Annotated in this window: 59 protein-coding genes and 1 riboswitch (2 of these 60 running past the window's edge); of the genes, 42 read left to right on the plus strand and 17 right to left on the minus strand. The window is 42.1% G+C overall.

Annotated elements, in window-relative coordinates:
• Together JZO70_RS05115 and JZO70_RS05120 are read right to left on the minus strand one after the other, a co-directional pair.
• Positions 1-39, minus strand: partial view of a transposase gene (locus JZO70_RS05115; RefSeq protein WP_207672470.1) — the 5' end (the start) only. Its footprint begins 687 nt before the window's first position; the window shows 39 of its 726 coding nt (coding positions 1-39); it begins with the start codon at positions 37-39; its stop codon lies beyond the left edge, outside the window.
• Entirely contained in the window at positions 29-1,558 is a 1,530-nt protein-coding gene (locus JZO70_RS05120; protein ID WP_207672471.1) for a DUF1538 domain-containing protein, read from the minus strand. The genes JZO70_RS05115 and JZO70_RS05120 overlap by 11 nt, the downstream gene beginning before the upstream one ends.
• 448 nt (positions 1,559-2,006) lie before the next feature.
• Here JZO70_RS05120 and JZO70_RS05125 point away from each other — a divergent pair, with 448 nt between their 5' ends.
• Both JZO70_RS05125 and JZO70_RS05130 read left to right on the plus strand, forming a co-directional pair.
• A complete protein-coding gene (locus JZO70_RS05125; RefSeq protein ID WP_207672472.1) occupies positions 2,007-3,437 on the plus strand; it encodes an aminotransferase-like domain-containing protein in 1,431 nt (476 codons plus the stop codon).
• Positions 3,430-4,158: a nitroreductase family protein gene (locus JZO70_RS05130; RefSeq protein WP_207672473.1), complete on the plus strand. Its 729-nt coding sequence runs from the start codon at positions 3,430-3,432 to the stop codon at positions 4,156-4,158. The genes JZO70_RS05125 and JZO70_RS05130 overlap by 8 nt, the downstream gene beginning before the upstream one ends.
• 161 nt (positions 4,159-4,319) lie before the next feature.
• On the opposite strand, the gene JZO70_RS05135 is transcribed toward JZO70_RS05130, so the two are convergent.
• Positions 4,320-5,207 (minus strand): LysR family transcriptional regulator, encoded by an 888-nt coding sequence (locus JZO70_RS05135; protein ID WP_207672474.1) that lies wholly within the window; start codon positions 5,205-5,207, stop codon positions 4,320-4,322.
• Between the two features lie 119 nt (positions 5,208-5,326).
• Here JZO70_RS05135 and JZO70_RS05140 point away from each other — a divergent pair, with 119 nt between their 5' ends.
• The 7 genes from JZO70_RS05140 to lpdA all read left to right on the plus strand — a co-directional run bounded on the left by JZO70_RS05140 (position 5,327) and on the right by lpdA (position 15,073).
• On the plus strand, positions 5,327-5,983 hold the full coding sequence (locus JZO70_RS05140; RefSeq protein ID WP_207672475.1) for an L-threonylcarbamoyladenylate synthase: 657 nt from the start codon (positions 5,327-5,329) through the stop codon (positions 5,981-5,983).
• A 5-nt stretch (positions 5,984-5,988) separates the two neighbouring features.
• On the plus strand, positions 5,989-6,474 hold the full coding sequence (locus tag JZO70_RS05145; RefSeq protein WP_347565092.1) for a YbhB/YbcL family Raf kinase inhibitor-like protein: 486 nt from the start codon (positions 5,989-5,991) through the stop codon (positions 6,472-6,474).
• Between the two features lie 108 nt (positions 6,475-6,582).
• Positions 6,583-6,753: riboswitch (M-box (ykoK) riboswitch) on the plus strand.
• A gap of 158 nt (positions 6,754-6,911) precedes the next feature.
• Positions 6,912-9,512, plus strand: a complete 2,601-nt coding sequence (gene mgtA, locus JZO70_RS05150) for a magnesium-translocating P-type ATPase (RefSeq protein ID WP_207672542.1) — start codon at positions 6,912-6,914, stop codon at positions 9,510-9,512.
• A 384-nt stretch (positions 9,513-9,896) separates the two neighbouring features.
• Positions 9,897-11,006 carry a pyruvate dehydrogenase (acetyl-transferring) E1 component subunit alpha gene (pdhA, locus tag JZO70_RS05155; RefSeq protein ID WP_207672476.1) on the plus strand — a complete coding sequence of 370 codons (1,110 nt, stop codon included), beginning with the start codon at positions 9,897-9,899 and terminating at the stop codon, positions 11,004-11,006.
• A 2-nt stretch (positions 11,007-11,008) separates the two neighbouring features.
• Complete coding sequence (locus JZO70_RS05160) at positions 11,009-11,986, plus strand: alpha-ketoacid dehydrogenase subunit beta (RefSeq protein ID WP_207672477.1); 978 nt, start codon at positions 11,009-11,011, stop codon at positions 11,984-11,986.
• Positions 11,987-12,006: 20 nt separating this feature from the next.
• The gene (locus tag JZO70_RS05165; protein ID WP_207672478.1) at positions 12,007-13,659 is read left to right on the plus strand and encodes a dihydrolipoyllysine-residue acetyltransferase; all 1,653 of its coding nucleotides are present in this window, start codon (positions 12,007-12,009) and stop codon (positions 13,657-13,659) included.
• A gap of 7 nt (positions 13,660-13,666) precedes the next feature.
• A complete protein-coding gene (lpdA, locus tag JZO70_RS05170) occupies positions 13,667-15,073 on the plus strand; it encodes a dihydrolipoyl dehydrogenase (protein WP_207672479.1) in 1,407 nt (468 codons plus the stop codon).
• 48 nt (positions 15,074-15,121) lie between these two features.
• Here the strand turns inward: lpdA and JZO70_RS05175 are convergent, their stop codons facing one another.
• A complete protein-coding gene (locus tag JZO70_RS05175) occupies positions 15,122-16,114 on the minus strand; it encodes a LysR substrate-binding domain-containing protein (protein ID WP_242703781.1) in 993 nt (330 codons plus the stop codon).
• Between the two features lie 52 nt (positions 16,115-16,166).
• On the opposite strand from JZO70_RS05175, the gene JZO70_RS05180 reads away from it, so the two are divergent.
• The 6 genes from JZO70_RS05180 (at position 16,167) to JZO70_RS05205 (ending at position 20,212) form a co-directional block, all read left to right on the plus strand.
• Positions 16,167-17,027: an SDR family NAD(P)-dependent oxidoreductase gene (locus JZO70_RS05180; protein ID WP_207672480.1), complete on the plus strand. Its 861-nt coding sequence runs from the start codon at positions 16,167-16,169 to the stop codon at positions 17,025-17,027.
• A gap of 177 nt (positions 17,028-17,204) precedes the next feature.
• Positions 17,205-17,930: a DUF6994 family protein gene (locus tag JZO70_RS05185; RefSeq protein ID WP_207672481.1), complete on the plus strand. Its 726-nt coding sequence runs from the start codon at positions 17,205-17,207 to the stop codon at positions 17,928-17,930.
• A 56-nt stretch (positions 17,931-17,986) separates the two neighbouring features.
• Positions 17,987-18,412 carry a hypothetical protein gene (locus JZO70_RS05190; protein WP_207672482.1) on the plus strand — a complete coding sequence of 142 codons (426 nt, stop codon included), beginning with the start codon at positions 17,987-17,989 and terminating at the stop codon, positions 18,410-18,412.
• Between the two features lie 91 nt (positions 18,413-18,503).
• Positions 18,504-19,031: a hypothetical protein gene (locus JZO70_RS05195; RefSeq protein ID WP_207672483.1), complete on the plus strand. Its 528-nt coding sequence runs from the start codon at positions 18,504-18,506 to the stop codon at positions 19,029-19,031.
• Between the two features lie 35 nt (positions 19,032-19,066).
• On the plus strand, positions 19,067-19,360 hold the full coding sequence (locus JZO70_RS05200) for a type II toxin-antitoxin system HicB family antitoxin (RefSeq protein ID WP_207672484.1): 294 nt from the start codon (positions 19,067-19,069) through the stop codon (positions 19,358-19,360).
• 108 nt (positions 19,361-19,468) lie between these two features.
• Positions 19,469-20,212, plus strand: a complete 744-nt coding sequence (locus JZO70_RS05205) for a hypothetical protein (protein WP_207672485.1) — start codon at positions 19,469-19,471, stop codon at positions 20,210-20,212.
• 91 nt (positions 20,213-20,303) lie between these two features.
• Here the strand turns inward: JZO70_RS05205 and JZO70_RS05210 are convergent, their stop codons facing one another.
• Positions 20,304-20,651 carry a type II toxin-antitoxin system PemK/MazF family toxin gene (locus JZO70_RS05210; protein WP_207672486.1) on the minus strand — a complete coding sequence of 116 codons (348 nt, stop codon included), beginning with the start codon at positions 20,649-20,651 and terminating at the stop codon, positions 20,304-20,306.
• Positions 20,645-20,917, minus strand: a complete 273-nt coding sequence (locus JZO70_RS05215) for an AbrB/MazE/SpoVT family DNA-binding domain-containing protein (RefSeq protein ID WP_207672487.1) — start codon at positions 20,915-20,917, stop codon at positions 20,645-20,647. The genes JZO70_RS05210 and JZO70_RS05215 overlap by 7 nt, the downstream gene beginning before the upstream one ends.
• Positions 20,918-21,128: 211 nt before the next feature.
• Between JZO70_RS05215 and JZO70_RS05220 the strand changes: the two genes are divergently transcribed.
• The 10 genes from JZO70_RS05220 to JZO70_RS05260 all read left to right on the plus strand — a co-directional run bounded on the left by JZO70_RS05220 (position 21,129) and on the right by JZO70_RS05260 (position 27,369).
• Entirely contained in the window at positions 21,129-21,374 is a 246-nt protein-coding gene (locus tag JZO70_RS05220; RefSeq protein WP_207672488.1) for a helix-turn-helix domain-containing protein, read from the plus strand.
• On the plus strand, positions 21,361-21,675 hold the full coding sequence (locus JZO70_RS05225; RefSeq protein WP_207672489.1) for a hypothetical protein: 315 nt from the start codon (positions 21,361-21,363) through the stop codon (positions 21,673-21,675). The genes JZO70_RS05220 and JZO70_RS05225 overlap by 14 nt, the downstream gene beginning before the upstream one ends.
• Positions 21,676-21,678: 3 nt before the next feature.
• Positions 21,679-21,888: a hypothetical protein gene (locus tag JZO70_RS05230; RefSeq protein ID WP_207672490.1), complete on the plus strand. Its 210-nt coding sequence runs from the start codon at positions 21,679-21,681 to the stop codon at positions 21,886-21,888.
• Between the two features lie 92 nt (positions 21,889-21,980).
• Positions 21,981-22,394, plus strand: coding sequence for a hypothetical protein (locus JZO70_RS05235; protein WP_207672491.1), 414 nt, complete (start codon positions 21,981-21,983; stop codon positions 22,392-22,394).
• An 89-nt stretch (positions 22,395-22,483) separates the two neighbouring features.
• Positions 22,484-22,975 carry a GNAT family N-acetyltransferase gene (locus JZO70_RS05240; protein WP_207672492.1) on the plus strand — a complete coding sequence of 164 codons (492 nt, stop codon included), beginning with the start codon at positions 22,484-22,486 and terminating at the stop codon, positions 22,973-22,975.
• A gap of 128 nt (positions 22,976-23,103) precedes the next feature.
• Complete coding sequence (locus JZO70_RS05245; protein WP_207672493.1) at positions 23,104-23,844, plus strand: GntR family transcriptional regulator; 741 nt, start codon at positions 23,104-23,106, stop codon at positions 23,842-23,844.
• Positions 23,845-24,083: 239 nt separating this feature from the next.
• Positions 24,084-24,353, plus strand: coding sequence for a PfkB family carbohydrate kinase (locus tag JZO70_RS22670; RefSeq protein WP_347565093.1), 270 nt, complete (start codon positions 24,084-24,086; stop codon positions 24,351-24,353).
• Positions 24,323-25,000, plus strand: a complete 678-nt coding sequence (locus JZO70_RS05250; RefSeq protein WP_347565094.1) for a ribokinase — start codon at positions 24,323-24,325, stop codon at positions 24,998-25,000. Before JZO70_RS22670 ends, JZO70_RS05250 begins: the two co-directional genes overlap by 31 nt.
• Before the next feature lie 16 nt (positions 25,001-25,016).
• Positions 25,017-25,973: a nucleoside hydrolase gene (locus tag JZO70_RS05255; RefSeq protein ID WP_207672494.1), complete on the plus strand. Its 957-nt coding sequence runs from the start codon at positions 25,017-25,019 to the stop codon at positions 25,971-25,973.
• 13 nt (positions 25,974-25,986) lie between these two features.
• Positions 25,987-27,369, plus strand: a complete 1,383-nt coding sequence (locus JZO70_RS05260; protein ID WP_207672495.1) for an MFS transporter — start codon at positions 25,987-25,989, stop codon at positions 27,367-27,369.
• A gap of 76 nt (positions 27,370-27,445) precedes the next feature.
• On the opposite strand, the gene JZO70_RS05265 is transcribed toward JZO70_RS05260, so the two are convergent.
• The gene (locus JZO70_RS05265; protein WP_207672496.1) at positions 27,446-27,829 is read right to left on the minus strand and encodes a hypothetical protein; all 384 of its coding nucleotides are present in this window, start codon (positions 27,827-27,829) and stop codon (positions 27,446-27,448) included.
• Between the two features lie 138 nt (positions 27,830-27,967).
• Positions 27,968-29,215, minus strand: a complete 1,248-nt coding sequence (locus JZO70_RS05270) for a PucR family transcriptional regulator (RefSeq protein ID WP_207672497.1) — start codon at positions 29,213-29,215, stop codon at positions 27,968-27,970.
• A gap of 125 nt (positions 29,216-29,340) precedes the next feature.
• Here JZO70_RS05270 and JZO70_RS05275 point away from each other — a divergent pair, with 125 nt between their 5' ends.
• Positions 29,341-31,278 (plus strand): oxidoreductase, encoded by a 1,938-nt coding sequence (locus JZO70_RS05275; RefSeq protein ID WP_207672498.1) that lies wholly within the window; start codon positions 29,341-29,343, stop codon positions 31,276-31,278.
• Positions 31,279-31,498: 220 nt separating this feature from the next.
• On the plus strand, positions 31,499-31,744 hold the full coding sequence (locus tag JZO70_RS05280) for a hypothetical protein (RefSeq protein WP_207672499.1): 246 nt from the start codon (positions 31,499-31,501) through the stop codon (positions 31,742-31,744).
• 212 nt (positions 31,745-31,956) lie between these two features.
• Here JZO70_RS05280 and JZO70_RS05285 read toward each other — a convergent pair whose 3' ends face one another.
• Together JZO70_RS05285 and JZO70_RS05290 are read right to left on the minus strand one after the other, a co-directional pair.
• Positions 31,957-32,493: a ClbS/DfsB family four-helix bundle protein gene (locus JZO70_RS05285; RefSeq protein WP_207672500.1), complete on the minus strand. Its 537-nt coding sequence runs from the start codon at positions 32,491-32,493 to the stop codon at positions 31,957-31,959.
• A gap of 387 nt (positions 32,494-32,880) precedes the next feature.
• Complete coding sequence (locus tag JZO70_RS05290; protein ID WP_207672501.1) at positions 32,881-33,510, minus strand: type 1 glutamine amidotransferase family protein; 630 nt, start codon at positions 33,508-33,510, stop codon at positions 32,881-32,883.
• A gap of 108 nt (positions 33,511-33,618) precedes the next feature.
• On the opposite strand from JZO70_RS05290, the gene JZO70_RS05295 reads away from it, so the two are divergent.
• The 6 genes from JZO70_RS05295 to JZO70_RS05320 all read left to right on the plus strand — a co-directional run bounded on the left by JZO70_RS05295 (position 33,619) and on the right by JZO70_RS05320 (position 40,527).
• A complete protein-coding gene (locus JZO70_RS05295; protein ID WP_207672502.1) occupies positions 33,619-34,551 on the plus strand; it encodes a helix-turn-helix transcriptional regulator in 933 nt (310 codons plus the stop codon).
• A gap of 121 nt (positions 34,552-34,672) precedes the next feature.
• Positions 34,673-35,608, plus strand: a complete 936-nt coding sequence (locus tag JZO70_RS05300) for an ABC transporter ATP-binding protein (RefSeq protein WP_207672503.1) — start codon at positions 34,673-34,675, stop codon at positions 35,606-35,608.
• Between the two features lie 15 nt (positions 35,609-35,623).
• Positions 35,624-36,364: an ABC transporter permease gene (locus JZO70_RS05305; RefSeq protein WP_207672504.1), complete on the plus strand. Its 741-nt coding sequence runs from the start codon at positions 35,624-35,626 to the stop codon at positions 36,362-36,364.
• On the plus strand, positions 36,361-37,323 hold the full coding sequence (locus tag JZO70_RS05310) for an ABC transporter permease (protein WP_207672505.1): 963 nt from the start codon (positions 36,361-36,363) through the stop codon (positions 37,321-37,323). The genes JZO70_RS05305 and JZO70_RS05310 overlap by 4 nt, the downstream gene beginning before the upstream one ends.
• Positions 37,324-37,357: 34 nt before the next feature.
• Positions 37,358-39,916 (plus strand): LuxR C-terminal-related transcriptional regulator, encoded by a 2,559-nt coding sequence (locus JZO70_RS22345; protein WP_242703782.1) that lies wholly within the window; start codon positions 37,358-37,360, stop codon positions 39,914-39,916.
• 68 nt (positions 39,917-39,984) lie between these two features.
• Positions 39,985-40,527 (plus strand): metallophosphoesterase, encoded by a 543-nt coding sequence (locus tag JZO70_RS05320; protein WP_207672506.1) that lies wholly within the window; start codon positions 39,985-39,987, stop codon positions 40,525-40,527.
• Positions 40,528-40,593: 66 nt separating this feature from the next.
• Here the strand turns inward: JZO70_RS05320 and JZO70_RS05325 are convergent, their stop codons facing one another.
• The 4 genes from JZO70_RS05325 to JZO70_RS05340 are packed head-to-tail and all read right to left on the minus strand — an operon-like array spanning position 40,594 to position 43,546.
• Entirely contained in the window at positions 40,594-41,052 is a 459-nt protein-coding gene (locus JZO70_RS05325) for a hypothetical protein (RefSeq protein WP_207672507.1), read from the minus strand.
• Between the two features lie 7 nt (positions 41,053-41,059).
• Entirely contained in the window at positions 41,060-41,842 is a 783-nt protein-coding gene (locus JZO70_RS05330) for an ABC transporter permease (protein ID WP_207672508.1), read from the minus strand.
• 2 nt (positions 41,843-41,844) lie between these two features.
• The gene (locus JZO70_RS05335) at positions 41,845-42,630 is read right to left on the minus strand and encodes an ABC transporter permease (RefSeq protein ID WP_207672509.1); all 786 of its coding nucleotides are present in this window, start codon (positions 42,628-42,630) and stop codon (positions 41,845-41,847) included.
• Positions 42,623-43,546: an ABC transporter ATP-binding protein gene (locus JZO70_RS05340; protein ID WP_207672510.1), complete on the minus strand. Its 924-nt coding sequence runs from the start codon at positions 43,544-43,546 to the stop codon at positions 42,623-42,625. The genes JZO70_RS05335 and JZO70_RS05340 overlap by 8 nt, the downstream gene beginning before the upstream one ends.
• A gap of 164 nt (positions 43,547-43,710) precedes the next feature.
• Between JZO70_RS05340 and JZO70_RS05345 the strand changes: the two genes are divergently transcribed.
• The 7 genes from JZO70_RS05345 to JZO70_RS05375 all read left to right on the plus strand — a co-directional run bounded on the left by JZO70_RS05345 (position 43,711) and on the right by JZO70_RS05375 (position 52,225).
• Positions 43,711-44,403 (plus strand): response regulator transcription factor, encoded by a 693-nt coding sequence (locus JZO70_RS05345; RefSeq protein ID WP_207672511.1) that lies wholly within the window; start codon positions 43,711-43,713, stop codon positions 44,401-44,403.
• Positions 44,403-45,776: a sensor histidine kinase gene (locus JZO70_RS05350; RefSeq protein ID WP_207672512.1), complete on the plus strand. Its 1,374-nt coding sequence runs from the start codon at positions 44,403-44,405 to the stop codon at positions 45,774-45,776. Before JZO70_RS05345 ends, JZO70_RS05350 begins: the two co-directional genes overlap by 1 nt.
• A gap of 881 nt (positions 45,777-46,657) precedes the next feature.
• Positions 46,658-48,232 (plus strand): ABC transporter substrate-binding protein, encoded by a 1,575-nt coding sequence (locus JZO70_RS05355; protein ID WP_207672513.1) that lies wholly within the window; start codon positions 46,658-46,660, stop codon positions 48,230-48,232.
• A gap of 144 nt (positions 48,233-48,376) precedes the next feature.
• On the plus strand, positions 48,377-49,327 hold the full coding sequence (locus JZO70_RS05360; RefSeq protein ID WP_207672514.1) for an ABC transporter permease: 951 nt from the start codon (positions 48,377-48,379) through the stop codon (positions 49,325-49,327).
• 11 nt (positions 49,328-49,338) lie between these two features.
• Complete coding sequence (locus tag JZO70_RS05365; RefSeq protein ID WP_207672515.1) at positions 49,339-50,235, plus strand: ABC transporter permease; 897 nt, start codon at positions 49,339-49,341, stop codon at positions 50,233-50,235.
• A complete protein-coding gene (locus JZO70_RS22675) occupies positions 50,235-51,248 on the plus strand; it encodes an oligopeptide/dipeptide ABC transporter ATP-binding protein (protein ID WP_207672516.1) in 1,014 nt (337 codons plus the stop codon). Before JZO70_RS05365 ends, JZO70_RS22675 begins: the two co-directional genes overlap by 1 nt.
• 2 nt (positions 51,249-51,250) lie before the next feature.
• Positions 51,251-52,225 (plus strand): ABC transporter ATP-binding protein, encoded by a 975-nt coding sequence (locus JZO70_RS05375; RefSeq protein WP_207672517.1) that lies wholly within the window; start codon positions 51,251-51,253, stop codon positions 52,223-52,225.
• Between the two features lie 108 nt (positions 52,226-52,333).
• Here JZO70_RS05375 and JZO70_RS05380 read toward each other — a convergent pair whose 3' ends face one another.
• Positions 52,334-52,846, minus strand: a complete 513-nt coding sequence (locus JZO70_RS05380; protein WP_207672518.1) for a GNAT family N-acetyltransferase — start codon at positions 52,844-52,846, stop codon at positions 52,334-52,336.
• Positions 52,847-53,684: 838 nt separating this feature from the next.
• Between JZO70_RS05380 and JZO70_RS05385 the strand changes: the two genes are divergently transcribed.
• Positions 53,685-54,692, plus strand: a complete 1,008-nt coding sequence (locus JZO70_RS05385; RefSeq protein ID WP_207672519.1) for a glycosyltransferase family 2 protein — start codon at positions 53,685-53,687, stop codon at positions 54,690-54,692.
• Positions 54,693-55,065: 373 nt separating this feature from the next.
• On the opposite strand, the gene JZO70_RS05390 is transcribed toward JZO70_RS05385, so the two are convergent.
• The gene (locus JZO70_RS05390) at positions 55,066-55,317 is read right to left on the minus strand and encodes a hypothetical protein (RefSeq protein WP_207672520.1); all 252 of its coding nucleotides are present in this window, start codon (positions 55,315-55,317) and stop codon (positions 55,066-55,068) included.
• Between the two features lie 89 nt (positions 55,318-55,406).
• Positions 55,407-56,297, minus strand: coding sequence for a LysR substrate-binding domain-containing protein (locus tag JZO70_RS05395; RefSeq protein WP_207672521.1), 891 nt, complete (start codon positions 56,295-56,297; stop codon positions 55,407-55,409).
• A gap of 126 nt (positions 56,298-56,423) precedes the next feature.
• Between JZO70_RS05395 and JZO70_RS05400 the strand changes: the two genes are divergently transcribed.
• Positions 56,424-57,263, plus strand: partial view of an acyl CoA:acetate/3-ketoacid CoA transferase gene (locus JZO70_RS05400; protein WP_207672522.1) — the 5' portion only. 753 nt of this gene lie beyond the right edge of the window; only the first 840 of its 1,593 coding nucleotides appear in the window; it begins with the start codon at positions 56,424-56,426; the stop codon falls past the right edge of the window.

Consider the following 57,263-nt stretch of genomic DNA (forward strand, 5'->3'; position numbering starts at 1 on the left):
CATGCGAACAGCAGGTTTGTGTGTTCCCTTAGTTATCATCTTCAGTATCCTCCAAATCCTCTATTTCGTTGAGCTCTTCAAATGCCAATTCGGCAATCTTAGCTTCTTTGTGTTCCTTCCATTGATACACCACACCCATAACTTGGACGGCGATCAGAGGCGTCATCGCTACTAGCGCTACCACCCCAAAGGCATCCGTCATAATATTTCCACCTAAAGCTTCACAAACACCGATACTAAGAGGCAGCAGGAATGTGCTGGTCATCGGTCCGCTGGCTACACCGCCTGAGTCAAAGGCTATTCCGACAAAGATCTTAGGGACAAATTTTGTAAGAAGCAAGGCAATTAGATAACCTGGTAAAACAATCCAGTAAATACTTATGCCGGTAATCGAACGCATCATCGCCAATCCCACACTGACTGAAACCCCCAATGAAAGAGACAAATTCATAGCTGATGCTGAAATCGAACCACCAGTGACATTTTCCACTTGGCGATTTAATACTTGAATGGCCGGTTCAGCTTTGACGATAAAATAGCCGATCAGCATGCCGATTGGAATCAGCAACCATTTGTATTGACTTGCGGCCAGATCGCCGCCCAGCAGACTGCCTACTGGCGCAAAACCAACACTTACTCCAGCTAAGAACAAGACTAGTCCTATGTAAGTATAAATGAGTCCCACTACCATCCGCATGAATTGTCTATGGTGGTACCGATGACTAATTAATTGAAGTGCTAAAAACATAAAGGCAATCGGCAGGATAGAAACAGTTACTTCTTTAGCATAGTGAGGAAGCACCAGCATAAATTCTCGTGCGACATCTTGGGTAGTAACCACACCTAAAATCTCAGTCTTAGTATAGGCAGCGCCATCTGGTTGAAAAAAGATACCCATCAACATTACTGCTAAAATGGGGCCAACACTGGAAATAGCCACTAATCCAAAGCTGTCATCGCTGGCGTGTGCGTCACTTCTGACAGAGGCTAGTCCGACTCCCAAGGCAAGGATGAAGGGGACTGTGATGGGACCAGTTGTCGCTCCACCAGAATCAAAGGCTAAGGCTAAAAAATTATCAGGAGTAAAGAAGCTGACGACAATGACGATCCCGTAAAGAATCATCAAAATGATTGATAGATTGACACGAAATAAGATTCTCAATACAGCAATCATCAAGCAGATACCCACGCCTGCGGCAATCGTCCAAACTAGGATACTGCTGGGGATGGCTGGGACCTGGTCAGCTAAGACTTGCAAGTCCGGCTCGGCAATCGTGATGATCACACCAATTGCGAAAATAGTTACTGCGAGAAAGGTGGTTTTTTGAATTTTTGATAATTGAACACCGATCCCTTCACCTAGTGGAGTCATCGCCATTTCTGCTCCTAATTGAAAAAAGCCCATACCAATAATTAACATCGCGGCACCGGTAAGGAACATGGCAATGGTTCCAATCTCCATTGGAACCAGAAAAACACTAATGACTAAAACAATCGCTGTGATAGGAACAACAGCTGACAAGGATTCTAAAATCTTTTCTTTTAATTTTTGATTCATAGGGTCATTCCTTTCCTTTTATAGTATAGGGGAATCTTGTTGTAAAAGATGAATCTGATACGCCAAATCAAGTAATTGAACAAAATAAGAAATGGCGGTTGATTGAATTGAGCGGTTCGCGAGTATAAATTCAGCAGTAGTTTTTATAGAAGTTCGGGAAATGTTTATTGGATCAATGTGAAAAAATTTTGTTAGTGGTTAGACAAGTGCATGGGTGTTTTGGTGAGAGTTTTCACTGGGAAGTCTTCTATTTTTTGAAGACACACTCTCAACTGTCTTAACTTAAGCCTATGGGTTAAATCAGCCACTGTCAATAGCTGTCAGTTAATTAATAAAAGTTTCACATGCTAGTTAGACATAATAATGAAGTGAATCAGCTGCCCCACATTGACAGTTGGGTAAAATTGGTTTAGCGTTAAGTCATCCAATAAAAAGATGAGGAAAACGTATGTGGGAATTAGATGAAACAAAAAATATTCCAGTCTACCAGCAGATTATGGAACAAGTAATTGAATATATTCAAACGGGACAGTTAAATCCTGGAGATCGACTGCCTTCTGAGCGGAAGCTGGCCGCCAGCTATCAGGTGAACCGTTCCACTGTTGTCCATGCTTTAGAAGAGCTGGTCAGCTTAGGCTGGATTATCCGCCAGCAGGGCAGCGGCACTTTAGTCAACGAAGGTAGATGGGGGCGCAGCGCCACGCCGCGGATGAACTGGCGTCAATTGCTCAGCCGAGAAACACCACGGACGGAGCCTTATTTGGCTGAGCTTCATGGATTGCTTAAAGATCCTGAGGCTTTAGATTTATATACTGGGGAATTGCCGCTGGACCTGATTCCCGATTTTCGCTTGCCTTCCTATACTTGGGAAGAATTATTAGTAGAGGAGAAAAAGCAGAAGGCCTTAGGTTATCCGCCGCTGCAAAAAGTGATTTGTGAGCGCCTAGCTCGGGAACAAGAGTTGAGGGTGGGAACCAATGAAGTCTTGATTACTTCTGGTGCCCAACAAGCCCTTTTTTTATTGCTGCAGGTGATGCTGGAAGCCGGTGATAGTGTGGCGATTGAAGATCCGTCATTCCTGTATTCACTGCCGATTTTTGATACGGCAGGTGTCCGGTTGTATGGTGTGCCTATGGATGAAGAAGGGATGCGGATTGATGCTTTAGAGCAGCTGATTTTAGCTAAAAAGGTGAAGCTGATCATCGTCAATCCAACCTTCCAGAATCCGACCGGAAACACCATGACCTTAATACGTCGCGAAGAATTGATTGCTTTGAGTCAAAAATATCAACTGCCGATTGTCGAAGATGATGTGTTTAGTGAATTGAACTTTGAGCAGCTGCCGCCTTCTTTGAAAGCTTTGGAGCGGCATCAGGTGATCCATCTCGGTTCCTTATCGAAGGTTTTTGGTTCCTCTATCAAAATCGGCTGGATTATTGCTGATCAAAATCTGATTCAACGACTGGCTGAAGCTAAACAAATGATGGACTTTTCCCTCAGTGTATTTCCACAAGTTGTCGCCTATACGGCACTAACGGATCAGAATTTTTCCGCCAATCGCCAACAGTTAATCGCTACCTTGAAGCAAAAAAGAGACTGCTTTTATAAATATGCTGAAACAGTCAGGGACGATTGGGAGTTTGAACCAATTGCTGGCGGGCTGTATGTCTGGCTACGTTGGCGTCATCAAAAGCTGACTCGCAAAGATTGGTCACATTTTTTACAAGAAAAACTCTTGGTAGCCCCCTCATTTCTCTTCAGTAATGATACAATGGCTATGCGGGTAAATTACACGCGGATGACGGAAGAGGAGTGTCGAGCCTTTTTCGCCAAACTGAAAAAATTATCGGGAATAATAGGAGGAAGTAAGCATGAATGAAGCAATTGAAGTAATGAATAACCATCGCACATACCGTGACTTTGATGAAAACTATCAATTATCTGACGAGGAGCTGCAGCAGATTTTAACTGCCAGCCGTCAAGCACCAACCTGGATGAATGGACAAATGTACAGCATTATCGTGATCAAAGATCAAGACATCCGCAAAAAATTCGTGGAAATGAATCCTGGCAACCCTCACATGTTGAAAAGCTCAGTATTCATCTTGTTTGCGGCCGACTTAAAACGGACCCAAAAAGTTGCAGAACACTATCAAGTCGATTATCCAATCGCTGAAGGACTTGATCCTTTAATTACTGCCGTAACAGATACTGCTTTGGCAATGGAAAACGCCGTTATCGCTACTGAAGCTTTAGGTTTAGGCAGTGTTGTAGTGGGAAGTATTCGCAAAGATATCAAAGAAATCAGTGAAATTTTGAATTTACCAGACTACGTTTTGCCGATTGCGGGTCTAAGTATCGGTAAACCAACTGTGGAAATGCGTACCAAACCTCGTTTGCCAGAAAAAACAGTGATTCATTATGATGGCTATCAAGACTACGATTATCAAGAAATCGAAGAGTACGATAAAACCATGGAAATTTTTGCTGAAGCACGAGAAACAAAACTTTGGAGCAAGAAATTCGCGGATTATTTCAGCAATAAACCAAATGCAGCTGTGGATGCATTCGTAAAAGAGCAAAAATTTTTGAAAGACTAATAACAGCAGCCTTCCTTGACATTTTTCGTTAAAGGAAGGCTTTTTTTGTAGTTTTATAATAGATTCATTCTGGTGCACACATTTGTAACTCGATTAAGCCATTGTCTAACAGCTGAATGAAGGGCTAGTGAACTAGCCTGTGTTGCTGAGTGGACTGGTATCTAGGTGCGAGTTTTTTGTTGTGTCAAAAAATCGGTGAGAATTTGCTGGAATTTCTGAATTGCCGTATTGCTGTTTTTGTAACAGAAATAAATAGCTGAAGCAGAGGATGCTGGCAACTGGTCGGCATCTAGCAGCAGGAGCGTCCCTTTTTTTACTTCCTCGCGCACGGAACTGTAGGGAAGAAACGCAAAACCTAAGCCATTTAAAAGAAAACTCTTGATTACGTCTACTTGAGTCAAATTCATCGTTGTAAGATTAGGATACAATTCTCGAAGATAAGGAATAATTTCTTCTATATAATATGGATGTTCGTTCACCAACATGGGATACGTTGCCACCAGTTGCTGAAAGTCCAACTGTACAAAACCCTCATGATTTGGAATCACTAATACAATTTTATCTTCCAATACTTTTTGATAGGCTACATTTTTATTTTGTGGTTCTATCCGGGATAAACCGAAATCCACCTTATTCGTTAAAATGTCAGCTTCTATATCCATTGATTTCACTACCTCGATCTGCAAATCAATCTCAGGGTGTTGCGATAGTAAATGCTGATAAAACTTGGGCATGATAGTGCTGGCGATAAATGGGGCTGTGGCACAAGAAAAAGTTTGTTGGAAGCCGTTCTCGAATCGATTGATCTCTTCTAAGCCTTGCTCAAATTCCTCCAGCATTGCCTGAGCAGTGGGTAAGAAGATACGACCGACTTTGGTCAGCTCTACATTTCGGCCGTTTTTTTCAAACAGCTTGCTGTCTAGTGATTTTTCCAAATTACGAATATGCTGACTGACGGTGGGTTGAGCTAAGTAAAGCTTTTCCGCTGCTTTACTATAATTGGCGTACTTTGCAGCGGTCACAAAAGTTTGCAGCCATTTAAGGGCCATTTTTTTCACCTCGTTTAATTGATTACGAATCGTAATTAATAATTGCTTCATTCATTATTAGATATGATGTTTCAGCTATTATACACTGAGTATCAGAAGAACACGAGAGGAAGACGAAAATGAGGAAAAAAATTCTAGCCCCATCTAAAGCGAACTATCAATTAGCAAGTCAGTGTATTCAGGACGGCGGGGTCATTGTAGCGCCCAGCGATACAAATCTGGCATTGACGCTTGATCCATGGAATGAGGAAGCCATCGAACGAGCCTTCGCTATCAAAAATCGGCCAGCAGATTCAGCGTTGACGCTTTTTTTCTTGGAACCCTCTGGTTGGCAAAAATATGCCCTAACGTCAAACAAAACCCTAGTCGAGAAGCTAGTGACGACTTTTTGGCCTGGACCCTTGAATATTATCTTAGAGGCAAAGGACAATGTGCCGAAGAAAATGCTTTGCGGCGGCGATACGGTCTCAATGAGCTGTCTTAGTAATCCTGTATGGCGAGGTTTTATGGAGACATATCAGCAGCCAGTCACTATGACTTCGGCCAATCTTTCCGGTCAGGCCGATGGAGTTTTAGTGGATATGGAAATGGTATTAGCGCAGGTTAGCGAGGCAGTCGATTATATTTTGGCAGGAGAAGCCCAAGGGACTACCACTTCTAGTACCATCATCGATTTGACAGCAGAACCGCCAATTATCGTGCGTTTGGGAGATATTACGGCTGAAGACATTGAAGCAGTACTAGGTGTTCTGCCGCAAGTTAGAGAAGGGAAGTAATTAAAGTGAGAATAGAAACAGAGTTCACAAATGGAATTATCCCAGCAAGGTTTGGAAAGAATGCTGACAAGGAAGATATCAGAGCTGGAAATCCTGTTAGATCGTTTCCATTTTCTATTAAAAGTGTTCCAGTAGGGACCAAAACCTTTGCTTTAAGCTTGATCGATTACGATGCTGTACCGATTTGCTCTTTTCCATGGATTCACTGGCTTGCGGCTAATATTCCAGCCGAATTAGTAAAAATACCAGAAAACTTCAGCTTGACGTATAGGGAACCGACTATTCAGGGGAAGAACAGCTTTTCCAGTCAATTATCGGAAAATGATTTTTCTGAAATTGAAAATTTGTTTGTCGGGCCAACTCCGCCGGACCAAGACCATTGCTACACCTTGACTGTCTATGCCTTGCCTAGTGAGTTGGATTTGCAGCCGGGCTATTGCTTGAATGAATTTTTTAAAGAAAGTGAAGCATCAAGCGCTAGCAACAGCTGAAATTGAATTAATTGGCAAAGTATAGTGTTGTTCCATCAATTCTCATACCATTCTAATTGCCTATTGGTTGACACTTGGATGTATCTTTACTATAGTGAGGATAGAAATTAAATTAATTGTTAGGTGAGGCTCCTATATGGACATAAGCTGCTGCCGCGAAAGAATCGAGAGAGTCTTAGCTGGTATAACAGGGATTTATCGTGAAGGTAATCCATAACGCAGCTGACAGGTTACCCTGTCTACGCCCTATAGTGCTAAAGCTCGACGATGACCATGATTGCTTTCGCGCGTGCTCATTTTCGAGTGCGCGCTTTTTGTGTGCCCTAAAAAAGAAGGAAGGTGAGGATCAATGGATCATCCAGACAGTAGTCGACCGAGAAAAAATGAAATCGTAGGGGAGACGAAGGTTTTCTCTGCACGGAGGAGGAAATACAATGATGAACAAAAAGAGCCTCATCACCCGCAAAGTAAGTAAAGACCAAGAGTTGAAAAAACTCGCGCAATTATCAGATCGTGATTTATTCCTAGATTTGCGTACCTCTTTAAAAGGATTATCAGAAGAGGATGCCAAAGCACGTTTGGAAGAATATGGTCCCAATGAAGTATCCGCGCAAAAACCAACACCAGCAATCATGTTATTCTTTCAAGCCTTTAATGATCTATTTGTATATGTATTAGCACTATTAATGGTGGTTTCGCTTCTAACTGCTGATTATGAAGCCGGAATCGTTATGGGTATTATGATTTTGGCCAGCGTACTAATTACCTTTATTCAAGAATATCGTTCTCAAAAAGCCAGCATCGCGCTGCGGGAAATGATTGAAAATACGGCTGCGATTACCCGAGAAGGCCAAACCAAAGAAATTCCGATGGACGAAGTGGTACCAGGAGACATTTTAACCTTGGCAACAGGGGATATGATCCCAGCCGATGCGGTATTGATTTGGACCAAGGATTTATTTGTGAACCAATCTTCATTGACTGGGGAATCGATGCCAGTGGAAAAATCTTCGACTGTAGATGCTGATGATGAAAGCAATGCGTTAGATATGCCCAACCTAGTGTTCATGGGCACCGACGTACTGAGCGGTCAAGGCCGGGCAATCATTTTAAAAACCGGGCAACAAACCTTTTTTGGCGATATTGCGAAAAATGCTACAACCAAACGGGGCAAAACTTCCTTTGATGTGGGCTTAGCCCGGGTAAGCAAAGTGTTGCTGCGCTTGATTATGGTGCTTTTCCCGCTGGTATTCTTGATTAATGGCATCACAAAAGGCGACTGGGGCAATGCTTTCTTCTTTGCCATTGCCGTAGCAGTCGGTTTGACACCGGAAATGCTGCCGATGATTGTCAGCTCCAACTTAGCTAAAGGGGCTTTGACTTTGTCCAAGCATAAAGTGATCGTAAAAGAATTGCCTTCGATTCAAAATCTGGGCAGCATGGACGTACTTTGTACCGATAAGACTGGCACGATCACCGAAGATCGCGTAGTGCTAGTGCAGCACTTAGATCCATTAGGTAAAGAAAATACCCAAGTGTTAGATTTAGCCTTCTTGAACTCTAATTATCAAACGGGTTGGAAAAACTTGATGGATATCGCTGTGATTAATTATTATGAAGAAGAAAAACGTCAATTGCCTTTTACGGAAATTCAAAAGATCGACGAAATTCCCTTCGACTTTTCACGCCGCCGCTTAACAGTCGTGGTAAAAGCTGATGAGCACCAATGGATGATTACCAAAGGTGCCGTGGAAGAAATGGCGTCGATTTGTAAATATGTCGAAATCGACGGTGAAGTTCTAGAATTCACCGAAGAATTGCATCAACAATTAAAAGAAGTTAACGAACGAATGAACCGCCAAGGGATGCGGGTGATTACTGTGGCTGTGAAGCGGGATGCTCACGACGAAGCGGTTTACAGCACGGAAGATGAAAAAGATATGACCTTGATTGGCTTCATGGGTTTCTTGGACCCAGCCAAAGAATCAGCGATCACTGCGATTGCTTCCTTGCATGAACATGGTGTTGCTGTGAAAGTATTAACCGGAGACAATGCCATCGTCGCGCAAAAAGTCTGCCAAGATGTCGGAATCGACGCGGAACGATTCGTGTTAGGTAACCAAGTTGATCAAATGAGTGATGAAGAATTGCAGCAAGCAGCCAATCAAACCCATTTGTTCGCAAAATTGAATCCAATGCAAAAAGCCCGCATTATTGAAGCTTTGCAAACCACTGGCCACACCGTCGGCTTCATGGGTGACGGAATTAACGATGCACCGGCCTTGCGCAAAGCGGATGTGGGAATCTCAGTTGATACCGCGGCCGACATTACCAAAGATGCCAGCTCAATTATCTTGTTGGAAAAAAGCTTGAACGTGCTGGAAAGCGGCGTAATCGAAGGTCGCCGGGTATTCAGTAATATGATGAAATATATTAAGATTACCATCAGCTCCAATTTTGGGAATGTCTTCTCAATCTTGATTGCCAGTGCCTTCTTGCCGTTTCTGCCAATGCTTTCTCTGCAATTGCTGCTGCAAAATCTAATCTATGATATTGCTCAGTTGACGATTCCTTGGGATAACGTAGATGATGAGGAGTTAGTCACTCCGACCAAGTGGGAAACCAAAGGCTTAATGAAGTTCACGGTTTGCATCGGTCCGGTCAGCTCGATTTTTGATGTGATTACCTTCTTAGTGATGTGGTTTGTCTTTGGCGCTAATACGGTAGCTAATCAAAGTCTATTCCAAACGGGTTGGTTCATGGTGGGACTTGCTACTCAAGCACTGGTCGTCTTAATGGTAAGAACTAGAAAAATCCCGTTCCTTGAAAGTCGTCCTGCTTGGCCAGTTTTTGCAAGTATTATGGCGGCAGTGGTTATCGGGATGTTGATTGTTCTGACACCGTTTAGAGAACAGTTCGAGTTTGTCCAATTACCTGCCAGCTATTGGATTTGGTTTGTGGGAATTGTACTTGCCTACATGGTTGCCGTGCAATTGGCAAAATATCTCTACATCAAAATTGCAAAAGAGTGGATATAATTGTAACAGAGTGACGAATTTCGTTGCTCTGTTTCTTTTTTTGTGTTTAGAAGAATAATTGCTAGATTGTATTGTTTCTAATTTCACATGTTTCTTATTTAACCCTCGCTTTCAAAAAAACGTTGATGCAGTGATCCTTTAGGCATAAGGATCGATGGAACGTTTTCAGACTTTCACAATAAGACAGAGCAAAATGAGAGGAGATTGTTTTTTTAATCACAATTCACTCATGAAAATCGCTTCATTTTCTTCAAAATACCACAGCATATTGGTTGTGTTTCGTTAATAAAAATGTTACTTTAGATATGTAAGCAACAGAACAATGATACAGATTTGAAGTCTGTATCACTTTCTAAAGACTTAAAGAGAGGATTGTGTTACAACATGGCAAAGAAAAAGAATGCAATTGATTTTGAAGCCCTGCTGGAAAAAACAAACGCAGATTTCCCAGTATACCAGGCACTTGATCAAGAGGGGAAAGTCGTAAATAAAGATTTGGTTCCCGATTTAACCGACGAAGAATTAGTAGAATTAATGACTAGAATGGTTTGGTCTCGTGTATTGGATCAACGTTCAACCGCGTTGAACCGTCAAGGACGCCTTGGCTTCTACGCACCAACTGCAGGACAAGAAGCAAGTCAGCTGGCTAGCCATTTCGCTTTTGAAAAAGAAGATGTTTTACTTCCAGGTTATCGTGACGTGCCTCAGCTTGTTCAACACGGACTTCCATTGTCTGAAGCATTTTTATGGTCTCGCGGTCATGTTGCCGGCAACCTTTATGCAGATGACTTGAATGCACTACCGCCGCAAATTATCATTGGCGCACAATACGTACAAGCAGCTGGCGTAGCCTTAGCTATGAAGAAACGTAAGAAAAAGAACGTAGTCTTCACTTATACTGGTGATGGCGGATCTTCTCAAGGTGACTTCTATGAAGCAATCAACTTCGCAGGCGCATATCATGCAAATGCTGTTTTCTATATTCAAAATAATGGTTTTGCGATTTCAACTCCTCGTGAGAAACAAACCGCAGCCGCAACACTAGCACAAAAAGCAGTAGCAGCTGGAATCCCAGGCCTTCAAGTAGACGGCATGGACCCTCTAGCAATGTACACTGTTTCAAAAATGGCTCGTGAATGGGCAGCCAACGGAAACGGCCCAGTGTTAATTGAAGCCTTAACCTATCGTTATGGTCCACATACACTATCAGGGGACGATCCAACTCGCTACCGTACAAAAGATATGGATAACGAGTGGCAACAAAAAGATCCATTGGTTCGCTTCCGCAAATACTTAACGGAAAAAGGACTATGGTCTGAAGCAAAAGAAGAAGAAATTATCGAAAAAACCAAAGAAGAAATCAAGCAAGCAATTGCCGATGCTGACCGGGCACCAAAACAAAAAGTATCTGATTTCTTGAAGAACATGTATGAAGTACAACCACAAAACATCAAAGAACAAATTGAATTTTACGAAGCGAAGGAGTCGAAATAAACATGGCACAAAAAACAATGATCCAAGCAATTACAGATGCCTTAGCTCTGATGCTTGAAAAAGATGAAGATGTCCTAGTTTTTGGTGAAGACGTTGGTAAAAACGGCGGGGTATTCCGGGCAACAGAAGGATTACAAGAAAAATTCGGCGAAGATAAAGTCTTTGATACACCTCTTGCTGAATCAGGTATAGGCGGTTTAGCTTTTGGTTTAGCACTTGAAGGCTTCCGTCCAGTCCCAGAAATCCAATTCTTTGGCTTCGTGTTTGAAACCATGGATGAAATTGTCGGCCAAATGGCACGTACTCGTTACCGTATGGGCAACACCCGTAACTTGCCAGTGACTATCCGTTCACCATTTGGTGGTGGCGTGCATACACCTGAGCTTCACTCAGATAACTTAGAAGGCTTGATGGCTCAATCACCTGGTTTACGTGTGGTTATCCCATCAAACCCATATGATGCAAAAGGTTTATTGATTGCTTCAATCCGCAACAATGACCCAGTTGTTTTCTTAGAACACATGAAGCTTTACCGTTCTTTCCGTGAGGAAGTTCCAGAAGGCATCTACGAAGTACCATTAGATAAAGCCGCTGTAACAAGAGAAGGAACTGACGTATCCATCATCACTTACGGTGCGATGGTTCGTGAAGCAATTAAAGCTGCTGACAACTTAGCAAAAGAAAATATCAACGCTGAAATCATTGACTTGCGTACAGTTGCTCCACTAGATGTAGAAACAATCATCAAATCAGTAGAAAAAACAGGTCGCGTAGTCGTGGTACAAGAAGCGCAAAAACAAGCAGGCGTCTCAGCACAAGTAATCTCTGAAATTTCCGAACGGGCTATTCTTTCATTAGAAGCACCAATTGGACGTGTTTCTGCTCCAGATACGATTTTCCCATTTGGACAAGCAGAAGGCATCTGGCTTCCTAATGCAGCAGATATCGAAGCAAAAGTGAAAGAAATCGTAGAGTTTTAAGAAAAGGAGCGAATACAAACATGGCTTTCAAATTTAAGCTGCCAGACATTGGCGAAGGTATCGCAGAAGGCGAAATTGTTAAGTGGTTCGTAAAACCAGGCGACAAAATCGAAGAAGACGATACATTATTAGAAGTTCAAAATGATAAATCTGTGGAAGAAATTCCCTCTCCTGTAACAGGAACAGTTAAAAATATTCTAGTTGAAGAAGGTACTGTGGCAAACGTTGGCGACGTTTTGGTCGAAATCGATGCACCAGGACATGAAGATGACGAAGAAGAAGCGTCTCCTGCACCAGCAGAAGCGCAAACACCGGCTCATCCTGCAGCTGAACCAACCGAAGCTGCCAGCAACGACGGCGGTGGTGTTTTCCAATTCAAATTACCAGATATCGGTGAAGGAATTGCGGAAGGCGAAATCGTTAAATGGTTTGTTAAAGACGGCGACAAGATCGAAGAAGACGATACCTTGTTAGAAGTCCAAAACGACAAATCAGTGGAAGAAATCCCTTCTCCAGTTACCGGAACAGTCAAGAAGATTGTCGTATCTGAAGGAACAGTAGCAAACGTTGGCGACGTTCTAGTGGAAATCGATGCACCGGGACACAATAGCGATACAGCAACAAGCGCACCGGCTGAAGCAAGCAAACCAACCGAAGCAGTGGAAACATCTGCTGAAACAGGGACGGTGGTAGCTGCTGCTGATCCAAATAAACGTGTGTTGGCAATGCCATCAGTTCGTCAATACGCTCGTGAAAAAGACGTAGACATTAGTCAAGTGAACCCTACTGGCAAAGGTGGACGAGTAACAAAAGAAGATATTGATACCTTTGTATCTGGCGGTGGACAAGCAGCAGCTAAACCAGCTGAAAGCACGGAAGCAGCACAAGAAACAACTGCTCAAGCTTCTACAGCAACTGAGTCTGCAAAACCAGCAGCACCAGCGAAACCTTACACTTCAGATATGGGTGAAATGGAAACGCGTGAAAAACTTACACCAATGCGTAAAGCAATCTCTAAAGCAATGGTTAACAGTAAACACACAGCGCCACACGTAACCTTGCATGATGAAGTAGAAGTTTCAAAACTTTGGGATCACCGCAAGAAATTCAAACAAGTGGCTGCCGACAATGGCACAAAACTTACTTTCTTGCCATATGTTGTTAAAGCATTAACAGCTACAGCGAAGAAATTCCCAGTCTTGAATGCATCAATTGATGACGCAGCTCAAGAAATTGTGTACAAAAACTACTACAATATCGGTATCGCAACAGATACGGATGCTGGATTATATGTACCAAATATTAAAAATGCTAACATGAAGGGCATGTTTGAAATCGCTGATGAAATCAACGAAAAAGCAGCCTTGGCTCATGACGGCAAACTTTCTGCTGACGATATGCGTAACGGAACAATTACAATTTCAAATATCGGTTCAGTTGGCGGAGGTTTCTTTACTCCAGTGATCAACTATCCAGAAGTAGCGATCCTAGGCGTAGGTACAATTGCGCAACAACCAATTGTAAATGCTGAAGGCGAACTAGCTGTTGGACGAGTAATGAAACTATCCCTAAGCTTTGACCACCGCATTGTCGATGGGGCAACTGCACAACAAGCCATGAACAACATCAAACGTCTATTGGCTGAACCAGAATTATTACTAATGGAAGGATGATAGAAACATGGTAGTTGGAGATTTTGCTATAGAATTAGATACAGTCGTTATCGGTTCCGGACCTGGCGGGTATGTTGCCGCCATCCGGGCTGCTGAATTAGGCCAAACCGTGGCCATCATCGAACGGGAATTTATTGGAGGCGTATGTCTGAATGTCGGATGTATCCCTTCCAAAGCCCTAATCTCAGCTGGACACCATTACCAAGAAGCGTTAGATTCTTCTACTTTTGGTGTGACCGCTGAAAACGTAAAACTAGACTTTGAAAAAACACAAGAATGGAAACAAAACGGAGTCGTTAACAAATTGACTTCTGGTGTGAAATTCTTGTTGAAAAAACACAAAGTTGAAATTATCGAAGGAGAAGCCTTCTTCGTAGATGAGCAGACGTTGCGAGTGATCCATCCGGATTCAGCTCAAACCTACTCATTTAACAATGCCATTGTAGCAACCGGTTCTCGCCCAATCGAAATCCCAGGATTCAAATTTGGCGGACGGGTGCTAGATTCAACTGGCGGCTTGTCATTAAAAGAAGTACCGAAGAAATTCGTCATCATCGGTGGCGGCGTAATCGGTGCCGAACTAGGTGCTGCTTATGCTAACCTGGGTTCAGAAGTAACGATTATTGAAGGAACACCACAAATTTTACCTACCTATGAAAAAGACATGGTGAAAATTGTTGAAGACGACTTCAAGCAAAAAGGTGTTAAGATCATCACTTCAGCGATGGCCCGCGAAGCTGTGGACAACGGCGACAGCGTAAGCGTACGTTATGAAGTAGACGGCAAAGAAGAAACCATTGAAGCAGACTACGTAATGGTAACTGTTGGCCGCCGACCAAACACTAACGACATGGGACTAGAACAAGCAGGCGTGGAAATGAACGAACGCGGCTTGATCCAAGTCGACAACCAAGGTCGTACCAATATTCCAAATATCTATGCAATTGGTGATGTTGTACCAGGGGCTGCTTTAGCTCATAAAGCCAGCTACGAAGCAAAAATCGCTGCCGAAGCCATTTCTGGCAAAAAAGTAGCCGTGGATTACAAAGCAATGCCAGCCGTTGCCTTTACTGATCCAGAATTAGCTTCAGTTGGTATGACGATTAAAGAAGCCAAAGAAGCTGGACTTGAAGCGAAAGCTTTCAAATTCCCATTCTCTGGTAACGGACGTGCGTTGTCACTTGCTAAAACGGAAGGGTTTATGCGCCTAGTTACTACTGTTGAAGACAACGTGATCATTGGTGCGCAAATCGCTGGTGTCGGTGCTAGTGATATGGTTTCAGAACTAGCCTTAGCGATCGAATCAGGCATGAACGCTGAAGATATCGCCTTGACCATTCACCCACACCCATCATTAGGGGAAATCGTGATGGACGCTTCCGAGTTAGCGCTGGGAATGCCAATTCATATTTAATAGAAGATTTAGTGAAGCAGGAGATGCCGGTTGGTGTCTTCTGTTTTTTTATTCTAATTGTGGGAATATCAAAACCGCTTCCTCTACAAAATTCTCAACGACTTTTGATTGCTGGTTGGCCTGCCAAGCAAGAAATAGCTTGTACCGATTCTTAATTACTCCTTTTAAAGGAACATAGCAGAGATCGTCACGAATGTTCCTAGCCGATTCAGGGATCAGGGCAATTCCCATTCCGCTGGCGACAAAAGCCAAGATCGGTTGCATTTTATCAGCGGTCAGAACAATATTTGGACTAAAGCCGTTATCCATGCAGGTTTGAATAAACTGATCAAAATAGAAGGCACCAGATTCTCGACGAATTGCAATAAACCGTTCCTCAGCTAAATCTTCAACCGCTGCTTGTTTTTCATTTGCCAAAGGATGCCAGGAAGGCAATGCTAAGAGCCACTCTTCCTCACGAATTAGCTGGTAGTTAACACCAAGAAGTGGGACCTTTTTTCCTACAATTCCAATTTGAAGCTTTTGCTGTTTTAAGGCCTCTATCTGAGTGATTGTGTTCATTTGATGAGGGACAAGTTCAACTTTGGGATACTTCTGGTTAAAGGAGCGCATTAATTGGGGTGCGATATCCCAAAGTGCAGCTTCGACAAAACCGATAGTTAGTCTACCAGAGTAACCGTTTGCAGCTAGAGTAATGGAATCTTCCGCGTGTTGAACCCCATTTAAAATACTTTTTGCATGCTTTAAAAATACGAATCCCGTCTCGGTCAAGGCTACTTTATGGGTATTTCTTGTAAAGAGTGGACTTCCCAATTCCTCTTCCAGCTTCTGAATTTGCTGACTCAGTGCAGATTGAGCAATACAAATACGTTTTGCAGCTCGTCCAAAATGTAATTCTTCTGCCAAGACAACAAAATATCGAATCTGTCGCAACTCCATGATGACTCCTCCTTGTAATCTATTTTGCAGATAACTATAAACGTTTTTTTCTATTTTACCTATCGTTAAATCCAGTTTACAATGAAGTAAAGGGACAAACAATGCCAATCTTTCTTGTAAACGTTGCTAGCTGTGCAAGATAGGAGTGAGGAAAATGCACTTTAAAAACAAAGTAGCCATTATTACTGGAAGCGGACGCGGCCTTGGAGCAGCTTATGCAGAGGGACTTGCCAAAAGAGGTGTTAAAGTACTTATCCAGGACGTTGGTGTTAGCCTAGATGGGACCGGGAATGATCCGACAGTTGCTGAAAAACAAGCGGAAAAAATAATCAAAAAAGGTGGACAGGCTGTTGCATCTACCACTAGCATTGATGATCGCGAAGGCTGTCATGCATTAATCCAAGAAGCAATCGAGGTATTTGGTCGCGCGGATATTCTTATCCACAATGCAGGGTGGGTTGGGTATCAGACAATTATGGAATTGACGCCAGAATTTCTGCATCGTGCCATGGCTATTCAAATGGAAGCACCCATCTGGTTGGCGCAAGCTGTTTGGCCTCACATGGTTAAGCAGAACTATGGACGGATAGTTTTTACAACCTCTTGTCGAGCAATCTATACAGAATATGCTTCCGCCGGATTGACCGCTTATGCAGCAACAAAAATGAGTCAAATCGGTCTAATGAATGTACTAGCTACTGAAAGTAATGGAACTGGAATTGAAGTCAATGCGGTGTCACCAGTCGCGCGCACTAGAATGTGGGGTGTCAACCGGGAGCCGTTGGATCTCAAGCCGGAAAGCATCGTACCAGGAGTAGTTTATCTTGCTTCATCAGACTGTCAAGAATCTGCATGGATACTGCGAACAAGCAATGGACAATTTCACGGAATTCGTTGGCAAGAAGCAGACGGTGTAGACTATCCGCTGGATATTCGAGGTCAGATGTGCAGGACAGCAGAAGAAGTATTTGAGAAATGGGAGAAGATTGCAGTGTCTGTTGGGGAGTTTCGGTGAAGAAGCTGAGAATAAACGAATAGTTGAGCTGATAGTTTGAGTGAAGCAGGAGATGCCAGGGGGTGTCTTCTGCTTTTTTGTGAGGTGGAGTTTGTGGTGATATAGTATAATTAATTTAGTTAGGATTTTAAGATATTTCATATTATTAAATATCAGAATATTCTAGGAGGAACCAAATTGAAATTAAATGAGTTTATCCAACTTGGAGAAGAAAATGCAATTAAGTATGATTTTTTCAATGAGTCAACGATTCCTGACAGTTCTCGATTGATAAAAGAAATTTATGTTGCACTATTTCCGTGGTATAAAGAAGAACCAAGCTACTATTCTGGTGATGTAATAAATACATATAAAAGGGCAATTTTTCGTGAAGAAGGTGCACATTATATAAACTTACCTGAAATAGACCAATTACGCTATTTAGAAATTATAAAAAATCATACTAAGTCTTTAAGTAATCATGTGTTTGGTTTAGAAACCTTCAAGATATTATCAGATGGGATGAACAAAGAGATATTTACATCTGAAATCTGTAATAATCACCAATTAGGAAATTTCTGGTGTTTGCCGCTAGAGAAATATCAAGGCAGTACATTGAACACGATGAAAAATTCGAAATGCACTGACTACATGGATCTCGCCATTAAACAGTTTAAAGACTATTTGAATGAAAAAACTATGAACGACTTTGGATTGATACTATCCCAGGCCAGTTATTATACCGATCATTTTGACGATTTTGATTCCTTTATTGAAAAGAATTATTTATCAGACTATATAAAACAGGAAGAAATAGTGAATTTGAGTGAGCTAACTTTTGAAGAATATGTGGTTATTGTAAATAGATTGGTAGAATTAAGAGGAAGGACCATGTTTCGGAAACTGATGAGTGAACTAAAATAAATTATTCTGGATTTTAAAAATAAAACGTTCGTGAGAAGGGTGGAGGAGTAATGGAAATGTTAGGGAAAAAGATTTTAGTTTTGGGAATCGCTTTGCTTGGATTAGGATTAGTCGGGTGTAAAAATCAAGAATCAAAAACTGAAGAAACGAATGCAACACAGCAGTCTGCTAAAGGGAATTACGACGAATATATCAAGACGGCGAAAAAATACATTGAAGAAGAAAAATACGATCGAGCAATAGTCTCTTTAGAAATGGCAAAAGAGGAAAAAGATACAAAAGAAGTAAATGAGTACATTGAAGCCCTTGATGTGTTGCTTGCGATTACGACCTTGATGGATCAAGAAGATTACCAAGGTGTAATTAACAATGTACATGAATCTAAAGTGTTAGATAAAGATTCCAGTCTTGTTGGAAAACAAGTAAAAAGCAATATACGACGAAGCTATCGAAAAAGAAAAGAACAGCACCTATTCAGCTGAAACTTGGCAGGGAATTTTTTTAGAACTGAAAGGTGACGTTGATGCTGAACAAGAAGCCCAGGCTCGCAATTATATCAACAGTGAAATTGATTTGGCTCGGTGCAATGAAGAACAAAAAGCGGCAGTTACAGAATGGACACAGCAATTAGATCATCTAGACATGGTGAATGAAAAAGTAGCACTTGGAGAATATGAAAGAGCGAAAGGAATTATGGGTACCGGACATTACAATGACACCTATCGGTACAATAGTGATAACAGTATTATCTTTGACCGTTTAGCAATAATTATGGATATATGTAATGAAGGAGTAAAAGATTCGGTGTCAATTGCGAATTTTGAAGATGCTGTGAGTTATTTATTAGATAATAAATCTTCGTGGACATATGGTCCTGATAAGAATGAAAACACAACTGCTATTCATGAGATTAATCGGCAAAATCAGGAATTAAGATCCGACGCTACAGGCGAATTTTATAGTATTCCGATTATGACTGACGATGGTGAAAATGATGGCAGTATTACACAGGGGGGGAAACAGTTCAGGGTTTATACAAACGGGAAAATCGATCAGCGAGCGGGCATGCATGAATTTTTTGAGATAGTACCTGCTAAATAAAATTAGTTTCCAGTAATGTTGAAAGGACTGATTCAATGTCTAAGCAAAGAAATATTGTTGCTTACCCAGCTATTTTTGAACCAAGCGATGTGACAAAAGATCGTTTCACTATTACGTTTCCCGACGTTCCTGATGCAATTTCTCAAGGAGATGGTTTTACTCAGAGTCTAGCTATGGCGGCTGAGGTGCTTGAATTATCTTTATACGATGTGGATGAACTGCCAGAAGTCAGTCCTTTAGTAGATATCGAGAAACCATCTGATTCCAGCATAATCCTTTGTATTTCGATTGATTTAGAGCGTGCAGCAGAAGACGTGTTAGTTCCATGATTTCCTTACCCTAATCATATTTATTGACAGTCCAATAACCTGAACGTTTATAATTAAAAGAGATAAACGAAAAAAGTAAGGTGATTAGGGAAAAGGAGTTCTATTGTTATGGCAGTTTTGGAAGAAAATTTGATGAATTTGTTGGTGGTTATCGGTTTTGTGGTAATCCATTTGGGTTCTAGATACTTTTTGTTGGATAAAATAAACGCAGAATTTATGATGTCTTTTGCGGCAGGAGTAGGTGTGTCTTATGCCATCATTCATTTGCTGCCGCAGCTGGCTTATTCGCAATCGGTATTGGTTGATGAATTCGGTTGGGATTCGGGAGTTCATTACACACATACGATCTATGCGATTGTTTTGTTGGGATTAGTTATTTCATATGTAATGTACAAATTGGAAGAACACAACTTTTCTATCGTGGAGAAGCGTGATCTCACTAGTGCTGAAATTGCCTACTTTTGGTCAGATATTTCCTTTTATGCAGTCTACAACGTGATGATTGGTTACTTGGTAATTGCAAATACCTTTTCAGGTCGCTTTCATATGCTGACTTATTTTGTAGCTTTTGGCCTGCACTTTTTGATGAACGATTGGTCGTTAAGTCATCATCATGGAGAAATGTATTACAAACGTGGCCGCTACGTACTTTCATTAAGTATTGTCGTCGGTGCCGCGTTGTCACTTTTAATCCAACTGCCTTATTATGTTATTCTGTCGATTGAGGCGTTTATCACCGGGGCGATGCTGATGAACATTATTAAGTTCGAGCTGCCGGATGGAAATCAGGGGAGTATTAAGTCCTTTTTGATTGGGACAATTTGTTCCAGCGTCTTATTTATTTTTGTGTAAGTTTATAAATTGTATTGAGATAGGGATCAGGGCAGGTAAGCTGATCCCTTTTTTTGGTTTGGACTTTGAAAAGTTTGAAATAATCATCAGTCTAGTTGTTCCTTTCAAACACTGCTTTTACTTTAACTAGCAGTTCATTAAGAAGAGATTCATTTGCTTTTTCTAAAAATTTGCACTCTCTAGCCTCGTAGTCAATTGTTAATAGTTGATCCAGCATTACTTTTCCTTTTGTTTTCATTTCATGCTCTGGTTTGATTTCAATATAAAGAGGATAGTTCCTGAGCGTAGTCGAGATGGGGGCAACGATCACAATTTTTGAGTATTCGGCAATAACTTTGTGACTTAAAACAATATAAAGTCTACTGCCGGTTTGTTCATGTCCGGCATGTGGAGCTGTATTTAATAACAGAATATCACCTTGCATGGGAGTTCTTACCATTTTTCGTTACCTACTGATTCGCCTAAGTCTTGCAATTCGGTGCGAATCCCCTCCGCATTATAGTCTGCAAATAGCTCATTGATGGAAATTTCTTCAGGGGTATTTTCCTTTAAAGCTTCAATGATAAGTCTTTTTTTACCGTCCGTTTCCTCGGTTACTACTGACAAGGTATCATTCGTTTTGATATCCAAAAACATCATCAAACTTTTTGATAAACGAACACCATTGCTGTTCCCCCATTTTTTAACGTTTAACCGTTCTTCCATGCTAATTTCTCCTCTCGTGTTTATACTATGTATAAACTTATTGTATCGTTTTTGTATAATTATGTATATACATTTGCCAGGATTCGATGATGAATTAATTCCTGCAAATGAATCACAGGTAGTCATCCTCATCTCTATATGCCATCCTTGTATAAGTTTACTTTACTTTAGTATAGAAATACTTTATAGTGAAGGTGTGAGGTGAGGACGAGTGAAGAAACAGTTGAATGACTCTATTACAAATAAAGTCTATGAGTATAGAGTGCTTGCGAGACTTTCTCAGCGGGAACTTGCTGAGCAGGTCGGGGTTTCAAAGCAAACGATTTTTGTGATGGAAAAGGGAAATTATGTACCTTCATTGATTTTAGCGTATCGCATCGCCAAATTTTTCAACGTTGATATTGATGAAATATTTCAGTATGTAGAGGATGGAGGAACAAATAATGAAGAATCTTGATCAATTGATTAACAGCAGTCCTGGATTATCAAATACTCTGCTTGTTTTTATGTGTTTGGCTGCTGCAGTAATAGTTCTCAGCGTTTTTCTGATTTTCTTTAAAATGGGTGACGACGAACGATCCGATTTATTGGCTTACAAGACCGCCGCGATAGTTCTCTTGATCAATTGTGGGTTAAACAGCGGATTGTTGTTTTATACGGTTAATAATTGGAAACTATTCTTATGTGCCAATTTTGTGATTGCTGCGTTAATTGGATTGTTCTTCGCAAGTGCTAAATATTTAAAGTTTGTGAGGTAGCAAATGGCTGAATATGAGAAAGACTTCGTCATGAGACAAGCAAAGGATCTAGCTAAAGGACTGAGCCAATTTCTGGAACAAGATGCTATAGATCAAATACTTGATGTCGATCAAGAAAGTACTCAAAAACAGCAACTAGACAAATTTATTGAAAATGAACTTGAACAGGCTAAGAAAGATGAAGTGAAAAATCATGATGAAGTTGAAGATTAACTACCCCAAATAATCGACACAGCTCAAATTCCATTTACATTCCAAATACAATGATATATTCTTAATACAAAGTATTATAATAAGGAGCTTTCATGAAAAAAATCATTGTATGGAATATCAGGCAGATAATACAAACGCTTTTCATCCTGGCTTTTTTGGTATATTGGTGTACTTACGCTTACGAATATGGTTACGCAGAACGCATAAGTTTTTGGTTGTTCTTCCCGCTATCAATCGTATTTTTTTGTTGGGTTTTAATTGGACAGATTACAATAATCAAAGTTGAAAGAAATCGACTTGAAGTGCTGACATTTTTCGGTTTACGAAAGAAAGACTTCGATATGCGTCACATCACAGTAAGATTTGGCAAAAGAGTGAAGCCGCACTACAAAGCAGTCACGATGTATCCCATCGATATTATCGACAACCATACATCTAAAAGCACGAGGATCAACTGTGATTGGGGGAGGTCTGAATCTTTTAAGGAATTTTGGGAAGAGCTGTAAACAGAAGGACTAATCTGTTTTTCGGATAATTTCCCTAGTGTGTTAAAGTATTTATATCCATCTTGGAAATAATGATAAGAAGTGATCATGTGAATATTAAATTCAGAGCTCCGATTGAAAAAGATATAGATGACATTATGGCGATTGAAAATGCTGGCTTTTCTCCAGAGGAAGCTGGCACAAGAGAAGCTATGCTTGAACGGATTCGGATGATAGGGGATAGCTTCATCGTAGCGGTAAAAGAGGAGGATGATTTGTTGGGCTACGCCGTTGGTCCAGTCATACCAGAAAGATATCTGTACGATGAATTGTTTGAAAAGACCATTCCAAATCCTAAGACTGGTGGGTATCAGTCTGTTCTTAGTCTTGCGGTTGCTCCCAATTACCGGAAATTTAGGATTGGCAGCATGCTGCTGGAGGAGTTGGCAAAAGTCTCTAAAGAACAGGATAGAACAGGAATAACTTTGACTTGTTTAGAAAACTTGATTCCTTTTTATGAAAAAAACGGGTATAAAACAGAAGGTATATCAGATTCTCAGCATGCAGGGGAAATTTGGTACAATATGGTGTTAGATTTATAGAGCTGGCTGATTAGTCAGTTTTTTTGTGTTGTTGACTTTAGACAGGTAGACTAGATGTATAAAATAGCTCGTCTTAACATTGCTTTTCTTGTATAATAAACGTAATTAACATGAAAGAGGACGAATCAATGAATAAAAAAGATAAATTGGAAATAGATCGCAAGCGCAAGCTACGTTATGTCGATGTGTACGAAAAACTGTATGAATTGATCAAGGACGGAACCTACCCTGTTAACTCACAATTACCTCCGGAAAATGATCTTTCTGAAAAAATGGGTGTTTCCCGAATGACTTTAAGGCAGGCACTGCAATTTCTGCAAGACGACGGTGTACTGAAAATCATCAAAGGAAAAGGTAATTTTGTTATCAGCAATTCTTCTAAATGGACTTCTGGATTGGAAACGATTACTAATCCTGTTCATAATTGTTTGGATGTAGAAATAGATGAAGTAGAACTGGATTTTCATATTGAACCTTCTACCGATTATACTGACAAGATACTACAAAAGAAGGTAGCAGTGGTTATATTTATTGATCGCTGGTATAAATCTAGAGGGAAAGCCGTTGCCTATACTTTTTCAACTATGCCAGTGGAGGTTTTGACTGAAGAAAGTATTGATCTCAAAAAACCAGAAATGTTCCAATCATTCATTGAAGAGACAATCTATCAAAATTCGCGACATTCTAAGATTCATGTTCAATATTCTGAGGTAGGAAATATTTCTGCTGTACGCTATAAGATATCGGAGAAAGACCAGTTTTATTTAATTCAAGAGGAGCTATATCTCAATGAAGATACTCCTGCCTTGCATAATAAACATTATTTGCCGATTGATATCAGTCATATTGAAGTCAATGGAAAATCATAAAAATAGAAAAATCGGGATCAGACCTCTGATTCCGATTTTTTATTTTGGTAAAAAGGCTGTTATCATCAACAAAATAACCCTGCTAGCTGCTTAAGATTTCGTGCTTTTTCTACTGTCAATAATGACTTATTGTAAGACAATCTAAAAAAGATTGTCTTTTTTCTGTTGACAATGCTAAGAAAACGTTTTATTATACATGTATAGAAAAGATATACATGTATATATTTCTTAGAAGGAGGATGAGTATAGGAAAGATTTGTGTATTAGGAAGTCTGAACATTGATTTAGTGATTACAACGGAAAAACTTCCTAATATTGGGGAAACGATCCACGGAATTGATGCCGACTATTTATTGGGCGGAAAAGGGGCAAACCAAGCTGTAGCTGCTTCTAGAATGGGCGACGCAACTACTTTAATTGGTTGTATTGGAAGCGATACCTTTGGGAAAAAATTACTGAATACCTGCAAAAGGAAAAAATGCTGGAGATTGATACTATTGAGAAAATGAACACGTTTACGGGGATTGCTACAGTTTTTAATTTACCTAAGGATAATGCCATCGTTGTCATACCTGGAGCGAACAGTCTTTGCAGTCAGGAAATCGTCGAAAAAAATCGTGAGAAAATTGAAAATAGTTCAGTCTTACTTTGCCAGTTGGAAATTCCTTTAGAAACTGTTTACTATGCATTTGATATGGCAAAAAAGAAACAGGTGACTACGATTTTAAATCCAGCACCTTTTGCAGCCTTGCCTGAAGAGCTGTTGGAAAAAGTGGATTACATTACACCAAACGACTCGGAATTTGAAGGACTTTTTGGAAAGAAATTATCTGATGAAGCAAGTTTAGAGCAGGCGATGTTAGTTTGGGAAGAAAAGCACCGTACAAAATTGATTGTTACAAGAGGAAGTAAAGGCTGCTCGTACATTATGGATAATCAGGTAATTACGTTGCCGACTATCGATGTAGAAGTTACGGATACGACTGGAGCGGGAGATACGTTTAATGGGATTTTGGCTTATGGTTTGTCCAATCAGCTGCCGATCGAAGAAGCAATTCGAATGGCAAGTATTGGTGCCTCGTTGTCGATCAGAAAACTGGGTGCACAGACAGGTATGCCGACATTAACTGAAATAAAAAATATAAACATAAAATAGCGAGGGAGCGATTAAAATGAAAAAAATGATTCTAGATATTGATACAGGTGTTGACGATGCAATGGCATTGGCCTATGCGGCTGGAACAAAAGAAGCGGAATTAATCGGTGTGGTTGGAACTTATGGAAATGTTTATACAGAGCAAGGTGTGGAAAATGTTTTAAACATCCTGGAAATGCTTGGAAAAACTTCAGTGCCAGTTTATTTAGGTGCCAAGCATGGAATGGAGAAGGATAGCTTTGATCGTTTGGAAGTTAGCGCGAAGATTCATGGTCAAAACGGTGTTGGCGAAGTAGACCTGACACCTGCAAAACGAGTAAAAGAAACGCAACATGGTGTGGATTATATCATTGAAGCGGTCAAACAATATGGCAAAGACTTGGTGATTGTAGCAACTGGTCCGATGACTAATTTAGGAATGGCCCTTAAAAAATATCCTGAGATGGCAAAAGAAGTTGGGCAGATTGTTATTATGGGTGGAGCGTTGACGGTACCAGGAAACGTAAGTCCATTCACGGAAGCCAATATTTCTCAAGATCCAGAAGCAGCAAAACTGCTTTTTGAAAGCGGTACACCAGTAATCATGGTTGGTTTGGATGTGACTATGCGGTCTGTGCTGCGATTATCTGATACCGATCGCTGGCGTAAAAAAGGTACTATTGCGGGAGAAAAATACGCAGATATTGTGGATTATTATATTAATATTCATGATGAAATTGCACCTTATCTCCACGGATGTCCGTTACATGATCCTTCAGCAGTTGCTGCTGCGATTCACCCAGAATTTTTCACTATGCTGCCGTTGTTTATGACGGTTGAAACAGAAGGGCCTTCGGTTGGACGTACGATTGGAATTGCTGACAAAATTCGTGAGGAAAATCCTAACGTGAAGGTTTGTATCAACGTTGATACAAATAAAGTAGTCAATGATATGTGCCAAACGCTAGAAGCGTTATTCACGGATTCTAAATAGGGGGAAGTTTGTTATGGAGAAAAGAAGTGTAATGTATGATCAGGTTGATAGTGACGTGAAGAAGCTGATGCCATGTCTGTTAGTCTTGTTTGTTCTGGCGAATTTGATGGTGCAAGCCTTTGTAACGGTTTCTCCCTTAATTGCGACAAACTTTAATATTTCGGCCAGCACGGCTAGTATTCAAGCGACCATCACTACGATTACATTAGGGGTTTGCAGTGTGGTATATGGTGCTTTATCTGATTACATTCCAGTGAAAAAGCTGTTAGTTTTCGGTATTTCTGTTTTGAGTATCGGGTCAATTTTAGGTTTCGCATTTCAAGGAAGTTATGGGATGATCGTTCTAGCCAGAGCAATCCAGACGATGGGACAGGCGGCGATTAGTTCTTTATACTTAGTTATTGCCTCGCGTTATCTTGAAGGGAGTACAAAAATTAAGTACTTTGCCTATTTTACAGCTTGTTTCCAACTGGCACAAGCTGCCGGTGTTTTAGTGGGAGGGATCATCACTACGTATATTTCTTGGCAGCTACTGTTATTGATTCCGTTGTTTTCGATCTTGTTTATCCCGGCGGTGATGAAGTACACGCCATTAGAAGAACAAAGGGAAAAGAAAAAAGTGGATATTATCGGGTTAGTACTGTTTAGTGGAATGATTGTTTTCCTAACACTTTTTGTGGATGGTTTAAGGATGCAGTTCTTGCTAATTATGCTTGCGTTATTAGTAATCTTCATGGTCTATATTAATCGGAACAAAGAAGCATTCATCACACCAACATTTTTCAGAGAAAACAAACGTTATATTCGTGCCCTGTCTATTGTTATTGGGATCTATTTAGTCCAATTTTCATTCTCTTTCGTCTATACATTCGTAATTACTGACGGGTATCAAGAAGCGCTATCACTAGTTTCATATATCTTGCTGCCAGCATATATTGCGGCAACAATTGTCGGAGGTGTTGGAGATAAAATCACTAATCGATTGGGTCGTTTCAATACTATTCTGTTAGGAATGCTAATGATTACATTAGGTCTTTTTGTGGCAGGATTATTTATCAGTCAGGGAAGAGTTTTGCTAGCCTTTGCAGGTATTCTGTTCTTTGTTGGATTCAACACGCTTTATTCACCATTACTAGATACCGTGACAGGTACTCTGCCAATGGATGAAATTGGTCGAGGAATCGGTCTGAATGATTTATCAATTAATATTAGCGGTTCTTTGGGAGTCGCTATCTGTGGCAAGCTGATTGCTAGCCGAGTGACTGAAGGAGTCAACATTTTTTCTATCAACTCTCATTTAGTAACTTATCAAAATATCTTTTTCATCTTAGGGATTATAGCTCTTGCAGCAATTTTATCCTTTCAGCTTAGCAAAAAGAAACTTGTAAACGGATAATTGAAGGATGAAAAGCACTGAATTCCAACAACGTATTACTGTAATTTTAGTAATACGTTGTTTTTTTATCCAATAGTTACTCAGCTTTCTGCTGTGCATAATGAATATCTACCTCTCGATAGCGTTTGCCAAGCGAACCCCACCAATTAGCTGCAAAATAAACCACTAGAAGACCGACTGTTATCTGAATGACCCCACCAACATAGTTGTACAGCAAATAATTCAATAGAATAATTCCGATCTGTGAAATACACAGTAGGGACAACAAAGAAATCTGATTCTGTCGTGAAAAAGATTGAACAATCAAGTAAACAGCAATAATTGAAGCTGTTGCTATGGCTAATAAAACTAAAGACGAAAATAGAGTCCAATTGCGAAATACGTTCGTTCCGATGGACATAACTGCAAATACGGAAGTACTCATGGCTAATAGCAGCCAGGTTGGGATCTTTTTATTCATTAAAATGTTCTCCTTATCATTCAACAATAGTTTAGTTGCTTTATGGAATGAAATTTTTAGAACATGAGTATAGCATATTCAGGTTTTGTGAAAAAGTCTTACCTTACTAAAGGTTGACTGTAGCTTAACCACTTCAAACTAATGCTCTCCCAATTTTTCTGCCCAATGAAACAGCTTGCTTGAATGATAAAATTTCAGCAACAATTTTCCTTCATTCACATCGCCAATCAACTCTCCAATATGCTTGAGTTTTTGTTGCATTGTATTTCGATGAATATATAAGCGCTCAGCAGATTTCCGGATATTGCAGCTATTTTCAAGATAAGCGACGAGCACTTCTTCAAAATTTGTCTGATGAATCGTGTCATATTCTCGAATAATCTTAAATTCCTGACATAAGTATAAATCGTACTTGATGTCTTTAGGCAGTTTGTAAAGCAGTGTGCCCACTAGAAAATCATTCACATTAATCAAACCGGATTCTTTGCTCTTTAAGATGTTAAATACATGAAAAGTGTCTACTGCCTGATGATAATAAATAGGCAAGTCATACAAGTCTGTAAATAAGGGAGAGCATATTCCAGCAAGATTGTTCTTTATAAGCAAGGTACTGATTTTATTCTTAGCTCCTTCAAGCTCTCGTTCATTGTCTGAATTAATAACTAAGATAACATTCTCATTGTAAATCACGCTCTTGCTGATAGAGACCGTTTCATCTATCTTTCGTTGCAGATACTGATCATAATAGACGCTACTGTCATCTTTCTTTAATGGAACGAAGATTAAATGAAAAAGCTTTTTAGTATGCCAGTTAGCAGCAGTAAGGCGTTCCTGGAACACTTCATTCCGAGGAATCCTAGACTCCAGCAGTTGCAGCATAATACTTTCATGAATATGATTACTTAAGCTTAGATCTTCATAACGAGAGGCTGCAAATGCGACCTCTAAAATCTTACATAAAATCTCAACTAAAATAATATCTTCTTCCGAAATTTGTTTGTTTGCTTGGAATAGGCCAAAGTAAGCAATGATTTTATTGTCCCCCTTCAACTTTTGAATAATTCGTGGGACCTCTTTACCGACACTATAATCGATAAACACTGGCTGATCATTCTCGTGAACGGAAGAAGTTACCCCGTCTCTTCGGAACAAGCGAATAGACTCGGCACTACAGTATCCATATTTTTCAGCATCATTCCAAACTAAATCATCAAAAGGCTGGCCAGTTGGGTTACTCATATGAATCACACGATAACTAGAACTTGTCAAAATAATTGGGTTTTCAAAAAGAGTTGCAGCAGTATGTAATAAATCGATCATATCTCTTGAATTGTGAAAAGAATCATAAAGTCTCAACTTGCTATCTTCAATGAATTGCGTGTCCATAGTCGTCCTCCTAAGTGCTTTTTGACTATTATAGTATCACAGATATGTTATCCTGCACATTGTTTGCGAGAAAAACAGATGCTAGAATTTAATCATGTTAATAATTTAACAAGGGGGAATGGAGTATGAAGACGAATTATCCGAATCTATTTTCACGAGGACAAATTGGGACACTGAAGCTGAAAAATCGCATGGTAATGGCACCGATGGGGACCTTCTCAGAAAATCGTGATGGTACACCATCAAAGGCACAGCTGGATTATTATGAAGCACGTGCTAAAGGCGGCTTAGGAATGATCATCACAGAGGTACAGTACGTTACTAATAAGACTGATCCGTGGATCGATTACATTACGAGCGCTGGCACCGATGAGCAAATGAAAGGTTGGGCTTTACTAACCGAGGCGATACATGCCCATCAGTGTAAAGTTTGTATTCAATTGGGTTGTGGTTTAGGAAGAAATGCCTTCCCATTTTCAGATGATCAAATGGTTAGTGCTTCTGAAGTGCCATCTTTCTATTTTCCTGATCAATTATGTCGCGCATTTACGATTGAAGAAATTAAAGATATCATTGAAAGCTTTAGAATAGCTGCAAAGAATGCCATCGTGGCAGAAGCAGATGCTGTGGAAATTCATGCCCACAGCGGCTATATTCTAGACCAGTTTATGACCCCAGCCTGGAACAAGCGGACGGATGAATACGGTGGAAGCTTTGAAAACAGAATGAGAATTGTAAGAGAAATTTATCAAGTGATTCGGGAAGAAGTTGGACCAGATTTTCCAGTCTTATTGAGAATGGCTGCTTACCATGATTTTGATGGTGGAAGAACGTTAGAAGAAAGTATTGAAATTGCTAAATATGTAGAAGATTTAGGCGTGGATGCATTAGATATCGACTTAGGTTGTTACGAAAGAAAACAATGGGTGGTGCCAGCCATTTACGCAGGAGATTCATGCATGGCTGAAGCTGCTTATGAGATTAAAAAGGTAGTAGATATTCCAGTCTTGAATGCTGGAAGTCATACACCGGAATCAGCAGAGCAATTAATTGCCGATGGAAAAATCGATTTTGCCATGTTTGGCCGTCAAGTCATTGCTGATCCTGATATGCCTGATAAACTAAAAAACAATCAGCGAGAAGATGTCAGACCGTGTCTATTATGTAACGAAGTCTGTGTAAGACGCTTGTATCAAAACCGTGTGATTTCTTGTGCCATTAATCCGCAAGCAGTCTTTGAAGCCAACTATCCATTAACTCCGGCAGAGCATACACGAACTGTAGCAATCATCGGAGGCGGACCTGGTGGAATGGAAGCCGCTCGCGTCGCCGCAATCAAAGGGCACACGGTAACTATCTATGAAAAAAGTGATCGGTTAGGCGGTCAATTGATCGCTGCCTATACGCCACCGTTTAAATCCAGATTACGAGCATTTGTTGAATGGCAAAAACGTCAATTGAAAAATCTAGGGGTTACAGTTGTCTACAATAAAGAAATGACTGAAGCCTCACCGGAGCTGGCTGAAGCTGATGAAGTGATCATTGCTGTAGGAGCTGTTTCGATTAAACCGAATATTCCAGGAATTGACCTGCCAAATGTCGTTGATGTGATGGAAGCACATTTAAATGGAGATAAAATTAAAGGTGAAAAGGTAATCGTAGCTGGCGGCGGTCTTTCCGGCTGTGATAGTGCCCTTGAGTTGGTTATGGATGGAAAACAAGTAGCAATCGTTGAGATGTTGGATGAGATTGCACCAAATGCCTTGCTAGATAATCGCAACCCGTTGCTCTTCAAACTAGAAGATTACAAAGTAGAGCTTAAAACCGGGCATAAGATCACTGAATTCAAAGAAGGCAGCATCGTTGTGGAACACGATAATGTGACTGAAGAATTAGCTGCGGATACCGTGATTACCTCCTTCGGAACAAAAAGTTTAAGCGCGTTGGCAAATAAAATCGCGGATGCATATCCAAGTGCAACAATTATTGGCGACTGCGATGAAATTGGACAAGTTGCTGAAGCAGTTCGTGGTGGATTCTTTGCAGGTTGGGCAATTAGGTAATTCATTTTAATAAACGATGATAGTGTATGAAATGACGAGAAAGTGTTCATTTCATACACTTTTTTGCAATATACCTTCTAAGCTTAGGAAAAATCAATAGACGCTCTCTTTTATTGCTTTCCTGTATGCGATAGAATTAATGTAAAGAATGAGCCGAAAATCTCAGTTAACTCTCTAGCAACTCTTATTCCCCCAAAAAAACCAAAGGTGCACCTCAACCATGGCGCCAGAACCTTTCCGTAAAAACTCCAATCGTGCAAAGCCAAGCACTGCTAAGTTTGTGACAGAACTAATATGTTTAATAATCGCCACCTTCTTTATATTCAAAGAGATGAACGAATCAATCGACCCATCGATGAGAAATCTTGTACTGTTTTTTGATCTTCTGCTGGCACTGATCTTTATCTCAGTTTTTGCATTTTTGATCCATGATTACATTGTTTTTCTAAAAAGCAAAAGGGGCTGATCGAATGAAGAAAATTTTGAGAGTCGCTTGGTATTTCATTGCTATTACTTTTCTTTGCTTACCAATAGCTTGGGTGAGAGCTGAGAACTCAACTGAGAAGAAGAGCTAAGGAGAGCCAAAAAAGCATCGAGCCAAAAAAGCGCTCGATGCTGCAGCAATACGAATTGCCCCTGCCAAGGTATTAGTAGTATAGCATATGGCAGAATTTGCGGCTAGGACTTCAAAGATTTTTTGAATTTCCTCGTTTTCTTCAAGGCCCACTCATAGTGGCTGGAGGTTGCGGAGACAAAGTAGCTGCATAACGTGCTTCCTCCCACCCAAGTAAATGCTCCTTTAGAGAACAATTCGTCGTTTGACAATTGTTCAGCCAGCTTGATGACTGTTGCGTGGCTTTCTTTCAATAAAGTCAGCGCATCTTCATAAGAAGTGTCCTGGTGCTTTTCCCAAAACTCAATATTCATTCCGCCGTAAGTTTTCCAATTGTAGCCTTCCTTCAAAAACTGTTTTTCTTCACCAGCAAGATTGGCATTCACCCAGTCAATCAGTAACTGGTGCCATTCATATAAATGTACTAGAACGTCCCGGAGATTTTTGTCTCTTTCCCAGTGAGCACCTTTTTCCTTAGATACATCAAAAGTGAACGTACCTTCCAGTTGGTCAGCGGGTAGGGAATCCAGCAGGTCGATTAATTTTTGGAATGAGTCATTTCCTGTTTGGATTAGATCGGTTTTAGTTGTAGGTTTGGCCATTGATTATTCCTCCTTGAGTTTCCTAATAAGTGTATACGAAGACGAAATTCGATCCATCTTCCTTCTATATATACTTACTATAAGCCAACACGTAACGTGTGGGTCAAGAGAAAATTCGGCTTTTTATAGCGAACAGTTCAATGGCTGGATAAGTGGAAATTCTTCTCGTGAATAGCCGCGTTCGCTTAATCCATTGATTAATGGAAAACGACAGTGATACTAATTATTGGAATTTTTTTTTCAAAACATATGGAGTTGCTGGACAAAAAATGGTATACTTTTCTTAGTTTCAAACCTTTTAAGTTTTTTGACGGTCGAGTGCAGGGGTGGTATCCTGCACTCATTTTTTTTGCCTAAAACAGCGAAACCAAACTTCTGATATCCTTCTTACCTAGTTGGTAAACTTTCCATCAGACGATAGAAATAATCAGCTTCGCCTGTACTAAAATAGTTATACCAGGCTTCTAATGTGTCTTCTTGAAAGACATCTAAATACTCAATAATCTGTTTTGCCCAGAGCAATCCACCTGTCGAACTGGCAGTGATTAGATTGTTATCTGCTACCGCTGGCTGAACTACATAAAAAGGTTGTCCTTTGTAACCAGGAGAGACCATTTCAAGAAATCCTGGACCATTACTAGTATGGGGACGCGCGTCCAACAGCCCAAAGTTGGACAGGGCCGAAGTAGCTCCGCAAATAGCACCCACCATTGCGCCTAAATCTAGAAATTCAGCAGCTTTTTCAATAATAGCAGCGTGCTCAGAATCATTCCAGGTATCAGCACCAGGCAACAGCAGCGAATTTGTTTCATTCACCACCATATCATCTATTAAACAATCAGGCACGATAGTCAGTCCGCCCATCGTTTTGACAGGCTCTTTAGAACTTCCAACCATTTTGATGGAAACCTGCGGCGCATTATTTTTGAAAAAGCGCTCCGAATTCAACTCCGCAATCAGATACCCCCATTCCCAATCAGCTAAACCATCAAGTACATAAAGATAAATTGTTGACATAATATTCCTCCATTTTCTGTTTCTAAATTCAGTATACCTAGCAATTGTTGACACCTGTATGGCAACAATCTAAACTAAGAAAAAGAACTTCCGAAAGGCGGCCACAAAATGAAGGTCAACAGACTTGTCAGCATCATTATGATTCTTCTGGATAAAAAGCGAATCAGTGCACAGGAATTGGCTGAGATGTTTGAAGTATCGCTCCGTACGATTTATCGAGACATTGACGCGATTAACCTAGCAGGTATTCCGATTCGTTCAACCTCCGGTGTAGGCGGCGGGTTTGAAATCATGGAGAACTATAAAATGGATCGCAAGGTTTTTTCAACGGCGGATCTTTCTGCTCTCTTAATGGGGCTGTCTAGTCTTTCCGATGTGATGCGAGGCGACGAGCTGGTGAACGCACTTGCGAAGGTCAAGAGCTTTATTCCCGCGGACAATGCAAAAGATATCGAGTTGAAAGCCAATCAACTATCGATCGACCTGAGTCCCTGGATGGGCAATCGGAACATCCAAGCCGACATTGAAACCATCAAAATCGCTTTGCAGAAAAACCAACTACTGTGCTTTGAGTATGCCGACAATCATGGCAATAAAACCGTACGAACAGTCGAACCCTATCAGCTGGTGCTGAAAAACAGTCATTGGTATTTCCAAGGATATTGCCTGATTAGAAACGATTATCGCCTGTTCAAGCTAACTCGGATATCCAACCTGCAGCTGCAGCAGGAATACTTCACTCCAAGAGAGTATCAAAAACCGCAGTTAGATATTACGGATATGATGACCACGATGCAAACAACCATCAAAATTCGGATTCATCAATCAGTGATGGACGGGGTGCTTGAGTATTGCCCGTTGGAAGACTTTACACCAGATGGTGACGAGCATTACATTGTGAATTTTCCTTTTATCGAAAATGATTACTACTATAATAATCTGTTCAGCTTCGGCGACAAATGCGAGTGTTTGGGACCGCCACATGTTCGGGCAGAAATGAAGCGCAAGGCCCAGGCGATAGCTGCGTTGTATGAAAAATAAGATAGAAGTGCTTTTGCTATTCCGCAACACTCAGCCTCCACCCAAGGAGAAATCAACCATATGGTTGATTCATCATTGGGTGTTTTTTCGTACGATGAATGTATCGAAGGAGGCAACATTTATGAAACCATTAATCGAAGTTACGCAATTAACCAAAGCCTATGATAAAAAAGAAGTCCTGCATGGCATCACTTTTGAAATCAAACAAGGGGAGATTCTGTGCTTGCTAGGTCCAAACGGCGCGGCAAAAAGTACCACCATCAACATGCTATGTGGTTCACTGAGTTTTGACCAAGGGAAAATTCTCTACAAAGGTCAATCCATCCAGCAGCAAAAGAAGGCTTTTAAAGCCGAGCTCGGGATGGTGCCGCAGGATTTGGCGATTTATGAAGACTTAAGCGCTGAGCAGAATGTCCGTTTTTTTGCTTCATTATATGGACTGAAGGGGGAAGCCTTGAAAGAAGGCATTAACTTTGCTTTAGAATCCGTGGGTCTATTGGAACACCGCAAAGAAAAGGCTCGGACATTTTCCGGCGGGATGAAGCGGCGCTTGAATATTGCCTGTGCGATCGCCCATCATCCGACGCTCTTGATCATGGATGAGCCAACAGTCGGCATCGATCCTCAATCCCGCAATCATATCTTGCAATCAATTCGAAAGATGCAGACTGCTGGTATGACGATCCTCTACACGACTCACTATATGGAGGAGGTAGAAGAAATCTCCACCCGGATTATTATCATGGACCATGGTTCTATTATCGCAGAAGGGACCAAAGAGGAGTTGAAGGGCAAAAATCAAGAACGAAAAATTCTGGTTGAATTGGAAAATCCCCATGCTCAGACCTTTGATGACTTTTATCAAATTGAAGGGATCAAAGACATCTCCCTTTCCCAAAATAATTTGACCATTACGGCCATTAAAGGAATCGAAAATTTGGATCATATTATTCAGTCCTTGCTGCAACGCAAAGAAAAAATCCAAAATATTGCGATCCAAACCGACAATTTAGAGACCGTCTTTCTTGATTTGACAGGACGCTCGCTAAGAGACTAGGAAGGAGGAAAAAGAATGTACCGTTTTGGAAAAATGCTGCAACGAGACTTTATGAATCTATTAATGAATCCAACCTGGCTGATGTTTTGCCTAGGATTTCCTTTTTTGCTGGTGACGATCATCGGCTTCATGACCAATGGGTTATATGGCGCTAGCTTCACTAGCTACGATTATTATGGAGTCACGTTGATGTTCTACTCAGCCTTGTACACTGGCACGTTTTCGGCGAATAGCTTCATGGAGGAACGGATCAAACAAGCCAATCTCCGCAGCCTTTATACACCCATTAGCCAGTGGGAAATCCCGTTAGCTAAGACACTGGCAACCTTTTTATATACGTTGATTTTCTATACCTTCATTGGCGGGATATTGATGATTTTATTCCAAGTAAATTACGGAACAGAAATCTTCAAACTGTGGCTGCTATTTGCCGGTATCAATTTTGCCAGCAGCAGTCTAGGTGTATTAATGTGCTGCATCTTCAAAAGTGAGGGCGTAGCCAATCAGATTCTGAGTATTATTACTAACGTGATCGCCATTACTGCAGGTCTGCTATTCCCTGCGGCCGCTCTAGGCGAAACATTTTCAAAAATCAGCCAGGCATTGCCTTTATCCAAGGTGATTCAAGTTGCTTTCCAGCTGATTTATGACAACAACAGCCAGAACTTTTTGCTTACCCTAGCTGGAATCGCTGCCCTATCACTGATTCTGGTTTTCGCTTCACAAATGACGTTTAAAGGAGAGGCTTATTTATGAGAGAACTGCTGAGAAATCATTTATTAAGAGCTCAGGAAAAAAGTGCCCGCCTGCTAATGATGGTGGGGCTAATCGTAGTGGCCTTTGTGTTGGCCTTGTTTCTAAACAAGCATACCCAAGCTACCTTGAACATAGCTGTTGTGGGAGATAATCCAATCACTGTTCAATCTGATTCAGTAAAAATCACGGAACTAAAAACGGCTCCGCCAAAATCTGAGCTGATAGCAGGAAGCTATGATGCGGTAGTCGATTTTTCCAAAGGGACACCTAAAATTACTACGTTGAAAAATCAAGAATTTAAAGATCAACTCCAAACGATGCTTTCAGGTGGCAGCGAGAACATGACTTCAACCACCAAAAAACTAAGCAAAGCATCCCGGATTTTAGGCTATATTTTGATGTTCTTATTGATGGCAGGAGTAACGAATACGTTTGTTTTTACTGAGGACAAAGAACAGCACCTGATGGAACGGATGATTGCCAGCGGACTTTCACAAGGCAAGCTGTTTATATCTTATGTCGTTTTTCTATTTAGTTTACTATTTATCCCGACCTTTCTGATCTTTATTCTGGCCGACACCGTGTTCTCCGTTAACCTAGGCATGTCCCTAGCAAATTATGGACTTTTGATTGGAATAATTTGTCTGATTGGCACCAGCTTTGCTTTATGCAACGCGGCCTTTTTCAAAGACGGGGACCAGGCCAGCATGATTGGCTCAATGATATTAGTAATCACCAGTTTGGTTTCTGGAAGTTTCTTTTCCTTAAGTAATGAAGAAACTTGGTGGAATGGTATAATCAAGGTGCTACCGCAAAAACAATTTTTGCAACTGGTCGAGTACGTCAGCGGCGGCGAAAGCTTCCGCAGCAACTATCTGGTAATTGTTTACCTGCTGGTGCTGAGCGGCATCTTCTTATTGATCGCCATCACAAAAAATCGCCGAACGTACTTACGATAGCTAAAAAATGAGAAACTACTGAAAGGACCACTCTATGGATAAATTAGTCAGCAGCCGCATCACGTCTCCTGTGTTAAAAAAGAACAGCATCACTAGAGCTGGTTTGATCAGAAAAATCGAAAAAGGCTTTGATAAAAAAGTGCTGGTGTTAGAAGCCGGAGCCGGTCATGGCAAAACCTCAGCCTTAAGAAAAGCCTTGAACAGCTTGGCGGAAAATCAGTGGTGCTGGTTAAGCTTAGCCGATGACAGCAACGTTCCCACTACTTTTTGGAGCTATGTGCTGGAAAGCATCAGCCCTTATTTGGCTACAGAAAAGGCTGCGGCTTATGATTACTTCCAGCAGTGTCTGCAGGAAGACAGCTTTACCGATTTTGCGCTGTTCTTACTAGACTTAATACAACCGGATCAGGAGCTGTATCTTGTCTTGGATGATTTCCATTTTGTGACTGCCCAGCCGGTGGTGGATTCGCTGGATGCCTTTATTGCAGCAATGCCGAAGAATCTGCATCTGGTTTTGATCACTCGCTATAAACCGGCTGTCTATTTGGGACAATTAATGCTGGAGCAAGATCTGTACTACCTCACGGAAAAAGATTTTCTGTTGTCAGATTTGGAGGCCAATGAGCTGATCACCTTGAACGGCCTTGGCAATCTGTCTTTAGAAATGCGCCAAGGCTTGGTTGCAAAAGCCGATGGTTGGTTAGGCGGCCTGCAGCTGTTATTGCTGTCCAGTGACTTTTCTAACCAGCAGGGCAGCGGACAGGCCAAACGAATCATTTCGGATTATTTAGCCAAAGAAATCTTAGACAAGCTGCCAGAGAAGGAACGTAATTTCCTGGTTCAAACGGCGTATTACCCTTTTGTTTTTGCTGAGCTAAGCCAGGCCTTTTTCCCGGAGATTGTTTATTCAGAGATGCTGCGGAAATTGCAGGAGCAGAACTTGATGCTGACGGTGTTAAGCGGAGAAAAGGAACGCTTCACCTATCATCCATTGTTGAGAGAAGCCTTTGTGGAACGCTTCTTGCAGCAGCCGCAATCGGAAATTAATGCCCAGTTAACGATTAGCGCGGCGGTTTTTCAAGAAGCCGGCTATTTAGATGATTGTTTAGGCTTGCTATTGGAGCTGAAGGAATACCCCAAATTAATGGAAATCCTTCTGAACCAGCCGCAAAATCTGCGTACGACTTTTTATATCCAGCAGGTGCCAGATGCGATTGCGATTAAAAACATCGATTTCGCTATACAGAAATTATTCTATTATTACATCCGCTTGGATTACCAAAAGCTGGAAGAAATACTGGGCGAATTGGAGAAAAATTATCCCGATCTGCAAGAAATGGGTGCTTTTGACGGCATGTGGCTGCTCTTAGGAACGGAATTTTATAAGGGGCAAAGTACCATGATTGCCAAAGGAGATATTATTTCTTTACCGGTAAATAACGTGTCAAAGGCTTTTTTGTGTTTGAAGTGCGCCATGGTATTTTACTATGACAATGACTTCCGCCAAGCGCTGGATTATGTGGAGGAAAGCCGCACCTTAAATCGCAACAGCGGCAATTTCTTTATCAGCTATATGAATCAGACCTTTCTGGCGCAAATTTATGAAGAGATCGGAGACTTTGAACAAAGCCTTCGCTTGTTGTCTGGCACCTATGATCAGCTGGATCATTTCAGTGACGATGCCAAAGAAACCGTCAACTATCACTTAAGCTTTGAGTTGACGATCACCGGTATCTATTTGAAAAAAATGGCGCTCACTGAAGCCGAAGCAGCGCTAGAAAAATTAGCACGACAAAAGCATCCTCATATGCGGGCTTCCTATCTCTACAATTATGCAGAATTGATGTATTTAAAGGATGAACAGAAAGCGGCTTTAGAAGCGGTTCAGCAGCTGCTTATGACGGACTATTATAAAAATCCGAGGCTAACCTCTGGACTATATCGCTACGTGCTGAAAAATGATCAGTTGTCTGCTGAAAAACAAGAGAATTATATTGCCGATTACCAGCAAGAAAAAAAGCTGTCTATCAGCAATACCTTATTTTACGGCATGCTGCTGTCGGCCAGAGATCAAAATCAGCAAGCCATGGAAGTCACGAATCACTTGTTGGAAATCAGCCGCAAGGAGCGGATCTATCTACGGATCATCGGCGCTGATTTACTGAAAATCGAGCTGCTTCTAAAGGCACAGTCCCTAAACAAACGGATGATTCGCGATTTATACCACGAAGCCATCCATTATGGTAACGAGTACGAAATCCTAAACGAGTTTTTCATTTATCGTAAAGAGATAGACCGGTTGATCAAAGAGATGGGGAATGAGTTGATGGAAAACTTTGACACAGAAGAACGCCATTTCCATCAGAAAATTCTCAGACTCCTGGAGCTGGATGAAGTAACAATACTAAGTCACCGGGAAATGGATGTCTTAAACGAGCTGGCGCTAGGACTAACTAATAAAGAGATTTCCGCTAAGCTCTATATTTCTGTAGCAACTACTAAGACGCATATATTGAATATCTATCGCAAGCTGGAGGTTAATTCTCGGGTGCAGGCGATAGAAGAGGCGCGGCGGATTGGGATATTGGATTGATGAGCCCTTGGTGGAATTTCAAGATTAAATGAAAGACTAAAATGAACTAAAAGCTAGGAGTTGATAACTTGAAGTACTTTATCGCGGACACTCACTTCTATCACGAAGCCATCATCGAATTCAGCCATCGGCCTTTTCGTGATGTGGGGGAGATGAACAAGCAGCTGATCAAAAATTGGAATAGTGTTGTGAAGTCTCCCAAGGATGAAGTCTACATTTTAGGCGATTTTCTTTATCAAGGGGATGGAGAGCAGGCTAATGCAATCCTAAAACAGTTGCGTGGGAGAAAATACTTAATTAAAGGCAATCACGAGCAGTATTTGAATGACGAAAACTTTGACCATTCCTTGTATGAATGGGTGAAGGACTACTATTCCTTCAAATACAACAAACGAAAATTTGTCTTATTTCACTATCCGATGCTGGAATGGGACGGTTATTACAATCGCGCAATCCACCTGTACGGCCATGTCCACCATACAAGAACCGATTTTTTCAATGGAACACTAGGCCCAAACGCTATGAATGTCGGTGTAGATATGATCGACTATAAACCAATCAGCATTGACGAAGTAGTGACTATTGTAAACGAAAGAGAAATGTCTTGGTAATTACCAAACTCTACACCTGCGAGTGCTCAATTTCGCAGGTGTTTTTTACAATCCCCCCACAACTTCCTATTCAATCCTCATTTCAACTCTTCCAGTAAACCCCTCGCCTTCAATCCCAAAGTAATTACCACCGTCGGGAAGGGTAAGTTCTTCTATATAAGTACCGCTACCTTCCATCAATACGATCGGTTCATTACTTCCAGAAAGCCAAAAGACTTTTGCCGTGCCGTCAGTCACCGTTAAAGTACAGGTGATAGTTATATCTTTACCGGCTGCTCTTTCAATAGCGGTACCGCCGAAAATATACTCGGTGGTAGAGGCATCTTCGTAATTGGCGGTGTAAGTTCCTGTGTAATCATCAATACCTGTTTCACGTTGTCCTGTTAGCTGATAGTTTTTGGTTAATTCGGTGGAGCCTGCGAGTTGGATCGCCTGATTATAATGACCCAGGATCTGGTCTTTACTGCAGCCATTCAAGGCAAGACAGCCGAAAATCATCAAGGGTAATACTAGACTTTTTTTCATCACCTCATCACCAGCCTTTCTTAGGCGCAGCCTGCTTCACGCGTTTCTTAGCAGTCGCTTTAGGCTCTTTATTTTTCCCGACAGCAATCATTAATGCTGCTACTCCGACTACTAGCAGGAGACTTAAGGCACACAGCCCGCTATTCCAATGAACGGTCGGATCGTAGCTGCGGTAGCCGATCAAACCCAGGCTGGCGGTAATCGGATAGAGATTGGCTATAGTCATGTTACCGGCTGCAAACATCCCGCCATACCCATAGACAAAGGCAACAATCACCCCGATCAGCATGCTCCCGGACCTTCTGCTGGTCAGCACAATAATCGGCAGCACCGCTAAATACAAAAGGAAATTGCTTAAAGTCATCTGAATCAGTGATTGAAATGCCAAGCCTACAGTAAATCCTGGAAATCCGGCAAAGAATTCCGCCGCAATCGTGAACAACGCACAGACCACCCCTAAGAAAATCGACAGAGCGCCGCACAAAATCAGCTTTCCCACCAGTAATCGCTTGAAAGAAATCGGGATCACCTGAATGTTCTTCAAGGTATCATCCTTTTGCTCCCGGGAAATGATATAGCCGGCAATCAGCGTAATGCACATGGGAAAGATCGTGGACATATTATTTTTGATAACCTGTTCGGACAAGTAAGCATAATCCCAGAAGGAACCGTCATTGGCCATCGAAGTAAATAAGGTCAGCAATACAGAAAGCAGCATCAGGGCAACGCCTGCCCACAGGATATGGTATCTTTTCAACTTTAGGAACTCTGTTTTCACGATAACGATCATGATTATTCTCCTCTCCGTTTGTAAAGCTGGGCGATGACAACTACCGATAGCAGACCCATGATACCTAGGGTGAAAACAACTTGAAAAGTGGAGGGGATTAGTCCCTTCATTTGTACCAAGTCCATCGTAATCCCGTGGACATCCATATCGCCAGCGCTCCAAAAAGTGGTTAACGGCGTAGGCAGCAGCCATAAAACAGCCTTTGGCAGCGCATCAAACAATGAGGTGGCACTCAGATTTAAGACACTGTAAAAGACACATAAAAGAATCGAAAAAATGTAGGTTTTGCTGAAGAACACGACTAGGACCACTAGTGGCAAGGTTCCGGCGGTAATAAACATACCTGTTTCCACCGCCAACCATAGTTTGTAAGCCAGCCCGTTTACCTCTAAGGTCACAGTTCCGCAAAGAACCGTAGCGATGGTTGATGCGAAGCAAAAGAGGATGCCAAAAAGAAATAACACCAAGATTTTTGCGATGACCATTTTTGTGCTGGTAACGGGAATCGTGCGAATGTTTTTGAAGGTATCGTTGTCTCTTTCCATGAAGAACAGCAGCGCGGCAATCACGCCTAGGATGCAGGGGAGGAGAAATTGAATCCCGTAGCCTAAGACCATATTAAAAAGTCCATCGAAAGCCTCCGACTTGTCCAGATAGCGTTCCAGCATAGCCGGAGTGGTCATTAAGTAGGTTAACGGAATAGGAAACATTAAGGCTGCCAGCACCACTAGCAGAATGAATTTTCTACGCTTCAATTTCCACCATTCACAGCGAATCAGTTTAAGCAAGTCCTTCACCCCCGGTCACTCGCTTGAAGTAATCTTCAAGGGTATCCACGCACAAGTGAGCTTCAGAAACCTCCAAGCCGTTTTGGATAAAGGCCCGATTAAGCAGGCCGACAGGCAGATTTGCACCCAGCAGCTTAAGGTTGTGGTGATCACAAATTTCAAAATTGTTAGTGTGCAAGACGCCCGCTGCGATTTGCGCCGCTTTTGAACTATCCGAGACTTCAAAATGAACATAGCGGTGGTTTTTTTGTTCCAACTCAGCCAGACTTCCTTCTTCCAACAAAACGCCATTATGGATGATCCCAATATCATCTGCCAGCAGGGCAATTTCTGATAAAATATGGCTGGAAATCAAAATGGTTTTTCCTTGAATATCACAAAGTTCGCGGATAAACGAACGGATCTCGGCTATGCCGATCGGGTCAAGTCCGTTGATCGGTTCATCTAGAATCAGCAGGTCAGGATTATGCATGACCGCCAAAGCAATCGCTAAACGCTGCTTCATCCCCAATGAATACTGGGAAAATAGTTTTTTGTCCCGATAGGGCAGTCCTACAAGCGCCAACGCTTCTTGAATACAGCGGCGGTTTTTGATTCCTCTCAGCTCAGCAAAAATACGCAAATTCTCGGTAGCAGTGAGGTTAGGATAAAAACCTGGCGACTCGATCAAGCTGCCGATTTGGGGCAAAATATTCTCACTGTTTTTCTGCATATCTTTTCCCAAAATCCGCACCTTACCAGAGGTCGGTGTAGTCAGTCTCAGCAGCATTTTCATCGTGGTTGTTTTACCGGCGCCGTTTCTTCCCAACAAGCCATAGATGCGGCCTTTTTTCACGTGCATATCCACCTCAGAAACACTGGCCTGGCTTCCGTATCGCTTCGTTAGTTTCGTTGTCTCAATCACATACTCACTCATGGTGGGCCTCCTTCTTTCTTGGTACCTTTATTGTAGAGCACCCACCTTGAGGGAACTTGCAGCCTGCCTTGAGATTACCTTGAGATTGCAGGAGGAAACAGATACAACACCCAAAATCAGTTGTATAATTATAGTAAAGATTAATGTGAAAGAAGGTGGCCGAAATGAACAGCAAATCAATTTTAATCGTTGATGATGAGCTGGATCTATTAGTCATGCTTAAATCCATCTTTGAGCGAGCCGGATATACGCAAATTACGACCGTTTCTTCTGCCAAAGAAGCCCTCTACGTGTTAACGAAAAAAATGCCGGATATGATTATTTTGGATGTGATGATGCCTGAAATGGACGGCTTTGAGTTGCTTCAGGAAATCCGCGCCATCAGTAAAGTCCCTGTTCTGATGCTGACAGCCAAGGGGGAAGCCGAAGATCGTTTTGCTGGCTTTGAACTTGGTGCCGATGATTATCTGGTCAAACCGTTTCTGCCGAAGGAACTGCTATTAAGGGTAGCCGCTATTTTAAAACGTTCGTACCCAGAAAGCAATCGGTTAATCGCCTTGGAGGGTGCCACTGTTGATTTGGATAAAGCTGAGGTTTTAAAAGGAGAGATGAGCATTCCCTTGACCGCCAAAGAGTATGCCATCTTCTTAAAGCTGGCCGAAAATGCCGGCCGGATTGTCACGATTGGGGCCTTATGTCAGACGGCCTGCGGTGACGTGTGGCAAGGATACGAAACGACATTGATGACTCACATTCGACACATCCGCGAGAAAATAGAAGCGAATCCCTCTGCGCCGGTGTCCCTGCAAACCGTTAGAGGACTGGGCTACAAATTGATCGTAAAGGGGGAGACGTGATGGCTGCCGCAAAACGTTTTTTCCGAAAATATCTTTTCTCCAGTTTTTTGATCCTGATTTCTTTTTTACTAATCAACGCTGCATTGCTCTTGGCAGTACTGCTATTTTCCTGGCATTCTTCCACTGATCCCGATATACCGGTTGCACAAATTGCCGACCACATTCATACAAATCAGCAAGGAACTGTGTCTGCCGACGAAAAGACTTCCGAACTTTTAAAGGAAAACGCAGCCTGGGGGATGGTCTTGAACGACGAAGGGACGGTTGTGTGGGAAGAGGCCATGCCCAGCAATTTACCCCGCCAGTATTCTGCCACAGAAGTCGCCCAATTCAGCCGCTGGTATTTAGATAACTATCCTGTATTAGTTCAGGAAACTGCCAGCGGATTATTGGTGATTGGCTGCCCGCCCAACAGTATCGTCAAATACAATTTTGTCACCGATACCGCCTATGTCCGTTCAGCCCTAACCGGCCTACTGACTGTCGTTGTTTGCAATGTCACCTTGATGCTACTGCTTTTCTGGTACAACACTAGAAAGGTGGAAAAAGCAGTTACTCCAATTTTGAACGGGATCGAAACTATCTCTCGTGGAAAAGCAGTTGCACTGGCTGAAAAAGGTGAACTAGCCGCTATTAATGCTGAAGTCAACCGGGCTGGAAACTATATCTTGAAGAAGGATCAAGCTCGAACCGAATGGATTGCCGGTATATCTCATGATATCAGGACGCCTCTTTCCATTATGCTGGGCTATGCCGGCGAAATTGAGGATGATGATGCATTACCAACAGAAACTAGAACCCAGGCCACGCTCATTCGGCAAAAGGGTGAAAAACTCCGCCAGCTGATTACCGACTTAAATTTGACCTCGAAGCTGGAGTATGCGATGCAGCCCTTTCACCTGGAAACCATTTATCCAGTCGAGCTGGCTCGACAAGTGATTACCGAATACCTCAATAATGGCGTGGACCAAAATTATTCATTTGAACTACAGGCTGATGAAAAGGCTCATGCAATATTTTTCCAAGGAGATGCTGCTTTACTGACAAGATTACTGGACAATCTGATTGGCAATGCGATGAACCACAACCCAAACGGCTGTCATATTCTAGTGAGTGTCACTAAGCAAGAAAACGCCTGCTGCCTAAGTGTGATTGACGATGGGGTGGGAATGTCACAAGCGCAAATTGACACGCTGAACGATGGGATTTTTCCTAAACAGTTCAACACTCAAGACAGCGAAGGTGCTCACGGACTAGGTTTGCGATTGTCCAGTCAAATCGTTCAAGCCCATCATGGGGAAATCATCTTTGAGCCTCAATCTCCCAACGGGCTTGCTGTTAGCGTCCTTATTCCTGTGTCAGCAAATAATTAGTCAATAAATCACCAGATAATGGGGTGATGATTTTCTAAGCAAAACTAGGTTTAGTGGATAAAGTGCTTCTTGTCAGAGCTTTTGCTGAATACCACGCGTTTAAATTATTCGCTAATGACACTAAGTTCGAAAATAAATCAATCAGTTATATATCACGCGATAACCCACCTAAACCACCTGCGAATATGCTACCTTAGCAGGTGGTTTTTAGAGTCTATAAACCAAAGTACAAACTCTCACAATCATCAAGCATATTATGACCAATTTCTCGTAACCCAACATCCAAAACTAACCTATTTCAAGAAATCAAAAGCATATCAATCTTGTGAAACATTTCTTGTTCTGCTCGCTTTTCGTGAAATATCTTCTTGACAATCCACAAGTCTGAATGCTAATCTTTTTGATAGTGGAAAGCGCTTTACTTTAATTAGAAAGCGCTGATAAAAAAATTATAAAGAGATGAGGTGAGAAAATGATCTTGTGCGTTGATTTCAACAAAACCATTCGTTATTACTGAACGACGACTAAAATCTTAGCGTGTTCTAAGTCAGTATGTAAAGAAACATTTTCTCATCCTATTCTATCAAATAAATAAACTGCATTTTACGGAATTTCTGTGCCCACTTTTTAGGGGAACTTCCCGTGAGTGCTGCCTTTTTTGGCGTGTCCGCAGACTGATTCTTTTGAAAAGGATTCAGTCCGCTAAGTATTTATTTAGAATATATGAGAAAGCATGCTGTTGATTCGGTATGCTTTTTTGGCGTTTTTAATTGCTTTTCGAATCAATAATATTTGCTTCAGTCAGCGTTGTTTGTTGGAATCACCAGGACATTTTGTTTTGCTTAACTAAAAAGGAATTAGAAAAATCAGAGGAGTTGTTCGTGTTGAGAAAGTCAGTATTGAAATATTTAGTTGCACCAGTATGTATGCTTTTATTATTAGCAGGATGTGGAGGTTCTGGAGACGAGACCGGGGAGAGCGGCAATACTGAAGCGTCTAACAAAAAAGATGAACTTCGCATTGCCATTTCAGCGAATCCACCGTCGCTAGATGCCCAGATCGCTAACTCAAATATCACTGCCCAAATCGGCTATCATATTTTTGAGCCGCTATTTGCGATGGATGAGAACTTTGAACCCCAGCCGGTACTTGCTGAATCTTATGACGTAAGTGATGACGGCAAGGAATACACGATCCACCTGTTGGAAGGGGTTAAATTCCATAACGGAGAAGAGATGACTGCCGACGACGTGGTGGCATCACTGACACGTTGGGTGAAAGACTCCCAAAAAGCCAGCACATTAATCGGTGGCTCTACGTTCGAAAAAGTCGATGACTACACAGTGAAGATGACTGCCAATGAAGCGGCATCAGATATTATCACAGTTCTTGCCAATCCGATTATGTTTGCAGCGATTTATCCTGAAGAAATCGTAGAGGGCGCTGGTGAAAAAGGCGTCAGTGAATACATTGGAACAGGCCCTTACAAATTAGGAGAATGGAAACAGGATCAATTTATCCAATTGGAAAAATTCGATGATTATGAAGTGCGAGAAAACGCGACGACTGGTTTGGCAAGTGCGAAAACAGCAGCTACAAGCACACTAGTTTTTGACATTGTCACCGACGCGTCCACTCGAATTGCCGGAGCTAAGAACGGCCAGTACGACATCGTCGAAGAAGTTCCTCAAGATAATTATGAAGAATTGTCTAAAGAGCCTAACTTGAAGCTAGATGTTACCAAAGGTGGAACACTGAATCTGTTCCTTAATACGACTGTCGGAATCATGGAAAAGCCGGAGATGAGACAAGCTGTATTGGCAGCACTTAATATGGATGATATTTTGCTGGCAAGTTATGGAAACAAAGAGCTTTATGAAGTAAATCCAGGCTGGTTCAGTTCAGAGGATGCGCAATGGGGCAGCGAAGCGGGGAAAGAATACTATAACCAAAATGATCCTGATAAGGCTAAAGAGTTGTTAGAAGAAGCTGGATACAATGATGAGAAGCTAGTCCTAGTAACGACTCAAGATTATCCAGAAATGTACAATGCAACCTTGGTGGTACAAGAACAGTTGAAGAAAGTCGGAATCAATGCCGAAGTTGAAACCTATGACTTCAGTACCTTTATGGAGCATCGAGCAGACCCTAACCAAAACAGTATGTTCATCACCAGCAACAGCTACAATGTTCTTCCAATTCAATTAACAGTCCTAGACAAGACTTGGGCTGGAATGGACAGACCAGAAGTAACCGATGGCATCAAAGCGATGCGCTTGGCTGATTCCCAAGAGGATGCCCAAGCAGCCTGGGATGATCTGCAAGGATTCATCTATGAATACGGCGGCGCAACTGTCCTGGGTCATTTTACCGGGGTGAACGCCATCAGTAATGATGTAGAAGGCTACGAGTATATGAGATTCCCGATCTTCTGGAATGCTACAGTCTCAGAATAAATGATAGACGCGGTGAGCTGCTACGGCGGCTCGCCGTTTTCAGGTAAAGAAAGTACAAAGCTTATCATATAAAGGTTGATGGTATCCGACTTCATAATGCCAAACATGGTTGTGAAGCCTGTCATACCGAAGAAGGAGTACGTTATGTTGTCTTATATAGTCAAACGAATACTATCATTGATTCCGGTCTTATTTATCGTATCAATTATAACCTTCCTAATCGTTTATCTAATTCCTGGCGGGCCGGCTACTGCCATTCTTGGCATGGAAGCGACTCCTGAACAGATTCATCAAATGAACGCACAGCTGGGCTTTGATCGGCCATTTTTTGTTCAATACGTGGATTGGTTAGGCGGAATTGTACGAGGAAATTGGGGCGAATCGTTCTTTTTGCGGCAATCGGTGCTTTCAGCGATTGGCGAATATTTTGGTCCAACCCTTAGTTTGGCGATTATATCGCAAATTTTTGCCGTGATCATTGCGATGCCCTTAGGAATATTAGCTGCTTATAAACGAGGAACGGCCATCGATTTGGTGGCAGTATCGGTGTCATTACTAGGCTCAGCGCTGCCAGGATTTTTGCTGAGTATGTTTTTGATGCTGGCATTTAGCGTCTATAATCAGTGGTTTCCAGTAGCGGGCTATGCCAGTATTTCGGCCGGTATTGGCGAGCATTTTAAATACTTATTTCTTCCTGCGCTGTCATTAGGGGTCGTGCAGGCAGCTTATCTGACTCGGATGATCCGATCCTCCTTATTAGAAGTCCTGCATAAGAGCTTCATCCAGACCGCTCGTGCAAAAGGACTGAAGGAAAAGCGTGTCATCTTAACTTATGGGCTAAAGAATGCGGCACCGGTCATTTTGACAGCTATCGGTCAATCCTTTGGCAGCCTAATCACTGGCACAATCGTTACCGAAACACTTTTTAACATTCCAGGACTAGGCATGTTAACGATGTCAGCTATCAATCGCCGGGATGTTTTAGTGATCCAAGGAGTCGTTTTATTTGTGACCTTATTATATGTGTTAGTTAATCTGATCGTAGATGTGTTGTATGGATTTGTCGACCCAAGGCTTCAGCCAGGGCGTAAGTAGGAGGTGAGCGCATGTATTTAACTAGAAAAAGTATGTCCGAAGCCGGCGTAGCCATTGTCAAAGAACAAAAACAGCTTCGTAAAGAGCGATTGCTCTCAAATCCGGCGCTCATCATTGGATTGATTGGTTTCGTGGCAATCTTTGCGGCAGCTATTATTATCCCGATAATCAATTCCACCGATCCCAACGCAATGGCGGTTACCGAACGCTTTAATGCTCCAAGTAGTCTTCATAAATTCGGTACCGATGAATTTGGCAGAGATATTTTGATCCGCTTAATGTATGGCGCCAGAGTCTCGCTATGGGTCGGCGGTTGTGTCGCACTATTTTCTTGTGTGTTAGGGACGATCATAGGGATATATGCCAGCTATTTTAAGCTGCTGGATCATATTCTGATGCGGATTTGCGATGCATTGATTGCGATTCCCGGGATTCTATTAGCCATCTCTTTGATAACAACCTTCGGCACATCCAGCTGGAATGTCGTCTGGGCCCTGACCATCGTCTATACACCAAGTGTAGCCCGCACCGTTCGAGCTAGCGCAATGGTGATTAAGGAACAGCCCTATATCGAGGCGGCGAAAGTCCAAGGCTTCAGCAGTGCCAAAATTCTATGGAAACTCATTTTGCCAGGAGTTATTTCTCCGCTGACGGTCCAAGCCTCCTTCATTTTTGCCCAAGCGATTATTGCTGAAGCCTCACTAAGTTTCTTAGGAGCAGGCATTCCGGCACCGGCCGCAAGCTGGGGAAATATGCTGCAGGACAGTAAGATGGTATTCTCCAAAGCGCCATGGACAATGCTTGCACCAGGGTTGGCCGTAATCATTTGTGTGTTGAGCCTGAACCTTTTGGGTGATGGAATTAGAGATTACCTTGATCCAAGAGTCAAAGGAGGGAACCAAAAATAGTGAATAAACCAGCTGTTGAAACGAAAAAAATACTAGAAATCAATCGTCTCAAGGTGAAGTTTCCGATTCACAAGAAGTGGCTTCCAGCCGTCGACGAAGTGGACCTAACGATTCATGCCGGTGAGATTATCGGGATTGTCGGAGAATCAGGTTCAGGAAAAAGCGTGATGTCGCAATCGATTTTACGGCTGCGGGATCATGATACAGCCGTCAAATATGAAGGCGAAATCCTATTTGAAGGGGAAGATCTGCTAAATAGTTCACCGTCACAGATCAGGAACATTCGCGGAAATGATATCTCGATTATCTTCCAAGATCCTTTGAATTCATTAAGTCCAGTCCATACAGTGGAAAAACAGCTTAGTGAAGTAATGATGCTTCACAAGCAAATATCCAAGGATGAAGCCAAAAAACATAGTATGGAAATGCTGCAATTGACTGGTATTCCTGATCCAGCAGCTTGCCTTAAAAAATATCCTTTTGAACTGTCCGGCGGGATGCAGCAGAGGGTCATGATTGCGATGGCACTGGCCTGCGAACCAAAGCTATTGATTGCCGATGAACCGACCACGGCATTAGATGTCACGATTCAAGAACAGATTCTGCGTCTGATTAAAAGTTTGAACGAAACGATCGGGATGTCCGTCCTGTTTATTACCCACGACATGGGGGCTGTTTCCAAACTTTGCCACCGGATTAAAGTCATGTATCTAGGACAGATTGTCGAGGATGCCGAGACTGAACAGCTATTTGAGCACCCGTTACATCCTTATACCGAAGGCCTAATCTCGTGTATTCCCCATTTGGAAACGGAACGGGGCAAGCCGCTTCCCACGATACCGGGAACTGTTCCGTCACTTTCCGAGATTCCGAAAGGCTGCCATTTCTGTACCCGCTGTAAATATGCGGATGAACGCTGCTTCCAAGAACAACCGCCGATGGTGGAAGCTCAGCCGGATCATTTTGTTAAGTGCTGGAAATACGTCGAATCAGAAACTATCAGGGAGGATTAGCGATGGCCAATAATTTAGTAGAAATTAGAAACCTTCAAAAATCATTTCCTCTGGCAAGACAAACCTTGAACCCTTTTGGTCCCAAAGAACAAATGCTGGCGGTAGATAACTTATCCTTCACGATCAAAGAAGGGGAAACCTATGGACTAGTAGGAGAATCAGGCTGCGGCAAGTCAACCACTGGCCGGATGATTGTCGGCTTAGAGAAGCCCAGTAGCGGGTCGATTATTTATCAAGGCAAAGACCTAGGTAAACTAAATGATCGCGAGTTTTTCCCACTGAGAAAAGATTTGCAGATGGTTTTTCAAAACACACTGTCGGCATTGAATCCGAGACAACGAATTGGCAGTATTCTGGAAGATATACTAAAAGTCCATGGCGTATCGGATGCCCAGGAACGTCGTGATCAAGTAGTCGAAGTGTTAGAAAAAGTCGGCTTGTCTGAATATCACTATTTCCGCTACCCTCATGAGCTGTCAGGGGGACAGGTACAAAGACTGGGAATTGCCAGTTCATTGGTGATTAAGCCAAAATTAATTATTTGTGATGAGCCGGTATCCGCGCTGGATGTGTCGATTCAGGCGCAAGTCTTGAATACCTTGATGGAGCTGCAGAAGGATCTGCGCTTGAGCTTACTCTTTATTTCCCATGATATTGGCGTGATTCGCTATATCTCTGATCGAATCGGGGTAATGTATCTTGGTACTTTAGTTGAAGAAGCGGAGACCGATGAGCTTTTCAAAAATCCGCTTCACCCGTATACCAAGGGCCTATTTGCTTCCGTACCAGACCCTTATATTCGCAATGAGGAAACGCCTGAATTCAGTGGAGAGCAGCCTGTCAGAACCAGTGATTTTAAAGGCTGTGCCTTTTGTAACAGATGTCCTCAAGCCATGGATAAATGTAAAGAAGAGACGCCGGAGTTTTTGGAAATATCTCCCGGACATAAAGTGGCTTGTCATCTCTATGGACAATAAATCAAGTATAAAAATCAAGAGACAAGTCGGCGTATAGGATCGCCTGCTTGTCTCTTTTCGTTATGCTCTATGAAGTTGATTAGCAGAATATCGGACTGAAATACTGAATTACAGTCTAAATTCCTTTGCATAGGTCACAGGACCACTTATTGCTTTAGCGTCTTCCTGTAATTTGATGGCCATAAAATTTTCGGATTGGATATCTTCCGGCACCTCAATTCCTAGCTGTTCCGCTGGTATATGGCCAGCTTTTGGATAATACAATTCACTTCCCAGTACTAGTGAATACTGATAGCCTAATTCTTTTGCAATGCGATGTCCCTCAGCTATTAGTGCCGTGCCTACCCCTTGTTTTTGACAGTTTGGGGTGACTGAAAGTGGCGCTAAAACAACCACTTCATCAATACCTACCATCGCTTTCGTAAATAAAATATGTCCAGCCAATTCACCATCAATTTTTGCTACCAATGATAGCTCAGGTATAAATCCGTCACCCTTCCTCAAATCTACTACCAGATATTGTTCATTGCCATCGGCGTGTTCGGTCGTCGCAAATGCTTCGGCAATAAGTTTATAGACTTCATCGTAATCGTTTTGTGTTTCTTGTCTAATGACTATCATTCAAAATCCTCCCAATTCGTTAACAATATATTCATTTTCGTAATTAATTGGTTTACTGATAAAACCTTAACGTTGCAGGATCGAAAAAAGACCATTAAATAACGATTGATATTACATTATAATATCATTGTATTTTGAAAACATATTAATTAACTATTGCCGTCGAAAATAGACTTTTCAAAAACTATTGCGGATAAAATTAAAATATTTAAGCATTTATTTGCAATAAACACTCCAAATCGGTCGTTAAATATGGTTTAATGGTAGTGATAATAAAATATCGAGAAACAGGATTTTTAGGATTCCACGGTTTGATGATCATGAATTGTTTGTAAAAAAAACAGAAGTGACTACCTTAAAATTACAGATCATCGAATAGAGTGACCAGCAGAAGACCCTCGCGATCTCCTTAAAGTCGCCCAAGATCTTTTTAGCCAAGAGATAAACACGTAAGCAGCTGCAATGACCAAAGGGAGATCGCGGGGGAGGGTCATTGAGCCAGCAGCTGCCTCAGCAAGCTCGGTGATCAATTGTATCTGCCAGTGAGACGCCGAAACAACCGAAGTGCCCAAGACCAGAACTCGCAGGAAGAATGAGCGGTGAAAACAGTGAAACGGCCTACATAAGAAACGATGATCCAATCCAGCTTTAGATTTCCGACAGCGAGCCGTGTCAGTCAATCCGTCATTCGATCACCAAAATCGGGCGTCCTTTGAGCCGAAAAGGTGAAAAAGGAAAACGTAGCACAGCTGGCCCGTTAGTTTGTCGAAATTTTCTTACTATCAAACAAGTTTGCGCAGCCGTCAGGCCAGCAAGTATTTACCACAAGGAGTTGAGTATGATTAAGAAGCCATTAGTATCGATTATTGTTCCCATCCACAACGATTTTCCCTTCGCTAGGAACTGTCTCTATTCATTAGTGGACCAAAGCTACAACAATATTGAAATTTTGCTGGTGGATGACGGCAGTACCGATCTTCCGCCCGTCGCCTTTATGGAGGAAGTCAATCAGGATTTCCGCATTCATTTTTTTCAAAGGGACCACTGGGGACCTGGTGCGGCCCGCAATTACGGCATCCAGCAGGCGAATGGGGAATACCTGCTGTTTGTGGACAGTGACGACTCCTTAGATCCTCAGGCGGTTGAAACCTTGGTCAGCGCTGCTGATTTCAATGCGGATGGGCCGCGGCCGGATTTCATTTTGTTCGGGTGTCATTTTTACGAAAAAGGCAGCTACAAAAGAGATCGTATGCCAACTTCGTTTAAAGGAAGTCAAATAGATTTTCTGAGAAAGCCGTTTTATGTCTGTTATCGTCAAGGGCTGATCAGCGCGCCAGGGAATAAATTTATTCGGCGGAGCTTTTTGCTGGAGAACAATCTTCGTTTTTCGGAGCATTTGTTAGTCTTGGAGGATTTGTTATTCACGGTGCAAGTCATTGCTGAGGCGGAGCAGGTGATGGCCTTGGATCAAGCCTTCTACCACTATCATCGGTTAAGGAAGGGGGCGCTGATGTCCAGGTTCAATGTGGGCAAGGAGCAAACACAGCTGCGCATTTGCCAACAGATGCTGGAGATGACGCCGGCGCATCCTAAGTACCATGAGTTCTATTGTAAAGATACGGCGTTGAAGGTCTTTTCGCAGCTAATCGCCATCCAAAAGCAAACCTTTTCGCCGTTAAGGAAAGCGCGTTTGACCAAAAAATTGTTGCGCAATCCGGAGCTGCGCCAAGTCGTCCGAGCCGCCCACGGTAGAAATTTGCGGGAAAAACAGAAGCTGCTTTTGTTAAGGGCATTAATCAAGCTGTCAGGCAAAAGCTGCGAAATGCCCCGTCAAGTAAATGCTTAAGGAAGTAGGGTTCGGTCATAGCTGATGATGCCCCCGCAGTTAGCTGCTGGCAAAGGAATCCGGCTTATCCTATAGAAACAGCAAATAGCCTCCCAGATATCCGACTCGTCTGAGGGGCTGTTTGCCACTTATATTCAGTTGAAGCTGCTGCTTTCACCCACACGGAATAATCTTGCGGAACGGCTAGGCCGCCTGTCCCTCCGTGGGTGCTCATTCTAAATCAATCGATGGCTGCAATTAACACGCATGCTAGGCTCTGTATAAACGCTCAAAGTCAGCCCCTTGCCAAGAGCTTCCCGCAGATACCCGATCCAGTTTTCACCAGCGGCTGATCTGCGAAAGTGATTGTTTTGCAGTTGCCAAATAAAGCAGGCTATAAAGCCGCAAAGAAAAACCATTTTTTCAGGCTGATATTCTTACTAGCTGTTCGCAAGCGGTGGTCCTCATCTTTTCGACAGGCTTCGCAAATCAGCACACCGGCTACTTGTCTGGAATACGGATTATCCGTTGCGACCGGCTTCAGCCGATGATTCCCGCAACGCGGACAAAAAGCAAAGCCGTCCGAATGAATAAACGCCTCTGTTTCTTGCAGCAATAACCGTTCCATTTCAGAATTCGTTAACATCTCTAACTCCCCCAACTACGTCCTTTTTATTATAGTACCAATTAAACTCCCGCAAATCAAAAAAAGAATCAGAAAAGGCCTATTTACCTTCAAATATAGTGAAAAAGCTGCGCCTCATCCTGTTTCACGTAGTCAATAAAGCGTCGAACCGCCGGCGTTTTAAAACGGGTGGGATTGGTGGCCAGGCAAATCTTCTGGGTTAAAAAAGGCTCGTTGATGGTAATTTCCTTTACATCAAATTTGTTCAAAATACTCGACCGGGGGAAAATACCGATCCCTAAGTTCTCACTGGCCATACTGATTAAGGTCAAATCATCCGCCACTTCGTAAGTGATTCTTGGCGCCAGCTTCTTATCGGCAAAATAGCGGTTAATCAGGGGACGAATCGTGCTCTGCTCAGGAAAAGCAATAAAGTCGTAAGCCAAGAGCTCCTCGATTCCATAAACCTTTTCGCTAGACAGGGGATGATCCTGACCAACAATAAAAATAATCGGCTGCTGGTACAGCGGAAGAATTTCCAGTTCCGGAAAATTCTCGTTTTCGGTACAAAAAACCACGTCACAGCTGCCATCCTGCAGCTGCGTCAGCAGATTCTTGGTATTATTTTGGGTCCCGCGAATTTTGATCTGATTGTTTTTGGTAAAATCAGCGATCAGCGAGGGAACAAATTTCGCCCCCAGCGAATAAACAAAGCCTAAATCAATCCGCCCAGTCCGATCGTTGATGGTATCCTCGATTTCCGCTTTCCCCAAATCCAATTCAGTCAGAGCACGGCGAACTCTGCGTTCAAACAAATGCCCGTATTTATTCAGACGAATCCCGCGGCCGATCCGATCGAACAACGCCACATTCAGTTCGTTTTCTAAATTATGGATCGCTTTGCTTAAGGCTGGTTGGCTGATGAATAAATCTTCGGCGGTTTGCTGCATATTCTCGCTGTCAGCCAGATGAAGAAAATAGCGTAATTGCTGGAGGTTCACCTTTTTCACCCCTTTTTTACAAATTATACCCCAGATCGATAACCAAAAGTAATCAAAAACAGAAAAATGGATATTGGAATAGATGAAAGCGATCTCTTATGATGAAGGGGAAGAGGAGGGGACAAATTGAGTAAAGACAAGCAATCCAAGATTATTTCAGCAACAGAGGCCATCCGCTTAGTAAAGGATGGAGATGTCGTGGGCTTTTGCGGTGCTGGTGGTGGAATTACCGAACCCACCCAGCTGATTACCGCATTGGCGAAACAGTTTGAAGAAGAAGCGCAGCCTAAAGATATCACGATCATCCATACCACCGGCTTAGGTGACCGTAATGATCGCGGTCTTTCGCCCTTAGCAAAAAAAGGCCTGATCAAACGAATTATCGGTGGGCACTGGGCACAATCGCCGCGGCTTTCAGAAATGGCAGAGCGGAATGAAATCGAGGCTTACAATTTTCCTCAAGGGGTCATTTGCCAATTGACTAGAGCGGCAGCTTCCAAACAGCCGGGGATTCTGACTCACGTAGGTCTAGGAACCTTTATTGATCCAGACCAAAGCGGTGGCCGGCTTAACGAGAAAACCCAAGAAGAATTGGTCTCAAAGCAGCAGATTGACGGCAAAGATTATCTCTATTACCAGGCGACACCGATTGATGTTGCGATTATTCGCGGAACGACGGCGGATGCTGATGGCTATATTTCGATGGAGGATGAAATTGTCTACCTGGATGCGCTGATCTTAGCTCAGGCTGCCCACAACAACGGCGGTAAAGTCATCGTCCAGGTCCAAAAGGTGGTCAAAGCTGGTACCCTCCATCCAAGACAGGTGAAAATTCCTGGTTTCTATGTGGATGCGATTGTGGTGGATGAAAACCAATCACAGCTCTATGTGGGAGGCGTCAATCGGTTCCTTTCCGGTGATTATACCGCCTGCGTGGATTCCACTGAATTGATTGCCCTAGATCAG

Source organism: Candidatus Enterococcus moelleringii (assembly GCF_017377575.1).
GTDB classification, from domain to species: domain Bacteria; phylum Bacillota; class Bacilli; order Lactobacillales; family Enterococcaceae; genus Enterococcus_A; species Enterococcus_A moelleringii.

What these genes read in the sequence shown, in the direction of transcription:
- mgtA (WP_207672542.1), top strand. Translation starts at nt 6,912, where the DNA reads ATGAACAAAAAGAGCCTCATCACCCGCAAAGTAAGTAAAGACCAAGAG.
- JZO70_RS05120 (WP_207672471.1), bottom strand. Translation starts at nt 1,558, where the DNA reads ATGAATCAAAAATTAAAAGAAAAGATTTTAGAATCCTTGTCAGCTGTT.
- JZO70_RS05200 (WP_207672484.1), top strand. Translation starts at nt 19,067, where the DNA reads ATGTCTAAGCAAAGAAATATTGTTGCTTACCCAGCTATTTTTGAACCA.
- JZO70_RS05325 (WP_207672507.1), bottom strand. Translation starts at nt 41,052, where the DNA reads ATGAAAAAAAGTCTAGTATTACCCTTGATGATTTTCGGCTGTCTTGCC.
- JZO70_RS05270 (WP_207672497.1), bottom strand. Translation starts at nt 29,215, where the DNA reads ATGGACACGCAATTCATTGAAGATAGCAAGTTGAGACTTTATGATTCT.
- JZO70_RS05130 (WP_207672473.1), top strand. Translation starts at nt 3,430, where the DNA reads ATGAATGAAGCAATTGAAGTAATGAATAACCATCGCACATACCGTGAC.
- JZO70_RS05390 (WP_207672520.1), bottom strand. Translation starts at nt 55,317, where the DNA reads ATGTTAACGAATTCTGAAATGGAACGGTTATTGCTGCAAGAAACAGAG.
- JZO70_RS05215 (WP_207672487.1), bottom strand. Translation starts at nt 20,917, where the DNA reads ATGGAAGAACGGTTAAACGTTAAAAAATGGGGGAACAGCAATGGTGTT.
- JZO70_RS05165 (WP_207672478.1), top strand. Translation starts at nt 12,007, where the DNA reads ATGGCTTTCAAATTTAAGCTGCCAGACATTGGCGAAGGTATCGCAGAA.
- JZO70_RS05205 (WP_207672485.1), top strand. Translation starts at nt 19,469, where the DNA reads ATGGCAGTTTTGGAAGAAAATTTGATGAATTTGTTGGTGGTTATCGGT.
- JZO70_RS05330 (WP_207672508.1), bottom strand. Translation starts at nt 41,842, where the DNA reads ATGATCGTTATCGTGAAAACAGAGTTCCTAAAGTTGAAAAGATACCAT.
- JZO70_RS05380 (WP_207672518.1), bottom strand. Translation starts at nt 52,846, where the DNA reads ATGATAGTCATTAGACAAGAAACACAAAACGATTACGATGAAGTCTAT.
- JZO70_RS05230 (WP_207672490.1), top strand. Translation starts at nt 21,679, where the DNA reads ATGGCTGAATATGAGAAAGACTTCGTCATGAGACAAGCAAAGGATCTA.
- JZO70_RS05255 (WP_207672494.1), top strand. Translation starts at nt 25,017, where the DNA reads ATGAAAAAAATGATTCTAGATATTGATACAGGTGTTGACGATGCAATG.
- JZO70_RS05290 (WP_207672501.1), bottom strand. Translation starts at nt 33,510, where the DNA reads ATGTCAACAATTTATCTTTATGTACTTGATGGTTTAGCTGATTGGGAA.
- JZO70_RS05365 (WP_207672515.1), top strand. Translation starts at nt 49,339, where the DNA reads ATGTATTTAACTAGAAAAAGTATGTCCGAAGCCGGCGTAGCCATTGTC.
- JZO70_RS05310 (WP_207672505.1), top strand. Translation starts at nt 36,361, where the DNA reads ATGAGAGAACTGCTGAGAAATCATTTATTAAGAGCTCAGGAAAAAAGT.
- JZO70_RS05140 (WP_207672475.1), top strand. Translation starts at nt 5,327, where the DNA reads ATGAGGAAAAAAATTCTAGCCCCATCTAAAGCGAACTATCAATTAGCA.
- JZO70_RS05305 (WP_207672504.1), top strand. Translation starts at nt 35,624, where the DNA reads ATGTACCGTTTTGGAAAAATGCTGCAACGAGACTTTATGAATCTATTA.
- JZO70_RS05210 (WP_207672486.1), bottom strand. Translation starts at nt 20,651, where the DNA reads ATGGTAAGAACTCCCATGCAAGGTGATATTCTGTTATTAAATACAGCT.
- JZO70_RS05260 (WP_207672495.1), top strand. Translation starts at nt 25,987, where the DNA reads ATGGAGAAAAGAAGTGTAATGTATGATCAGGTTGATAGTGACGTGAAG.
- JZO70_RS05300 (WP_207672503.1), top strand. Translation starts at nt 34,673, where the DNA reads ATGAAACCATTAATCGAAGTTACGCAATTAACCAAAGCCTATGATAAA.
- JZO70_RS05295 (WP_207672502.1), top strand. Translation starts at nt 33,619, where the DNA reads ATGAAGGTCAACAGACTTGTCAGCATCATTATGATTCTTCTGGATAAA.
- JZO70_RS05190 (WP_207672482.1), top strand. Translation starts at nt 17,987, where the DNA reads ATGTTAGGGAAAAAGATTTTAGTTTTGGGAATCGCTTTGCTTGGATTA.
- JZO70_RS05280 (WP_207672499.1), top strand. Translation starts at nt 31,499, where the DNA reads ATGGCGCCAGAACCTTTCCGTAAAAACTCCAATCGTGCAAAGCCAAGC.
- JZO70_RS05360 (WP_207672514.1), top strand. Translation starts at nt 48,377, where the DNA reads ATGTTGTCTTATATAGTCAAACGAATACTATCATTGATTCCGGTCTTA.
- JZO70_RS05180 (WP_207672480.1), top strand. Translation starts at nt 16,167, where the DNA reads ATGCACTTTAAAAACAAAGTAGCCATTATTACTGGAAGCGGACGCGGC.
- JZO70_RS22670 (WP_347565093.1), top strand. Translation starts at nt 24,084, where the DNA reads ATGAGTATAGGAAAGATTTGTGTATTAGGAAGTCTGAACATTGATTTA.
- JZO70_RS05345 (WP_207672511.1), top strand. Translation starts at nt 43,711, where the DNA reads ATGAACAGCAAATCAATTTTAATCGTTGATGATGAGCTGGATCTATTA.
- JZO70_RS05285 (WP_207672500.1), bottom strand. Translation starts at nt 32,493, where the DNA reads ATGGCCAAACCTACAACTAAAACCGATCTAATCCAAACAGGAAATGAC.
- JZO70_RS05225 (WP_207672489.1), top strand. Translation starts at nt 21,361, where the DNA reads ATGAAGAATCTTGATCAATTGATTAACAGCAGTCCTGGATTATCAAAT.
- JZO70_RS22345 (WP_242703782.1), top strand. Translation starts at nt 37,358, where the DNA reads ATGGATAAATTAGTCAGCAGCCGCATCACGTCTCCTGTGTTAAAAAAG.
- JZO70_RS05250 (WP_347565094.1), top strand. Translation starts at nt 24,323, where the DNA reads ATGCTGGAGATTGATACTATTGAGAAAATGAACACGTTTACGGGGATT.
- JZO70_RS05135 (WP_207672474.1), bottom strand. Translation starts at nt 5,207, where the DNA reads ATGGCCCTTAAATGGCTGCAAACTTTTGTGACCGCTGCAAAGTACGCC.
- JZO70_RS05350 (WP_207672512.1), top strand. Translation starts at nt 44,403, where the DNA reads ATGGCTGCCGCAAAACGTTTTTTCCGAAAATATCTTTTCTCCAGTTTT.
- JZO70_RS05265 (WP_207672496.1), bottom strand. Translation starts at nt 27,829, where the DNA reads ATGAATAAAAAGATCCCAACCTGGCTGCTATTAGCCATGAGTACTTCC.
- JZO70_RS05160 (WP_207672477.1), top strand. Translation starts at nt 11,009, where the DNA reads ATGGCACAAAAAACAATGATCCAAGCAATTACAGATGCCTTAGCTCTG.
- JZO70_RS05245 (WP_207672493.1), top strand. Translation starts at nt 23,104, where the DNA reads ATGAATAAAAAAGATAAATTGGAAATAGATCGCAAGCGCAAGCTACGT.
- JZO70_RS05340 (WP_207672510.1), bottom strand. Translation starts at nt 43,546, where the DNA reads ATGAGTGAGTATGTGATTGAGACAACGAAACTAACGAAGCGATACGGA.
- JZO70_RS05275 (WP_207672498.1), top strand. Translation starts at nt 29,341, where the DNA reads ATGAAGACGAATTATCCGAATCTATTTTCACGAGGACAAATTGGGACA.
- pdhA (WP_207672476.1), top strand. Translation starts at nt 9,897, where the DNA reads ATGGCAAAGAAAAAGAATGCAATTGATTTTGAAGCCCTGCTGGAAAAA.
- JZO70_RS05125 (WP_207672472.1), top strand. Translation starts at nt 2,007, where the DNA reads ATGTGGGAATTAGATGAAACAAAAAATATTCCAGTCTACCAGCAGATT.
- JZO70_RS05235 (WP_207672491.1), top strand. Translation starts at nt 21,981, where the DNA reads ATGAAAAAAATCATTGTATGGAATATCAGGCAGATAATACAAACGCTT.
- JZO70_RS05375 (WP_207672517.1), top strand. Translation starts at nt 51,251, where the DNA reads ATGGCCAATAATTTAGTAGAAATTAGAAACCTTCAAAAATCATTTCCT.
- JZO70_RS05385 (WP_207672519.1), top strand. Translation starts at nt 53,685, where the DNA reads ATGATTAAGAAGCCATTAGTATCGATTATTGTTCCCATCCACAACGAT.
- lpdA (WP_207672479.1), top strand. Translation starts at nt 13,667, where the DNA reads ATGGTAGTTGGAGATTTTGCTATAGAATTAGATACAGTCGTTATCGGT.